The 56659-nt window shown below is 72.9% G+C and carries 50 protein-coding genes (1 of these 50 cut by a window edge); 27 read left to right on the plus strand and 23 right to left on the minus strand.

Going from position 1 to position 56659, the window contains the following annotated elements; all coding sequences use genetic code 11:
* Positions 1-366: 366 nt before the first annotated feature.
* The 5 genes from AB0L89_RS29360 (at position 367) to AB0L89_RS29380 (ending at position 5320) form a co-directional block, all read left to right on the plus strand.
* Entirely contained in the window at positions 367-1194 is an 828-nt protein-coding gene (locus AB0L89_RS29360) for an inositol monophosphatase family protein (protein WP_365147270.1), read from the plus strand.
* An 89-nt stretch (positions 1195-1283) separates the two neighbouring features.
* Positions 1284-2696, plus strand: a complete 1413-nt coding sequence (locus AB0L89_RS29365) for an NAD(P)/FAD-dependent oxidoreductase (protein WP_365147273.1) — start codon at positions 1284-1286, stop codon at positions 2694-2696.
* On the plus strand, positions 2693-3214 hold the full coding sequence (locus AB0L89_RS29370; RefSeq protein WP_365147276.1) for an O-acetyl-ADP-ribose deacetylase: 522 nt from the start codon (positions 2693-2695) through the stop codon (positions 3212-3214). Before AB0L89_RS29365 ends, AB0L89_RS29370 begins: the two co-directional genes overlap by 4 nt.
* Positions 3215-3290: 76 nt before the next feature.
* Positions 3291-4793 carry an AlkA N-terminal domain-containing protein gene (locus tag AB0L89_RS29375; RefSeq protein ID WP_365147279.1) on the plus strand — a complete coding sequence of 501 codons (1503 nt, stop codon included), beginning with the start codon at positions 3291-3293 and terminating at the stop codon, positions 4791-4793.
* Positions 4794-4819: 26 nt separating this feature from the next.
* Entirely contained in the window at positions 4820-5320 is a 501-nt protein-coding gene (locus AB0L89_RS29380; protein WP_365147282.1) for a methylated-DNA--[protein]-cysteine S-methyltransferase, read from the plus strand.
* A gap of 31 nt (positions 5321-5351) precedes the next feature.
* Here AB0L89_RS29380 and AB0L89_RS29385 read toward each other — a convergent pair whose 3' ends face one another.
* The 3 genes from AB0L89_RS29385 to AB0L89_RS29395 form a co-directional block, all read right to left on the minus strand.
* A complete protein-coding gene (locus AB0L89_RS29385) occupies positions 5352-5852 on the minus strand; it encodes an NUDIX hydrolase (RefSeq protein WP_365147285.1) in 501 nt (166 codons plus the stop codon).
* A gap of 19 nt (positions 5853-5871) precedes the next feature.
* Positions 5872-6960, minus strand: a complete 1089-nt coding sequence (locus AB0L89_RS29390) for an ADP-ribosylglycohydrolase family protein (RefSeq protein ID WP_365147287.1) — start codon at positions 6958-6960, stop codon at positions 5872-5874.
* Positions 6961-7147: 187 nt separating this feature from the next.
* On the minus strand, positions 7148-8869 hold the full coding sequence (locus AB0L89_RS29395) for a BCCT family transporter (protein ID WP_365147290.1): 1722 nt from the start codon (positions 8867-8869) through the stop codon (positions 7148-7150).
* Positions 8870-9026: 157 nt separating this feature from the next.
* On the opposite strand from AB0L89_RS29395, the gene AB0L89_RS29400 reads away from it, so the two are divergent.
* The 4 genes from AB0L89_RS29400 to AB0L89_RS29415 all read left to right on the plus strand — a co-directional run bounded on the left by AB0L89_RS29400 (position 9027) and on the right by AB0L89_RS29415 (position 12384).
* Positions 9027-10214 carry a glycerate kinase gene (locus AB0L89_RS29400; protein WP_365147293.1) on the plus strand — a complete coding sequence of 396 codons (1188 nt, stop codon included), beginning with the start codon at positions 9027-9029 and terminating at the stop codon, positions 10212-10214.
* Between the two features lie 133 nt (positions 10215-10347).
* Complete coding sequence (locus tag AB0L89_RS29405) at positions 10348-10854, plus strand: carboxymuconolactone decarboxylase family protein (protein ID WP_365147296.1); 507 nt, start codon at positions 10348-10350, stop codon at positions 10852-10854.
* Between the two features lie 178 nt (positions 10855-11032).
* Entirely contained in the window at positions 11033-11629 is a 597-nt protein-coding gene (locus AB0L89_RS29410; protein WP_365147299.1) for a hypothetical protein, read from the plus strand.
* A complete protein-coding gene (locus AB0L89_RS29415; RefSeq protein WP_365147301.1) occupies positions 11626-12384 on the plus strand; it encodes a hypothetical protein in 759 nt (252 codons plus the stop codon). The genes AB0L89_RS29410 and AB0L89_RS29415 overlap by 4 nt, the downstream gene beginning before the upstream one ends.
* Before the next feature lie 118 nt (positions 12385-12502).
* Here AB0L89_RS29415 and AB0L89_RS29420 read toward each other — a convergent pair whose 3' ends face one another.
* Entirely contained in the window at positions 12503-13771 is a 1269-nt protein-coding gene (locus AB0L89_RS29420; protein ID WP_365147304.1) for a helix-turn-helix domain-containing protein, read from the minus strand.
* Positions 13772-14013: 242 nt separating this feature from the next.
* Between AB0L89_RS29420 and AB0L89_RS29425 the strand changes: the two genes are divergently transcribed.
* From AB0L89_RS29425 to AB0L89_RS29445, 5 genes are all read left to right on the plus strand, one after another.
* On the plus strand, positions 14014-14826 hold the full coding sequence (locus AB0L89_RS29425) for an ABC transporter ATP-binding protein (protein WP_365147867.1): 813 nt from the start codon (positions 14014-14016) through the stop codon (positions 14824-14826).
* Positions 14823-15638 (plus strand): ABC transporter ATP-binding protein, encoded by an 816-nt coding sequence (locus AB0L89_RS29430; protein ID WP_365147307.1) that lies wholly within the window; start codon positions 14823-14825, stop codon positions 15636-15638. The genes AB0L89_RS29425 and AB0L89_RS29430 overlap by 4 nt, the downstream gene beginning before the upstream one ends.
* Entirely contained in the window at positions 15635-16525 is an 891-nt protein-coding gene (locus AB0L89_RS29435; protein ID WP_365147309.1) for a branched-chain amino acid ABC transporter permease, read from the plus strand. The genes AB0L89_RS29430 and AB0L89_RS29435 overlap by 4 nt, the downstream gene beginning before the upstream one ends.
* Positions 16526-16616: 91 nt before the next feature.
* Positions 16617-17687: a branched-chain amino acid ABC transporter permease gene (locus tag AB0L89_RS29440; RefSeq protein WP_365147870.1), complete on the plus strand. Its 1071-nt coding sequence runs from the start codon at positions 16617-16619 to the stop codon at positions 17685-17687.
* A complete protein-coding gene (locus AB0L89_RS29445) occupies positions 17684-18943 on the plus strand; it encodes an ABC transporter substrate-binding protein (protein ID WP_365147312.1) in 1260 nt (419 codons plus the stop codon). Before AB0L89_RS29440 ends, AB0L89_RS29445 begins: the two co-directional genes overlap by 4 nt.
* Before the next feature lies 1 nt (position 18944).
* On the opposite strand, the gene AB0L89_RS29450 is transcribed toward AB0L89_RS29445, so the two are convergent.
* On the minus strand, positions 18945-19766 hold the full coding sequence (locus AB0L89_RS29450) for a PaaX family transcriptional regulator C-terminal domain-containing protein (protein ID WP_365147315.1): 822 nt from the start codon (positions 19764-19766) through the stop codon (positions 18945-18947).
* A 107-nt stretch (positions 19767-19873) separates the two neighbouring features.
* On the opposite strand from AB0L89_RS29450, the gene AB0L89_RS29455 reads away from it, so the two are divergent.
* Complete coding sequence (locus tag AB0L89_RS29455) at positions 19874-21043, plus strand: LLM class flavin-dependent oxidoreductase (protein WP_365147317.1); 1170 nt, start codon at positions 19874-19876, stop codon at positions 21041-21043.
* On the plus strand, positions 21040-22056 hold the full coding sequence (locus tag AB0L89_RS29460) for a zinc-binding dehydrogenase (protein WP_365147320.1): 1017 nt from the start codon (positions 21040-21042) through the stop codon (positions 22054-22056). Before AB0L89_RS29455 ends, AB0L89_RS29460 begins: the two co-directional genes overlap by 4 nt.
* Before the next feature lie 60 nt (positions 22057-22116).
* Here the strand turns inward: AB0L89_RS29460 and pssA are convergent, their stop codons facing one another.
* The 9 genes from pssA to AB0L89_RS29505 form a co-directional block, all read right to left on the minus strand.
* Complete coding sequence (gene pssA, locus AB0L89_RS29465; protein ID WP_365147323.1) at positions 22117-22971, minus strand: CDP-diacylglycerol--serine O-phosphatidyltransferase; 855 nt, start codon at positions 22969-22971, stop codon at positions 22117-22119.
* Complete coding sequence (locus tag AB0L89_RS29470) at positions 22958-23614, minus strand: phosphatidylserine decarboxylase (RefSeq protein WP_365147325.1); 657 nt, start codon at positions 23612-23614, stop codon at positions 22958-22960. Before AB0L89_RS29470 ends, pssA begins: the two co-directional genes overlap by 14 nt.
* A 169-nt stretch (positions 23615-23783) precedes the next feature.
* Positions 23784-24989: an acyl-CoA dehydrogenase family protein gene (locus AB0L89_RS29475; RefSeq protein WP_365147328.1), complete on the minus strand. Its 1206-nt coding sequence runs from the start codon at positions 24987-24989 to the stop codon at positions 23784-23786.
* Positions 24990-24991: 2 nt separating this feature from the next.
* Positions 24992-25519: a MaoC family dehydratase gene (locus tag AB0L89_RS29480; RefSeq protein WP_365147331.1), complete on the minus strand. Its 528-nt coding sequence runs from the start codon at positions 25517-25519 to the stop codon at positions 24992-24994.
* A gap of 4 nt (positions 25520-25523) precedes the next feature.
* Complete coding sequence (locus AB0L89_RS29485; protein WP_365147334.1) at positions 25524-26489, minus strand: CoA ester lyase; 966 nt, start codon at positions 26487-26489, stop codon at positions 25524-25526.
* Positions 26486-28534, minus strand: a complete 2049-nt coding sequence (locus AB0L89_RS29490; RefSeq protein WP_365147337.1) for a protein meaA — start codon at positions 28532-28534, stop codon at positions 26486-26488. Before AB0L89_RS29490 ends, AB0L89_RS29485 begins: the two co-directional genes overlap by 4 nt.
* 22 nt (positions 28535-28556) lie before the next feature.
* Entirely contained in the window at positions 28557-29882 is a 1326-nt protein-coding gene (gene ccrA / locus AB0L89_RS29495; RefSeq protein ID WP_365147873.1) for a crotonyl-CoA carboxylase/reductase, read from the minus strand.
* Between the two features lie 476 nt (positions 29883-30358).
* On the minus strand, positions 30359-31183 hold the full coding sequence (locus AB0L89_RS29500) for a TetR family transcriptional regulator (RefSeq protein WP_365147876.1): 825 nt from the start codon (positions 31181-31183) through the stop codon (positions 30359-30361).
* Between the two features lie 94 nt (positions 31184-31277).
* Entirely contained in the window at positions 31278-33059 is a 1782-nt protein-coding gene (locus tag AB0L89_RS29505) for a 3-hydroxybutyryl-CoA dehydrogenase (protein ID WP_365147339.1), read from the minus strand.
* Between the two features lie 351 nt (positions 33060-33410).
* Here AB0L89_RS29505 and AB0L89_RS29510 point away from each other — a divergent pair, with 351 nt between their 5' ends.
* Positions 33411-33980 (plus strand): adenylosuccinate lyase, encoded by a 570-nt coding sequence (locus AB0L89_RS29510; protein WP_365147342.1) that lies wholly within the window; start codon positions 33411-33413, stop codon positions 33978-33980.
* Between the two features lie 19 nt (positions 33981-33999).
* Here AB0L89_RS29510 and AB0L89_RS29515 read toward each other — a convergent pair whose 3' ends face one another.
* From AB0L89_RS29515 to AB0L89_RS29525, 3 genes are read right to left on the minus strand one after another with little or no spacing between them, the layout of a single operon-like run.
* Positions 34000-34539: a GNAT family N-acetyltransferase gene (locus AB0L89_RS29515; protein ID WP_365147345.1), complete on the minus strand. Its 540-nt coding sequence runs from the start codon at positions 34537-34539 to the stop codon at positions 34000-34002.
* Complete coding sequence (locus AB0L89_RS29520) at positions 34540-34938, minus strand: RidA family protein (protein WP_365147348.1); 399 nt, start codon at positions 34936-34938, stop codon at positions 34540-34542.
* A 36-nt stretch (positions 34939-34974) separates the two neighbouring features.
* Positions 34975-36009 (minus strand): Rv2578c family radical SAM protein, encoded by a 1035-nt coding sequence (locus AB0L89_RS29525; protein ID WP_365147351.1) that lies wholly within the window; start codon positions 36007-36009, stop codon positions 34975-34977.
* Between the two features lie 103 nt (positions 36010-36112).
* Between AB0L89_RS29525 and AB0L89_RS29530 the strand changes: the two genes are divergently transcribed.
* The 7 genes from AB0L89_RS29530 to AB0L89_RS29560 all read left to right on the plus strand — a co-directional run bounded on the left by AB0L89_RS29530 (position 36113) and on the right by AB0L89_RS29560 (position 46855).
* Positions 36113-37360, plus strand: coding sequence for an SLC13 family permease (locus AB0L89_RS29530; RefSeq protein ID WP_365147354.1), 1248 nt, complete (start codon positions 36113-36115; stop codon positions 37358-37360).
* 108 nt (positions 37361-37468) lie between these two features.
* Positions 37469-37912: an SRPBCC family protein gene (locus tag AB0L89_RS29535; RefSeq protein ID WP_365147357.1), complete on the plus strand. Its 444-nt coding sequence runs from the start codon at positions 37469-37471 to the stop codon at positions 37910-37912.
* Between the two features lie 237 nt (positions 37913-38149).
* Positions 38150-40585: an MFS transporter gene (locus tag AB0L89_RS29540; protein ID WP_365147360.1), complete on the plus strand. Its 2436-nt coding sequence runs from the start codon at positions 38150-38152 to the stop codon at positions 40583-40585.
* 138 nt (positions 40586-40723) lie between these two features.
* Entirely contained in the window at positions 40724-43180 is a 2457-nt protein-coding gene (locus AB0L89_RS29545) for a SpoIIE family protein phosphatase (RefSeq protein WP_365147363.1), read from the plus strand.
* 152 nt (positions 43181-43332) lie between these two features.
* Positions 43333-44058 (plus strand): class I SAM-dependent methyltransferase, encoded by a 726-nt coding sequence (locus tag AB0L89_RS29550; RefSeq protein ID WP_365147366.1) that lies wholly within the window; start codon positions 43333-43335, stop codon positions 44056-44058.
* Positions 44059-44182: 124 nt separating this feature from the next.
* Positions 44183-45238 carry a methyltransferase gene (locus tag AB0L89_RS29555; RefSeq protein WP_365147369.1) on the plus strand — a complete coding sequence of 352 codons (1056 nt, stop codon included), beginning with the start codon at positions 44183-44185 and terminating at the stop codon, positions 45236-45238.
* Between the two features lie 198 nt (positions 45239-45436).
* Positions 45437-46855 (plus strand): tetratricopeptide repeat protein, encoded by a 1419-nt coding sequence (locus AB0L89_RS29560; RefSeq protein WP_365147371.1) that lies wholly within the window; start codon positions 45437-45439, stop codon positions 46853-46855.
* A 55-nt stretch (positions 46856-46910) separates the two neighbouring features.
* Here AB0L89_RS29560 and AB0L89_RS29565 read toward each other — a convergent pair whose 3' ends face one another.
* The 6 genes from AB0L89_RS29565 to AB0L89_RS29590 all read right to left on the minus strand — a co-directional run bounded on the left by AB0L89_RS29565 (position 46911) and on the right by AB0L89_RS29590 (position 53157).
* Positions 46911-47930 carry an ABC transporter substrate-binding protein gene (locus AB0L89_RS29565; protein ID WP_365147374.1) on the minus strand — a complete coding sequence of 340 codons (1020 nt, stop codon included), beginning with the start codon at positions 47928-47930 and terminating at the stop codon, positions 46911-46913.
* Positions 47931-48021: 91 nt separating this feature from the next.
* Complete coding sequence (locus tag AB0L89_RS29570) at positions 48022-48795, minus strand: ABC transporter ATP-binding protein (protein ID WP_365147377.1); 774 nt, start codon at positions 48793-48795, stop codon at positions 48022-48024.
* Between the two features lies 1 nt (position 48796).
* Complete coding sequence (locus tag AB0L89_RS29575) at positions 48797-49915, minus strand: iron ABC transporter permease (protein WP_365147380.1); 1119 nt, start codon at positions 49913-49915, stop codon at positions 48797-48799.
* Complete coding sequence (locus AB0L89_RS29580) at positions 49912-51213, minus strand: MFS transporter (RefSeq protein ID WP_365147383.1); 1302 nt, start codon at positions 51211-51213, stop codon at positions 49912-49914. The genes AB0L89_RS29575 and AB0L89_RS29580 overlap by 4 nt, the downstream gene beginning before the upstream one ends.
* Positions 51210-52130, minus strand: coding sequence for a DUF364 domain-containing protein (locus tag AB0L89_RS29585; protein WP_365147386.1), 921 nt, complete (start codon positions 52128-52130; stop codon positions 51210-51212). Before AB0L89_RS29585 ends, AB0L89_RS29580 begins: the two co-directional genes overlap by 4 nt.
* Before the next feature lie 34 nt (positions 52131-52164).
* On the minus strand, positions 52165-53157 hold the full coding sequence (locus AB0L89_RS29590; protein WP_365147387.1) for a pyridoxal-phosphate dependent enzyme: 993 nt from the start codon (positions 53155-53157) through the stop codon (positions 52165-52167).
* 177 nt (positions 53158-53334) lie between these two features.
* On the opposite strand from AB0L89_RS29590, the gene AB0L89_RS29595 reads away from it, so the two are divergent.
* The 3 genes from AB0L89_RS29595 to AB0L89_RS29605 all read left to right on the plus strand — a co-directional run.
* On the plus strand, positions 53335-54342 hold the full coding sequence (locus AB0L89_RS29595; protein WP_365147388.1) for a kinase: 1008 nt from the start codon (positions 53335-53337) through the stop codon (positions 54340-54342).
* The gene (locus AB0L89_RS29600; protein WP_365147391.1) at positions 54339-54788 is read left to right on the plus strand and encodes a transcriptional repressor; all 450 of its coding nucleotides are present in this window, start codon (positions 54339-54341) and stop codon (positions 54786-54788) included. The genes AB0L89_RS29595 and AB0L89_RS29600 overlap by 4 nt, the downstream gene beginning before the upstream one ends.
* 155 nt (positions 54789-54943) lie before the next feature.
* On the plus strand, positions 54944-56659 hold the 5' portion of the coding sequence (locus AB0L89_RS29605) for a protein kinase (protein ID WP_365147393.1). The gene runs 978 nt beyond the window's last position; the window shows 1716 of its 2694 coding nt (coding positions 1-1716); its start codon is at positions 54944-54946; the stop codon falls past the right edge of the window.

The following is a 56659-nucleotide window of genomic DNA, read 5'->3' on the forward strand; positions in this document are numbered from 1 at the left end:
TGTGCGTACTCGCCATCCCTGCGCCCCGCCCCAAGTCCAAAGACGCCATCGCCCGCTCAGTGCTCCGTTCGCACATACCCCCACGTCCCCTCGGGAGCGCGTGCGCCTGCCGGGCGTCGGTGGTTGCTGCTGTGGGCAGGCGTTCCGCAAGGCGGAACGGGTGGGCACAGCCCACGGCGCCGGGCAGCGGGAAGTGTGGCTCCAGCCCCGGCGCAGCCGGGCAGGGCCCCGGTGCCGGGCGGCGATCAAGGAGGCACCCGCCCCGGCGCAGCCGGACCGGCAGGGCGCCCCGCAGGTTACGCAGGGATTCAGGTCCCGTTCACCCGGCCCGTACGCGATGTCAGCGCACCGTGCTCTCATGGACACATGATCGAAGAGTTTCTGACGCACGGGGTGCGTGAAGTGGAAGAGGCCCTCCGCAAGGCCGCCGCAGCGGAGGTCACCCCCCGCTTCCGCCAGCTCGCCGAAGGCGACGTCGTCGAGAAGACCGGCCCCCACGACATGGTGACCGTCGCCGACCGCCGAGCGGAGGAGCAACTGACGACCGACCTCGCCGCCCTCCTCCCCGGCTCGGTCGTCGTGGGCGAGGAAGCGGTCCACGCGGACCCGGCGCGGTACGAGGAGATATCGGGCGACGCCCCGGTCTGGATCGTCGACCCCGTGGACGGCACCCGCCAGTTCGTGCACGGCGACCCCGGCTTCTGCATGCTCGTCGCCCTCGCGGTGGACGGCGAGGTCCAGGCCTCCTGGACGTACGCACCGGTCCTCGACCAGTTCGCCGTGGCGGTCCGCGGAAAGGGAGCGTGGCTCAACGGCGAGCGCCTGGTGTCCGGCGCCCCCGAGGACGGCGCGGAGATCGAAGTGGCCACCTCGCACCCGGACTTCACCACCGAGGAGCAGAAGAGGGCCCTGCTGGGGCTGCGGGCGCCGGGCGTGCGGCCGAGGCCGTGCGGTTCGGCGGGCCTGGAGTACCTCGCCATCGCCAGGGGCGAGTTGGACGCCGTCGCCTTCAGCTGGGAGCTGGCCTGGGACCACGCCGCCGGGATGCTGCTCGTCGAGGAGGCGGGCGGCACCGACCTGACGCTCACGGGCGAGCGGTTCCGGATCGCCGGGGGCAATTCCCTGCCGTTCGCCGCCGCGCGCGACGCCGCCACGGCCCGGCGGGTCGTCGGCCTCCTCGGCGGCCACGCCTGAGGGAGGGGCTCCGAGGTGGCTGTCGGTGCCCCGTCCTATCCTGGGCGCCAGTGGCCATCGGCTGACAAAGGAGTCCGAAGGTGCCGTCGATGCTTGATGCCGTCGTCGTGGGGGCGGGACCGAACGGGCTGACCGCTGCCGTGGAGCTGGCCCGCCGCGGCTTCTCGGTGGCCGTGTTCGAGGCCAAGAGCACCGTGGGAGGCGGGGCGCGCACGCAGGAGCTGACGCTGCCCGGCTTCCGGCACGACCCCTGTTCCGCGGCCCACCCCCTCGGCATCAACTCCCCGGCGTTCCGCGCCATGCCCCTGGAGAGGTATGGCCTGGAGTGGCTGCACGCGCCGCTGCCCATGGCGCACCCGTTCCTCGACGGCAGCGCCGCCGTGCTGTCCCGCTCGGTGTCCGAGACCGCCGCTTCCTTCGGCCCGCGCGACGCGGGGACGTACCGGCGCCTGATGGAGCCCTTCCTCGCCAAGTGGGACGTCCTGCTGCGGGACTTCATGGCGCTGCCGATGAGTTCGCTGCCGCGCGACCCCGTCACCCTCGCCCGGTTCGGCATCGCGGGGCTGCCGCCGTCGACGTGGCTGATGCGGCGCTTCCGCGACGACCGCGCCCGCGCGCTGTTCGCCGGACTCGTCGCGCATGTCATCGCGCCCCTGGACGGCATCATCACCGGCGGCGTCGGCATGGTCTTCGCGCTGGCCGCGCACGCCCGCGGCTGGCCCGTCGCCCGCGGCGGCTCGCAGTCGATCTCCGACGCGCTCACCGCGTACCTCAAGGACCTCGGCGGCACCGTCCACACCGACTACGAGGTCAAGCGGCTCGACGACCTGCCGCCCGCCCGTGCCTATGTCTTCGACACCTCGCCGACCGCGCTCGCCCGCATCGCGGGCCTCGGCCGCGCCTATGACGGGTATCGGTACGGCGCGAGCGTCTTCAAGGTCGACTACGCACTCGACGGCCCCGTCCCCTGGACCGCCGAGGCACCCCGCACCGCGGGGACCGTGCAGGTCGGGGCGAGCAGCAAGGAGATCGGCGCCGCCCTGCGCACCGCCTCGCGGGAGGGCCGCGCGCCGGACGCCCCGTTCCTGATCACCGTGCAGCCCAGCGTCGTCGACCCCTCCCGCGCCCCGGAGGGCAAGCACGTCTTCTGGGCGTACGGCCATGTCCCGAACGGCTGGGAGGGGGACCTGACCGAGGCCGTCGAGCGACAGCTGGAGCGCTTCGCGCCCGGCTTCCGCGACCGGGTGCTCGCGCGCGCCACCGCGGGCCCGCCCCAGCTCGCCGCGCACAACGCCAACTACGTGGGCGGCGACATCGCCTGCGGCGCGGCCAGCGGACTCCAGCTCCTGCTGCGGCCCAGGCTCTCCCTCTTCCCGTACGCCACCCAGCACCCCGCCGTCTTCATCTGCTCCTCCGCGACCCCGCCGGGACCGGGCGTGCACGGCATGTCCGGGCACAACGCCGCGAAGGCCGTGTGGAAGCGGCTGAGGAGCCAGTCATGACCGTCACCATCACGCTCGTCCAGGGCGACATCACCGCGCAGCGCGCCGACGCCATCGTGAACGCCGCCAACTCCTCGCTGCTCGGCGGCGGGGGCGTCGACGGCGCCGTCCACCGGCGCGGCGGACCCGACATCCTCGCCGACTGCCGGCGCCTGCGCGCCTCCCACTACGGCAAGGGACTGCCCACCGGACGCGCCGTCGCCACCACCGCCGGGCGGCTCGACGCGGGGCATGTGATCCACACCGTCGGTCCGGTCTGGTCGGCCACCGAGGACCGCTCCGCGCTGCTCGCCTCCTGCCACCGCGAGGCGCTGCGCGTCGCCGCCGGGCTGGGGGCGCGCACGGTCGTCTTCCCCGCGATCTCCACCGGCGTCTACCGCTGGCCGCTCGACGACGCGGCCCGCATCGCGGTGGACACCGTGCGCGAGGCCGCCGATCCGGCCGACTTCGACGAGGTGCGGTTCGTGCTCTTCGACCGCGCTGCCTACGAGGCGTTCGCCGTGGCCGTCGAGGCATAGGAGACGCGCGGGCCGTCCGACGTCGATGTCGGATTCCCGCCAGCCGTGCCGGGCGCGATCCACGATCCTTGAGGGCATGCACACCGACACAGAGCGCTGCGTACGCGCCGTGCAGTCGAAGGACGCACGCTTCGACGGCTGGTTCTTCACGGCCGTCGTCACCACGCGCATCTACTGCCGCCCCAGCTGCCCGGTCGTGCCGCCCAAGGCCGAGAACATGACGTTCTATCCGAGCGCGGCCGCCTGCCAGCAGGCCGGATTCCGGGCCTGCAAGCGCTGCCGCCCCGACACCAGCCCCGGCTCTCCCGAGTGGAACCAGCGCGCCGACCTCGTGGCCCGCGCCATGCGCCTCATCGCCGACGGTGTCGTCGACCGCGAGGGCGTCCCCGGTCTCGCGACCCGCCTCGGCTACAGCACCCGGCAGGTCGAGCGGCAGCTGCTCGCCGAGCTGGGCGCCGGGCCGCTCGCCCTCGCCCGTGCCCAGCGCGCCCAGACCGCGCGGCTGCTCATCGAGACGACCGCGCTGCCGATGGCGGAGATCGCCTTCGCCGCCGGGTTCTCCTCGATCCGCACGTTCAACGACACCGTGCGCGAGGTCTTCGCGCTCGCCCCCGGTGAGCTGCGCGCCCGCGCGCCGAAGCGGGCCGGGAGCGCCGCCCCGTCCGGTGCGGCGGCCCCGTCCGGCGCCGCGGGCGGCGTCCTCTCGCTGCGGCTGCCGTTCCGCGCCCCGCTCAACCCCGACAACCTCTTCGGCCATCTGATCGCCACGGCCGTGCCTGGCGTCGAGGAGTGGCGCGACGGCGCCTACCGCCGGACCCTGAGCCTCCCCTTCGGCCACGGCATCGTCGCCCTCACCCCGCACCCCGACCACATCGGCTGCCGCCTCACCCTCACCGACCTGCGCGATCTCACCATCGCCATCAGCCGCTGCCGCCGCCTGCTCGACCTGAACGCCGACCCCGCCGCCGTCGACGGACAGCTGCGCACCGACCCGCTGCTCGCGCCGCTCGTCGACAAGGCCCCGGGCCGGCGCGTGCCCCGCACCGTCGACGAGGCCGAGTTCGCCGTGCGCGCCGTCCTCGGCCAGCAGGTCTCCACGGCCGCCGCCCGCACCCACGCCGCCCGCCTCGTCACCGCGCACGGCCGGCCGGTCGAGGACCCCGAGGGCGGCCTCACCCACCTCTTCCCCACGCCGGACGAGCTCGCCGCGCTCGACCCGGACACCCTCGCCCTGCCCCGCAGCCGCCGCACCACCCTGACCACGCTGGTGCGGCACCTCGCCGAAGGACGGCTCGGGCTCGGCGTGGAGAGCGACTGGGACGAGGCCCGCGCCCGGCTCACCGAGCTGCCCGGCTTCGGCCCCTGGACGGTCGAGGTCATCGCGATGCGGGCGCTCGGCGACCCCGACGCGTTCCTCCCCTCCGACCTCGGCATCCGGCGCGCCGCACAGGAGCTCGGCCTGCCGCACACCCCCGCCGCGCTCACCGCGCGCGCCGCCGCCTGGCGGCCCTGGCGGGCGTACGCGGTGCAGTACCTGTGGGCCACCGACGACCACCCCATCAACGTCATCCCCGCCTGAGGGGCCCCGCGCAAGGGACATCAGCCATGGAACGCCTGCACACCCTCATCGACAGCCCCTACGGGCCGCTCACGCTCGTCGCCACCGACGGCGTCCTCAGCGGTCTCTACATGACCGACCAGCGCCACCGCCCGCCCCAGGAGACCTTCGGCGACCCCGACCCGGCGCCGTTCGGCGAGACGATCAGCCAGCTGGCGGCCTACTTCGCCGGGGAGCTGACGGAGTTCGACCTGCCCCTGCGGCTCGACGGCACGCCGTTCCAGCGCACCGTCTGGCACGAGCTCCAGAGGATCCCCTACGGCGAGACCCGTACGTACGGCGAACTGGCCGAGGCCCTCGGCAAACCGGGCGCCTCCCGCGCGGTCGGCCTCGCCAACGGCAAGAACCCCATCGGCGTCATTGTGCCCTGCCACCGCGTCATCGGCGCGGGCGGCAGCCTGACGGGGTACGGCGGCGGGCTCGACCGCAAGCGGCGGCTGCTCGCCTTCGAGGGCGGGGCTGCGAAGGCCCCGGACGCCCTCTTCTGAGGCGGCCGGCGGCGTCGCGGCGGGCGCGGGATCAGCCGACCCGGTGCCCGTCCTCCAGCTCCGCGGGGCCGCCGCCCCGCGCCAGGACGTCGAGACCGGTGGCGACCCGTCGGCCCAGTTCGCCGGGCAGATACTCCGTGAGGTGCTCGGGGGCCACCAGGCGCCAGGAGATCAGCTCCTCCTCCTGGAGCCTGATCGACTTCAGCCGGTCGGCGTCGAGCACCCCGCCGTCGTACAGATACGCCACCAGCGGCGGCCGGGCCCGCACGGGACCCGGCGGCACCCAGTCCACCGCGAGCAGCGGTCCGAGCACGACGTCGAGCCCGATCTCCTCGGCCGTCTCCCTGCGCGCCCCCTGCCGCGGCGTCTCCCCGTCGTCCGACTCGACGGTCCCACCGGGCAGGGCCCAGCCCTCGCGGTAGTTGGGCTCGACGAGCAGGACCCGGCCCTCCGCGTCGCGGAAGAGCGCGGCGGCCCCGACGAGGACGCGGGGCAGGCCCGCGATGTACGTGGCGTAGTCGTCAGTGGTCATCGGGGCAGCGTATCCCCGCTCAAGGGGTCTCGATCAACGCCACGGTACGCGAAGCCAGTTCGCTGATCCGCACCCCGTCGAAGCCGAACACCGCGCTGCTGACGCGGTCCTCCAGGGGGTCCCGCCACTGCGCGGGGATCGCCGCCGCGCCGCACAGGACACCGGCCACCGAGCCCGCCGTCGCGCCGTTGGAGTCGGTGTCCAGGCCGCCGCGGACGGTCAGGGCGATGGTGCGGGTGAAGTCCCCTTCGCCGTACAGGAGTCCGGCGGTCAGGACGGCGGCGTTCGGCACGACGTGGATCCAGCCGAGGCCCGCCGTCTCCTCGGCCAGCGTGTCCAGCGTGTCCTCCCAGCCGAGGCCGGCCTCGTGGAGCGAGGTCACGCGCCGCACCGTGCGGGCGAGGCGGCAGCTCGCGGGGATGACGGTGAGCGCCGTGTCCACCGCCTCGCGCGGCGTCGGCGCGGTGAACGCCGCCGCGATCAGGGCCGCCGCCCACATCGCGCCGTAGACGCCGTTGCCGGTGTGGGAGAGCACCGCGTCGCGGCGGGCCAGCGCGGCGGCGCGGCGCGGGTCGCCGGGCGAGGTCCAGCCGTACACGTCCGCGCGGATCAGCGCGCCGATCCACTCCTGGTGGGGATTCTCGTACGTCGCCGTGAGCGGCGGCCGCAGCCCGTTCGCGAGGTTGCGGTACGCGGCCCGCTCCGCCGTGAACGTCTGGAGGTAGGGCAGGCGCAGCAGCCACAGGTCGCCGACCTGTTCGGTGCTGAAGGCGAAGCCGTGGGTCTCCAGGAGGTGCAGGCCGAGGACGGCGTAGTCGACGTCGTCGTCCCGGCAGCTGCCGTGGATCCGGCCGCGCACGCACCGCGGCCACTCCTTGCGCAGCTCGAACTCGCCCGGGTCGTCCGGGGGCTGGGGCAGATAGTCCGTCAGGGGCAGCGCGCCGGTGCGCTCCAGATAGCGGTGGATCCGGTCGCGCGTCCAGTGGTCGCCCCGCTCCACCGGCTTGCCGAGCATGTTGCCGGCGATGCGGCCGAGCCAGCCGCCGTGCACCCGGTCGGCGAGGTCGACGTCGCTGGATTCCGTGGCCGCGGGGGTCGTGGAGGTCATGGGTCCGGTCTACCCGATCGGGGGCCGTTCCGTGCGACCCCTGTCGGTGCGGAGTCCGCAGGGAGTCCGCATGGACGCCGGGCCCCGCTCGGACGGGTGGGGCCCGGCGCCCCGGTGCGCGCGTGGATCGGCTCCGCACCGGTGGCGGCTCAGGGAGGCGGCCCACCGGCTCGGGGAGCCGGTCCGCTCAATCCCCGTCCTGGCTCCGCGACCTGACGATCCGTCGCAGCCGGTGGTGCCGGTCCGGTGTCTGCTCGGTGATCGCGTCACCGACCATCATGCGCACCGCGTCCCGCAGCCCGTGCAGCGCGTGGCCGCGCGCGGGGCCCGCGCCCGGGTCCTCGCGCAGCTCCTTGAGCAGCGCCCAGCACAGCGTCAGCATCACGATCACGAACGGCAGCGCCACCAGGATCGTCGCGCTCTGGAGCGAGTTCAGCCCGCCCGCGACCAGGAGCACCGCGGCCACCGCCGCCATCAGGACGCCCCACGTGACGACCAGCCAGGTCGGCGGGTGCAGCGAGCCGCGGCTGGTGAGCGAGCCCATCACCAGCGACGCGGAGTCCGCGCTCGTGACGAAGTACGTCATGACGAGGATCATCGCGACCCACGAGGTGACCGTGCCCAGCGGCAGCGCGTCCAGCATCGCGAAGAGCGAGGCCTCCGCGCCCTCCTTCACCTTCTCCGCCATGTCGACCTTGCCGGTCGCGTCGAGCCGGATGCCGGTGCCGCCCATCACGCAGAACCACACGACCGTGGCGCCGCTCGGCACGAGCAGCACGCCGATGAGGAACTCGCGGATCGTCCGGCCGTGCGAGATGCGGGCGATGAACGTACCGACGAAGGGCGCCCACGACAGCCACCACGCCCAGTAGAAGATCGTCCAGGCGCCGAGCCAGGAGCTGTCCGTGAACGCGCCCGTGCGCGAGGCCATGGGCAGCAGCTGGTGGAGATAGCCGCCGACGCTCGCCGGGATCGCGTCGAGGACGTAGACGGTCGGGCCCAGGACGAAGACGAAGAGCATCAGCAGGGCGGCCAGCATGATGTTGAGGGTGCTGAGCCACTTCACGCCCTTGTGCACCCCGGAGAACGCCGAGACCACGAAGGCCGCGCCGAGCGACACGATGATGATCAGCTGGAGGGTGGTGGAACTCTCCACGCCCGTCGTGAGGTTGAGGCCGGTGGCGACCTGGAGCGCGCCGACGCCGAGGCTGGTGGCCGTGCCGAAGACGGTCGCGAAGACCGCGAGCAGATCGATGAGGCGGCCGGGCCAGGAGGCCGCGCGCCGCGCGCCGATGAGCGGGACGAAGACGGAGCTGAGGCGGTTGCCGCGGCCCTTGCGGAAGCCCGCGTAGGCGAGGGCGAGACCGGCGATGCCGTAGATCGCCCAGGGGGTCAGCGTCCAGTGGAAGAAGGAGTACTCGAGCGCGGTGCGGGCGGCGGCGCCCGTGCGCGGCTCGGCCGGCGAGGACGGGGGAGGGTTCAGGTAGTGGGTCAGCGGCTCGCCCACGCCGTAGAACATCAGGCCGATGCCCATGCCCGCGCTGAACATCATCGCGATCCACGCGAGGTTGGTGAACTCCGGCTCGGAGTCGTCCTTGCCGAGCCTGATCCGGCCGAAGCGGCTGAGCGCGAGGAACACGCACAGGACGAGGAAGACGTCCGCGGCGATCACGAAGAGCCAGGCGAAGTTGTCCAGGACCCAGCCGAGCGCGCTGTCGGAGGCCCGGTCGAAGGATTTCTTGCCGATCGCGGCCCAGGCGACCACCGCGAGGACGACGCTCACGCCGACGCCGACGACCACGTAGTCGGGAGTGCCGTCCGGGGCCGCGCCCGCCGGGTCCCTGTCGGTCGACGGGGGGTCCGGTGGGCCCTCGCCGGGACGGGGCTGATCGATCATTTCCGTGCTCATGGCGCACCACTATGGTGCGCTATCAGGGGATTTTTCGCCTGGACGCGCCGTCTCGCGCTCCGGGTGGCCATGGGCAGGGGGCCCCGTCTGCGGTTATGGTCGCAGCGGCGCGACTGCCTTGACGCGAGCAAGGCCCGGAAAGCAAGGGGAATGCAAGGTGGCGGACGCTGCAGGGACGGCGGGACACGAGCAGCAGGCTCAGCGCGAGCAGGCTCGGCGCGTGCTCATCGCCGCGGACAAGTTCAAGGGTTCGCTCACGGCCGTGCAGGTCGCGGAGCGGGTGACGGCCGGTCTGCGCCGCGTCGCCCCCGACGTGGCGGTCGAGGCGCTGCCCGTCGCCGACGGCGGTGACGGCACGGTCGCCGCGGCCGTCGCGGGCGGCTTCGAGCGCCGCGAGGTCCGCGTCACGGGACCGCTCGGCGACCAGGTGACGGCGGCGTACGCGCTCAAGGACGGCACCGCCGTGGTGGAGATGGCCGAGGCCTCGGGCCTCCAGCTGCTCCCCGAGGGCGTCTTCGCCCCGCTCACGTCCACGACGTACGGCTCCGGCGAGCTGCTGCGCGCAGCGCTCGACGCGGGCGCCCGCACCATCGTCTTCGGTGTCGGCGGCAGCGCCACGACCGACGGCGGCGCGGGCATGCTGGCGGCGCTCGGCGCGCGCTTCCTGGACGCGGACGGCACGTCCGTCGCCCCCGGCGGCGGCCCGCTCAAGGATCTGGCCACCGCCGACCTGTCGGGCCTGGACGCGCGCCTGAAGGACGTCGAGATCGTCCTCGCCAGCGACGTCGACAACCCGCTGACCGGCCCGAAGGGCGCGCCCGCGGTGTACGGGCCGCAGAAGGGCGCCACTCCGGAGGACGTCGCCGCCCTGGACGCGGCGCTCGCGCACTTCGCCGCGGTCCTGGAGAAGTCCATCGGCCCCAAGGCGGCGGAGTACGCGGCCTCGCCGGGCGCCGGCGCCGCGGGCGGCATCGGGTACGGCGCGCTGGTCGGACTCGGCGCGAGCTTCCGGCCCGGCATCGAGGTCATGCTCGACGTCCTCGGCTTCGCGCCCGCGCTGGCCCGCGCCACCCTCGTCGTCACCGGCGAGGGCTCGCTCGACGAGCAGACCCTGCACGGCAAGGCCCCCGCCGGGGTCGCCGCGGCGGCCCGTGCCGCCGGGATCGAGGTCGTCGCGGTCTGCGGCCGCCTCGCCCTGCCCCCGGAGGCGCTCGGCAGGGCGGGCATCCGCCGCGCGTACGCCCTCACCGACGTCGAGCCGGACGTGGCCCGCTGCATCGCCGAGGCGGGGCCGATCCTGGAGACGGTGGCGGAGGGCATCGCGCGGGACTTCCTCACCTGCTGAACGATCCCGTCCCGGCCCGTCCCGTCGCGTCCCGGAAGGATCGTCCAGAAGAATTCCGGTCACCCGGTCACACATCTCCGTCGGGCTCCGTCAGGGCAGTGAAGGCACACACGAAAGCCCCGAGGAGATGACGATGGAAACGCGTGCGATCACGGCCGAGATCCCGATGGCCCCGCGGCTGGACGAGGACCCGACGGAGCTGCTGCCCGAGCTGGCCGAGGTGTCGGCGGCGCTGTTCAGGACCGTCGGCAACGGCTCGGTGCCGCGCGCCACGATCAGCCTGGTCCACCTGCGGGCCGGGCAGATCGTCGGCAGCACCTATCTGACGGTCCTGCACACCGGATTCCTGCGCAAGGCGGGGGAGTCCGAGGAGCGCATCACCTCGGTGGCCTCCTGGCAGGACTCGCCGTACTTCACTCGCGCCGAGCGCGCCGCGCTGGCGCTGGTGGAGGCGGTGCTCCGGCCCTCCGCGCACGGCGAGCGGGTCTCCGACGAGCTGTACGCGCGGGTGGCGGAGCTCTACGAGCCCCGGGCGCTCGCCACCCTGATGTGCGCGATCGGCCAGGTGAACTTCTTCGTCCCCGTGGCGCTCATCGCCAAGCCGGTGCCCGGCCGGTCGTTCACCGGCCCGTGGAAGTAGGCCCACCCGTTCGCCAACTGCGCCGCAGCGGCCCGGGGTTCGGATCCAGGACGGGATCCGGACGCCGGGCCGCGGGCGCTCCGGCCGCTTCCGCCGCCCCGGCGCGACGACTTCTGCCGCTCACCCGTATCGAACCGGGGACGTGATCGTTTCTTCAGTACGTGAAGAGGAGTCGATCTTGACCGGGTGGGCGCACGCCGGCGGACTCGGTGTCATCGCCGTCCTGTGCCCGTGGACCGGGCTGTCCGTCGACGCGCAGGTCGAGGCCGCCGGAGCGGCCCTGTCGGGGCACGTCGACATCTGCCGCCCGGACGGGCCGGTGGCACCCGCGGCCGAAGCCGGGCCCGAGCAGGTGCCGGGCGCCGCGCCCCGTGCGGCCGCCCCGTCCCGCCCCGGACCCCCGCCCGCCGCCCCGCCGCCCGCGCCACCCGGGGCCGCGCCGCGCCCCGCGCCCGCCGACCCGCCCCGCGCCACACCCCGCGCCGCCCCCCGGGTCAGGGAGCTCCTCGTCCCCGTACGCCTGGAAGCCACGCGTACGCACCCCCGGCAGCAGGCGCCGCCCCCGCAGCCCGCCCCGCCCGCCCCACCCTCTTATCCCGCGCCGGCCTACCGCCCGCCGAAGGACGCGGAGCGCGTGGGCGGGCGGTCCGTGGTGACGACCACGATGGTCGTCACCACGCCCGCGGTCCTCGCCGCAGCCCTGCTGCGACCGCGCTCGCGCTCCGCCGCGGGCGCCCGATCCCGCCCCAACTCCCCCTCCGGAGGCTCTTCGTGACGGAATGGTTCGTCCTCGGCGGCGCCATGGCGCTGGCCTGCGCGGTCGTGCTGACGATGACCGTGGTCAGGCACCGCCGCGTGCCCGTGGACGACGACGACACCAGCGAGACGCCCGACGTCATCGAGTACATGGTGATGATGGTCGGCGTCGTCTACGCGATCGTCCTCGGGCTCGCCATCGCGGGCGTCTGGGAGGCCCGCGGCGCCGCCGACGACGGCGCGCGCCAGGAGGCCCAGGCGCTGCACGAGATCAGCAGGCGCGCACAGGTCTATCCGGCGGACGCCGAGGAGCGCATCCAGCGGGACGTGCGGCGCTACACCGAGCACGTCACGAAGGTCGAGTGGCCGCTCATGATCGAGGAGCACCGGCTCACCGACCGCGGCACCGAACTCCTCGACACCCTGCGCCACGACATCGCCGCGCGCCCGCCCGCGAGCGAGCTGGAGGCGCAGACGTACCAGCCGCTGCTCGACCAGGTGGCCGCCGCCGACGAGGCGCGCAGGGCACGGGCCGACAACGCCGAGGAGACCCTCCCCGGGGTCGTCTGGTTCGGCCTGGTCGCCGGGGCGCTCGTCACGGTCGGGCTGATCTTCACGCTCCAGATCAGACGCTCGGGCCGGGAGCTGCTGCTCGCCGGTACGTTCAGCGCCCTGATCGCCTTCCTGCTCTTCCTCGTCTGGAACTTCGACGCGCCCTTCGGCAGGTCGGCGACGGAGTCGGCGAGCGCGTTCCAGGACCTGCTCAGCGTCTGAGCGTCCCGTGCCCGGCCCGTGCGCGGCGTCTGAACACCGGGTCCCGGGGCGGCCGTTCGGTCGTACGGAGAAGTCGTACGGAGAATGCGTGCCCGGACCCGGTCGTGCCGGGATCCGGTCACGCCGAAAGGGCCCCCTGGGACAGCCGGTGCGCCTCCACCGCCAGCGCCACCTCCACCAGGTCCCGCGGGCGCGCCAGCGAACGCGCCGTCAGTTGTTCCAGCCGGCGCAGGCGGTTGAACACCGTGTTGCGGTGGCAGTAGAGCCGTCCCGCCGCCCGCCCCGCGGAGCCCTCGCAGTCCAGCCACGCGTCCAGCGTCTCCAACAGCACGGCACGGTCCGCCGGTTCGAGGGCGAGCACCTCGCCGAGCACCGCGGCCACCAGCAGCTCCGCCAGCTCCGGTCGGCTCACCACCAGGGCCGTCGGCATCCGCTGGTCGAGCCGGACGATGCCGGTCGCGCCCGGCGGGCAGGTGCGCAGCGCCAGCTCCGCGAGCCGCCTGGCGTGCCCGAGCTGCGCCAGGCCCCCGACCACGGGGCTGATGCCGCCGGGCCCCGGACACCGCCCGTCGAGCATCCGGGCCAGGGCGTCGAGCCCCGCCGCCCCGCCGCCGTCCGCCCCGCCGCCGTCGCCTTTGCCGCCCTCCGCCGCGCCCAGGGCGACCACGCCGACCTCGCAGTCGGTCCGCATCCGCCAGACGAAGCGGAACCCCGCCCGCTGGATCTGCCGGTGGAACGCCTCGCGGCCGTCGCGCCGCTCCACCCGCAGGACCACCACCGCGTACGGGCCGTGCTCGGGCAGGTCGAGCCCGGCCGCCGCGCGCGCCGCGAGGCCCGGCGCCGACCGGCCCTCCAGGAGCGCGTCGAGCAGCGCCTGCAACTGCTCGTCGGTGCGGCGCCGCAGTTCGAGCTCCGTGGCGCGGTACGCGTCGGAGGCCACGGCGGCCTGCGCGTCCACCGCCGACCACACCATCGTCGCCGAACGCATCAGGACCTCCAGCTTCTCGGGGGCCTGACCCGCCGTGCCCTCCAGCAGCGAATCCCACACCAGATAGCCGGCGTTGCGGTACGAGTGCACCAACAGGTCCAACGGCAGGCCCTGTTGCGCGCGGCGCCGACCCGCCTCCTCCGCGTACTCCAGGTCGCGGCGCGGCGAGGCCCGCGGCGCCGAGATGGTCTCGATGCCGATCCGCATCGCCTCCTCGGCCTCCCGCCACTGCACGTCGTACGGCAGCACGTGCCCGTACAGCGGCGAGTGCTCGGTGAGCTGGCGCAGATGCTCGTCGACCAGTTCGGGCAGGCGCGGCAGGAGCGCCGTGCACGCCTCCTTGAGGAGCTTCCAGTCGTGCCCGGTCCGCGGTCTGCGCCCGAACGCGTGCCCGGTCATGGATCCCTCCGTCGCCGTGCTCCGGGAGTTCGTCGGGACGTCATTGGTGCGGAGGATGCCATGGGGCGGTCCCCTCCGGCAGGCCCCTGACACGCGGTGTTGTGCGCGTGCACAACGACGGGGTGCCCGCGCTGGTCCCCGGCAGCGATTCGTCCGCTGTCCGTGGACGCGCCGGTCCCGCGGTGCTGGGGTGAGCGCCACGCGACGGCGGACGGCCGTGCGGGACAGGGGGTTTGCCCGTGGTGGAGGGTTCCGGACTCGTCGTACGGGACGTGTCGGTCGGCTACGGACCCGTGCGCGCCCTGCGCGGGGTCTCGCTCGATCTGCCGGAGGGCGCGGTCGTCGCCGTCCTCGGCGGCAACGGCGCGGGCAAGTCGACGCTCCTGCGCGCCGTCTCCCGCACGCTCTCCTTCCAGGGCGGGCGGCTCACCTCGGGCACCGTGCGCTTCGGCGGCCGGCGCGTCGACACCCTCGCGCCGGACCGCGTGGTGGCCGCGGGGATCTCCCATGTCCCGGAAGGCAGACAGGTGTTCGCGCGGATGACCGTCACCGACAACCTGCGGGCCGGGGCGCTCGGCGCCACCGGCTCGCGCATCGCCAGGGCGGCGGCCCTGCGCCGCGTCCACGACCTCTTCCCGGTCCTCGCCGAGCGCGGCGCCCAGCGCGCCGGGCTGCTCTCCGGCGGCGAACAGCAGATGCTCGCCGTCGGCAGGGCCCTGATGGCCTCCCCGCGGCTCCTGCTGCTCGACGAACCCTCCCTGGGACTCGCGCCGTTGATGGCCGCCCGGATCGCCGACACCGTCAGGGAGATCAACGAGCAGGGCACCTCGGTGCTCCTCGTCGAGCAGAACGCGGCCCTCGCGCTGCGCCTCGCCACCGCCGCGTACGTCCTCGACGTCGGCGAAGTCGCCCTGTCGGGGCCCGCGGACGAGCTCGCCGCCTCCGACGAGGTGCGCCGCCGCTACCTCGGCGTGGTCGACGAGGACGCGGCGGCCGACGTCTCGCCGGGCCTGGACGCGCCGCCGGCGCTGTCGCGCTGGGAGGCGGCCCGATGAGCCCGCGGAGTGCCGCGCGTTCCGCACCGCCCGAGGACGCATCCGTACCGCCCCTGGACGTACGGGACGTGACCGTCCGCTTCGCCGGGCTCACCGCGCTCGACGCCGTCGGCTTCACCGTCCGCCCCGGCACCGTGCACGCCGTCATCGGACCCAACGGCGCGGGCAAGTCGACCTGCTTCAACGTCCTCTCCGGCGTCTGCCGCGCCACCGGCGGCAGCGTCCGTTTCGGCGCGCACGAGCTCACCGGCATGCGTCCGCACCGCATCGCGGAGCTCGGCGTCGCCCGGATCTTCCAGAACCTCGCCCTGCCGCCGCGCGCCACCGTCGCCGACAGCCTGCTCCTGGGCCGGCACCGCCTCACCCGCACCGGCTTCGTCGCCGCCGGGCTGCGGCTGCCCTCCGCGGCCCGCGAGGAGCACCGCCACCGCGAACGCGTGCGCGAGATAGCCGAGTTCGTCGGCATCGGCGGCCAACTCCACCGGCCCGCGGGCGCCCTGCCGTACGGCCAGCAGAAACTGGCCGAACTCGCCCGCGCCCTGTGCATGGAGCCGCGCCTGCTGCTCCTCGACGAGCCCGTCGCGGGCATGACCGCCGACGAACGGCGCCGCACCGCCGCCGTCATCGCGGGCGTCCGCGACAGCCTCGGCATCTCGATCGTCCTGGTGGAACACGACATGGGGGTGGTGATGCGGCTCGCGGACGCGGTGACCGTACTCGACTTCGGGCGGCGCATCGCCGACGGCACGCCCGCCGACGTCCAGCGGGACCCGGCGGTCGTGCGGGCCTACCTGGGGGAGGCCCGCACATGACCACGTTCGTCGAACTCGTCCTCAACGGCGTCTCGTTGGGCGCCGTCTACGCCCTGATCGCCCTCGGCTTCGTCGTCATCTTCCGCGCCACCGAGGTGGTGAACTTCGCGCACGCCTCGCTGCTCCTGGCCGGCGGCTACCTCACCGCGTCCCTCCACGACGACCTCGGCTTCTGGCCGGCGCTGCTCGTCGGCGTCGCGGGCGCGGCCGTGGTCGGCGCCGCCGTCGAGTTCCTGGTCATGCGCCGCTACCGGGGCACCGACCACAGCGTCCTCGCCATCGTCACCATCGGCGTCGACATCCTGCTCACCACCGAACTCACCCGCCGCCTCGGCACCGACGTGCTGCCGCTCGGCGACCCGTGGGGCGACGAGGTGCTCACGATCGGTCCCGTCTCCCTCGCGCACACCCGTATCGCCGCGTTCGTGACGGCGGCCCTGCTCATCAGCGTCTTCCTCCTCGCCTTCCGGTACACCTCATGGGGCGTGGCCATGCGGGCCGCCGCCGAGAGCCCCGAGACCGCGGCCCTGATGGGCGTGCGCCTCGGCCGGGTCTCCCTCGGCGCCTGGGCGGTGGCGGGCGCGCTGGCCGCCGTCGCCGCGCTGTTCCTCACCGTCTTCCCGACACCGGGCCTGGAGCGCGCCACGTCCCTGGCCGCCCTGAAGGCGTTCCCCGCCGCGATCCTCGGCGGCCTCGACTCCCTCGCGGGCGCGCTCGTCGGCGGCCTCGTCGTGGGCGTCACGGAGTCCCTGGCCACCGGATACCAGAGCGAACTCACCTTCCTGGGAAGGGGACTCGGGGATCTGGCGCCCTATCTCGTCATGACCGCCATCCTCCTCGTGCGGCCCGCCGGCCTCTTCGGCACCAAGGAGCTCGCCCGTGTCTGAGCAGCCACGCGTGACCGCGCAGCCACCCGTGTCCGAGGAGCCGCCCGTGTCCGAGGCCGTCGCCCGCACCGCCCGTTCCGCAGGCCCTACGCTGCTCCGGCGCCGCCGCACCTACGCCTGGGCCGCCGCCGCGGCCGTCCTGCTCGCCCTGCCCTTCTACCTCGACCGCTTCTGGCTCCAGGCCGGCCTGTTCGCGATGGCCGCCGCCATCGGGGCGATCGGCATCAACCTCCTCACCGGCGCGACCGGCCAACTCTCCATGGGGCACGCCTTCTTCCTCGCCGTCGGGGCGTACGGATACTGCGTGTTCGCCGGGGACGGCGACGACGGCCTGACCGGGCTCGGCCTGCCGACCTGGCTCGCCGCGGCGCTCGCCGTGGCCGTCGCCGGGCTCGCGGGCGGCCTCTTCAGCCCCATCGCGGGCCGTCTGCGCGGCGCCTACCTCGGCATCGCCACCCTCGCGCTGATCTTCATCGGGCAGCACGTCCTGTTCAACGCGCACGATCTGACGGGCGGTTCCAACGGCCGTGACGTGCCGCCCCTCGACCTCCTCGGCCTCACCTTCGACGACCGCGAAGTCCTCGTCGCCGCCGTCCCGTTCGGCTCCGCCGAGAAGCTCTGGTACGCCGGACTCGTCCTGCTCCTCGGCTGCGGGCTCTTCGCCCGGGGCGTGCTGCGCGGCCGGCCGGGGCGCGCCATGAACGCCATCCGCGACCACCGCGTCGCCGCGGGCGTCATCGGGGTGCCGGTGGCCCGCTACCGCGCCGGTGTCTTCGTCCTGTCGTCGATGTACGCGGGCCTCGCCGGAGTGCTGCTCGCCCTGGTCTTCCAGCGCACGGTGCCCGACTACTTCGGCATGACGCTCTCCCTCGAATACCTCGCCATGATCGTGATCGGCGGCCTCGGCTCGGTCGCCGGAGCCGTCGCGGGCGCGGCCCTCGTCTCCCTGCTGCCCCAGCTGCTCACCCGGTACAGCGAGGCGCTGCCCCTGGTCTCGGCGCCCGGCACCGGCGGGATCTCACCGGGCGAGGCGTCCCGGTACCTGTACGGCGCCGCCGTCGTGGCGGTGGTGCTCTTCCTGCCCGGCGGCCTGGTCAGGATCGCCGCCCGGCGCAGCAGGCCGACTCCAGGCACTCCAGGCACTCCAGGGGAGGAAGCATGAACAGAACGACCAGGGCCACGGCGGCCGTCACCGCCCTCGCCGCGCTCCTCGCGCTGTCCGCGTGCAGCTCCAAGGCGAAGGACGACGACGGGCAGGACAAGGGCGCGGGAGGAGTGCGGACCGGCGACGGCGTGACGAGCGGGAGCATCGAACTCGGCGTGCTCACCGACATGACCGGCGTCTACGCCACGCTCGGCAAGAGCGTCACCCAGGCCCAGCAGCTCTATGCCGACCAGGTCAACGCCGACGGCGGCATCTGCGGACGCAAGCTGAGGCTGACCGTACGCGACCACGGCTACGACCCGCAGAAGGCCGTCGCCGCGTACACCGAACTGGAGCCGAAGGTCCTCGGCTTCGCCCAGTTCATCGGCTCCCCGTTCGTCGCCGCCGTCAAGGGGCGCGTCGACGCCGACAAGGGGCTCGTCCTGCCGCAGGCCTGGTCGGCGAACCTGCTGGGCAGCCCGTACGTGCGGGTCGTGGGATCGACGTACGACCTGGAGACCATCAACGCGATCGACTTCCTGATGAAGGAGAAGGGCCTCAAGAAGGGCGACAGGCTCGGGCACGTCTACTTCGAGGGCGACTACGGCGAGAGCGCCCTCAAGGGGTCGCGGCACATGGCCGACACGGCGGGCCTGACCGTCGTCGAGCAGAAGATCAAGCCGACCGACAACGACATGACCGCGCAGGTCTCCGCCCTGAAGAAGGCCGGGGTCAAGGCCGTCGTGATCAGCGCGGGCCCCCGCCAGGCCGCTTCCCTCGTCGGCGTCGCCGCCGCCGGCCGCTTCGACGTCCCGGTCATCGGCAACAACTCGGCGTTCGCCCCGCAGCTCCTGGCCACCCAGGCGGGCCCGGCCCTCACCAAGAACTACTACGTCGCCTCGCCGACGCTGCCGATCGGCGCGGACACGGCGGCGGCGAAGAAGCTCGTCGCCGACTATCAGAAGGCCCACCCCGAGGACTCCCTCGACAACGGCGTCGTGGCGGGCTGGACGGCGGCCTCGGTCTTCGGCGAGGCCCTGAAGAAGGCGTGCGCGGCCAAGGACCTCACCCGCGAGGGCGTGGACAAGGCCCTCCTGACGATCGACGACTTCGACTCCGGCTTCGGCGTCACCCAGGACTTCACCGACCCCAAGGCGCCCTCCTCCACGAAGAGCGTGATCCTCAAGCCGGACAAGAAGGCCACGGGCGGCATGAGGGTCGTCCGCGCGCCGGGCGCGGCCGAGGCGGCGCGGGGGTACACGGCGGGGGAGTGAGTCAGCCGCGCGGGTCCCGCGCCAGCCGTCGCCAGTGGCGGTCCGCGGGGTCCCGCAGCCCGCGCCAGGTGTCGACGAACAGCCTCGTCGACACCAGCCCCGGCCAGTCCGGCGGCAGCAGGTGCCGGGGCAGGCGCGGATCCCGTGCGAACGTGCCGCGCCACGCGTGCACCAGCCGCGTCCGCAGGACGAACGCCTCCTCGTCCGAGTCCGCGCGCACCTCGCCGAAGCGCCCGACGAACTCCTCGTGCGCGGCCCGCACCGCCGACAGGTCCCAGGCGCGGGCGACGATCCCGCCGTCGTCCTCGGCGCGCGAGACCAGCCAGGTCGCGTGCGGCGCGAGCCCCTGCTCCCGCAGCAGCGCCTTCAGCGCGGTCACCCCGCCCGCGTCCGCCGCGATCCACGCGCCGGGGCCGAGCCGCCCGAACCCCTCGAACGCCAGCTGCTCCTCGACCAGCGCCCGACCCTCCGCGGGCCCGTACAGCAGCAGCTGCTGCCACGCGCCGCGCCACGGAGTCTCCTCGACCGCGCGCTCCAGGCGGTGCGTCCACGCGGTGAGCAGCGCGACCAGGCGCGGCTCCAGGACGAGCGCGGTCCGGCGGCCCGCCCGCTCCGTGGCCAGCCAGCCCTCCGCGACGAGCCGGGCGACGGCCCGCCGCGTCGCCGCCTCGCCGACCCCGCAGGCGCCGAGCGCGCCGACCACGGCACCGGACCAGACGCGCGCGGCGCCCGCGTAGCGCACGTACTCGCCGAGCACGGTGAGCAGCAGCGTCCGCGCGCTGGGCGAGCCGTCCGCGCGACGGCGCGTGCGTGGTGTCTGCACCGTCCGTCCCCTTCTGCCTGTTGACCTCTCCGGCACCCCGGTATAGGACGTAAGAATTCGAGCGCTCGATGTTACGTCCAGTGTCATCGCCCACGGAAGGCGTACGCATGGATCACCAGGGCCCCACCCGCTTCGGCACGTTCATCGCCCCGTACCACGGCCTCGACGGCAACCCCGCGCTCCAGATCCGCCGCGACCTCGACCTGGTCCGCCACCTCGACGACCTCGGCTTCGACGAGGCGTGGATCGGGGAGCACCACTCCGCCGGGTACGAGACGGTCGCCTCCCCGGAGGTCTTCGTCGCGGCCGCCGCCGAGCACACCCGCCGGATCAGACTCGGCACGGGCGTGAACTCGCTGCCGTACCACCACCCGCTGATCCTCGCGGACCGCATCCTCCAGCTCGACCACCAGACGAGGGGCCGCGTGATGCTGGGAGCGGGCCCCGGCCAGCTCGCCTCCGACGCGTTCATGATGGGCATCGACCCGATGCGGCAGCGCGCCATGATGGCCGAGGCCCTGGACGCGATCGTCCGGCTCCTGCGCGGCGAGACCGTCACCCTGCGCACCGACTGGTTCGAACTGGCCGAGGCGAGGCTCCAGCTGCGCCCCTGCCGGCCCGAGGGCATCGAGATGGCGGTCGCCTCGACCGTCTCGCCCTCCGGCTCGGTGCAGGCGGGGCGGCACGGCATCGGCCTGCTCTCCCTCGCGGCCGCCGACCCCGCCGGGCTCGCGGCGCTGCGCGGCAACTGGTCCGCGTACGAGAAGTCCTGCGCCGAGCACGGCCACACCGCCGACCGCGCGGCCTGGCGGCTCGTCGTGCCGATGCACCTGGCGGACACGGCGGCGCAGGCCCGCGCCCAGGCCGCGTACGGCGTGCTCCACCTGGTCCGCTACATCGAGGGCCTGTCCGGCACGACGATGCCGTGGGGCCGCACCGCGGCCCAGGCCGTCGACCACTGGACGGGCGAGGGCTTCCCGGTCTTCGGCGTCGCCACCATCGGCACCCCGGCGGACGCGATCGCCCGCGTCGAGGCCCTCGCCGAGGCCTCCGGCGGCTTCGGCACCCTGCTCCTGCTCGACCTGCCGACCGGCACCCCGGAGGCGAAGCGCCGCAGCTACGAGCTCTTCGCCGAGTACGTGATGCCGCACTTCACGGGCGCCAACCGCGCCCGGGAGGCGTCCATGGGCTGGGCCCACGCGAACAGCGAACGCTTCATGGGGGCGATGCGGGCGGCGATCGAGGCGGCGGCCGGCCGGGCCGGGGACGCGCGGTGAGGGCCGCGGTCCTGCGGGGCGGACGCTTCGTCGAGGACGAGGTCCCGGAGCCCCCGGCGCCGGGCCCCGGCCAGGTCCTCGCCGAGACCCTGGCCACCGGCATCTGCGGCTCGGACCTCTCGGCGGCCCGGCACACGGACGACTTCCTGGCGGCCTTCCGCGACTCGGGGACGGAGTCCTTCCTGTTCGACCCGGACCAGGACCTGGTCATGGGGCACGAGCTGTGCGCGCGGGTGCTGAGCCCGGGGGAGTGGCAGGGCAGGGTCGTCGTCGGCCTGCCCTGGGCGCTCGACCCCGCGGGCACGCCGCGCACGATCGGCTACTCGACGCGCTTCCCCGGCGGCTTCGGCGAGCGCATGACGCTCCAGGAGGCCGCCCTCGTCCCGGTGCCCGACCACGTCCCGCCGCGCGTCGCCGCCCTCACCGAGCCCCTGGCCGTCGGCTTCGGCAACGTCGCCCGCGCGGACCCCGCCCCCGGCAGCGGCGCCGTGGTCCTGGGAGCGGGCCCCATCGGCCTGGGAGCCACCGCCGCGCTCCTGGAGCGCGGCGTGGGCCCCGTGGTGGTCTCCGAGCCCTCCGCACGCCGCAGAGCGCTCGCTGAGCGCTTCGGAGCCCACGTGGTGCTGGATCCGGCCACGCGCGACCCCTTCGACGCGTGGCGGGAGGCGAGCGGTTCCGGCCAGTCACTGTCCGTGTACGAGTGCTCGGGCCGGCCGGGCATGCTGAACACGGTCCTGCACCGGGCCCCGCGCGCCACGCGCGTCCTCCTGATCGGCGCCTGCATGACCGAGGACACCTTCCGTCCCGTGGTCGGGATCCACAAGGACATCACGGTGACGATGTGCATGGCGTACCCGCCCGAGGAGTTCGCCCGCACGCTGGACAGGATCGCGGACGGCAGGGTGGACGCGGCGGCGCTGATCACGGGGGAGGTGGGCTTCGCGGGGGTGGACGGGGCGATGGCGACGCTGGCGCGACCGGACGACCACGTGAAGGTCCTGGTGCGGCCCTAGGGCACGCGAAGGGGGCCCGAACCAGAAGGTTCAGGCCCCCGAAGCACCGTACGAGCGCCGCTACGGCAGCTGCGCCGCCCGCGCCTCGCGACGGTTGTCGCGGAAGTTGTTGACCCGTCGGGCCGTGGCGAAGAGGGGGATCACCGCGCCGAGGACGAGCTGGAGCGCGCAGCCGGTCTGCAGGAGCAGCTGGCCGCCCGGGGCGTCGAACGCCCAGGCCGCGAGCAGCCCCATGGCCGCGACGATCCACGCGAGCATGGCCACCGCGAGCGGACCCCGCGGCTTGGGGTACTCGACGCGGCTGACCATGAGCCAGGCCGTGCCGATGATCGCGAGGAGCGTCGCCACGAAGGGCAGCTCCAGGAGCACGATCGAGACCACCGTCAGCGCTCCGAACGGGGACGGCATGCCCTGGAAGGTGCCGTCCTTCACGGTCACGCAACTGAACCGCGCAAGCCGCAGCACCACCGCCAGCAGCACCACGATCGCGCCCACCGCCGCCACGCGCTGGTGCGCGTCGTCCGCGACCATGCCGTAGACCAGGACGAAGTAGGCGGGAGCGAGCCCGAAGCTGATCAGGTCGGACAGGTTGTCCAGCTCCGCGCCCATCGGCGAGGACCGCAGCTTGCGGGCCACGAGCCCGTCGAAGAGGTCGAAGACGGCCGCGCAGAGCATCAGGATCACGGTGGTGGCGGCGGAGTGCCGCGCCATGCCGCTCTCGTTGCTGCCCTGCAGGTGCGGGATGAGGATGCCCGTGGTGGTGAAGTACACCGCCATGAACCCGCACGTGGCGTTGCCGAGCGTGAGGGTGTCCGCTATCGAGAGGCGCAGTGAGAGGGGCATCTCCTCCTCGGCCTCGTCCTCGGCGGCCTCCGGCACCCAGCCGGCCTGTGTTTCAGGATCAACCACGGTCAATTCGAGTCACCCCAGCCACGGTCTTCTGACCGACCTCGACGTCCACCTCGACACCCTCGGGGAGGTAGATGTCGACGCGAGAGCCGAAGCGGATCAGGCCGATCCGTTCGCCCTGCTCCACCTTCGTGCCCTGCGGCACGTACGGCACGATGCGCCGCGCGACCGCGCCCGCGATCTGGATCATCTCGATGTCGCCGAGCTCGGTGTCGAAGTGCCAGACAACGCGCTCGTTGTTCTCGCTCTCCTTGTTGAACGCCGGGACGAACCCGCCGGGCACGTGCTCCACGGACGTCACCGTGCCCGCCAGGGGCGCGCGGTTGACGTGGACGTTCAACGGGCTCATGAAGATGGCGACGCGGGTGCGCCCGTCCTTCCACGGCATGATGCTCTGCACCACGCCGTCGGCGGGGGAGATGACCCGCCCCTGAGCGATCTCGCGCTCGGGGTCGCGGAAGAACCACAGCATGCCCGCCGCCAGAGCGGTGGCGGGTACGGCGACGGCCGCGGCGCCCTTGGACCGGCGCGCACGGGCGAGGCTGAGTGCCGCGGTGGCGACGGTCGGCAGGAGCCACGGCGATGCTCCGCGAGCAAGGCGTCCCTGAAGAATGCCGTCGCGTGGTGCAGAGGTTTGGCTGTGGGGCATGGATGACCTTCGTAGCGGATGATGCCGCGCATGAACGGGGGACGGCGGCTTTCTCCGGATGCTATCGGTTGCGAGCCACAACTGGGCAAGCCAGGAAGCCGAGTCGGCGGCCGAAGAGTGTTGACAGGGTGTGATCTTCTTCGCGGAGAAAACACCCCAAACCGGGCATCTAGCCCTGGAATCGATACTCTTCGAGCAGTCGACGACCAATGATCATTTTCTGGATCTCGGCGGTACCTTCACCGATCAGCAGCATCGGGGCCTCCCGGTAGAGGCGCTCGATCTCATACTCCTTCGAGAAGCCGTAACCGCCGTGAATCCGGAACGCGTCCTCCACGACTTCTTTGCAGTATTCGGAGGCGAGGTACTTCGCCATCCCTGCTTCGAGGTCGTTTCGTTCCCCGGAGTCCTTTTTGCGTGCTGCATTCACCATCATCGCATGGGCGGCCTCGACCTTGGTAGCCATCTCGGCCAGCTTGAACTGGATGGCCTGGTGCTGCGCGATCGGCTTCCCGAAAGTGTGACGTTGCTGGGCATACGAGACACCGAGCTCAAATGCACGCTGAGCGACACCGCAACCACGTGCCGCGACATTGACGCGGCCGACCTCGACTCCGTCCATCATTTGGTAAAACCCTCGGCCGGTCGTGCCGCCGAGCACGCGATTGGCCGGAATTCGCAGCCCATCCATGATGAGTTCGGTCGTGTCGACGCCCTTGTAACCCATCTTGTCGATCTTTCCGGGGATGGTGAGGCCGGGGCGGACCTCGCCGAACCCGGGCTCCTTCTCCACGAGGAACGTCGTCATCGACTTGTGCGGGGCCGTGCCCTCGGGGTGTCCTTCGTCACTCCGGCACAGGACCGCGACCAGCGTGGAACTGCCGCCGTTCGTCAACCACATCTTCTGGCCGTTGAGGACGTACTCGTCGCCGTCCTTGACGCCCTTGGACGTGATCGCCGACACATCGGAGCCGAGTCCCGGCTCCGACATGGAGAACGCGCCGCGCACCTCGCCGGCCGCCATGCGCGGCAGGAAGGCGTCCTTCTGCTCCTGCGTGCCGTGCTGCTTGAGCATGTAGGCGACGATGAAGTGGGTGTTGATGATGCCGGAGACCGACATCCAGCCACGCGCTATCTCCTCGACGCACAGCGCGTACGTGAGCAGCGACTCGCCCAGGCCGCCGTACTCCTCCGGGATCATCAGGCCGAACAGGCCCAGTTCCTTGAGGCCGTCGACGATCTGCTGCGGGTACTCGTCACGGTGCTCCAGCTCCGTGGCGACCGGGATGATCTCCTTGTCGACGAAGTCCCGGACGGTGGACAGGATCTCCTGCTGGACGTCGGTGAGTCCGGCGGTCTGGGCGAGTCGCGTCATGGCTACTTCTCCTGCGTCTTCTTCGGGGTGTCCAGCAGCTCCGGGCGACCGGGCTGCTCGCCGCCGCGCTCCTTGATGTACGTCTCGGTGGGCACCATCACCTTGCGGCGGAACACGCAGACGAGCGTGCCGTCCTGCTTGTAGCCCTTGGTCTCCACGTGGACGATGCCGCGGTCGCTCTTCGACCTGGACGGCGTCTTGTCCAGGACGGTCGTCTCGCCGTAGATCGTGTCGCCGTGGAAGGTCGGCGCCACGTGCTTGAGCGACTCGATCTCCAGGTTGGCGATCGCCTTGCCGGAGACGTCCGGCACGCTCATGCCGAGCAGCAGGGAGTAGATGTAGTTGCCGACGACGACGTTCTTGCCGAAGTCCGTCGTCTTCTCCGCATAGTTCGTGTCCATGTGGAGGGGGTGGTGGTTCATGGTGAGCAGACAGAAGAGGTGGTCGTCGTACTCGGTGACCGTCTTGCCGGGCCAGTGCTTGTACACGGCGCCGACTTCGAACTCTTCGTAGGTGCGGCCGAACTGCATGGTGTTACGCCTCCGGGGCCTCGAACTTGGACGTGCGCCGCATGCCCGCCGCACGGCCCTTTCCGGAGATGACCAGCGCCATCTTCCGGCTCGCCTCGTCGATCATCTCGTCGCCGAGCATCGCCGAGCCCTTCTTGCCGCCCGCCTCGGACGTGTAGTACTCGTACGCGTCCAGGATCAGCTCGGCGTGGTCGAAGTCCTCCTGGGAGGGCGAGAAGATCTCGTTCGACGCCTCCACCTGGCCCGGGTGCAGCACCCACTTGCCGTCGAAGCCGAGCGCCGCGGCGCGCTGCGCGACCTCGCGGTAGCCCTCCACGTTGCGGATCTGGAGGTAGGGGCCGTCGATCGCCTGGAGGTCGTTGGCGCGTGCGGCCATCAGGATCTTCATCAGGATGTAGTGGTAGGCGTCCGCGCCGTAGCCGGGCGGCTGCTCGCCGACGACCAGGGACTTCATGTTGATCGACGCCATGAAGTCGGCCGGGCCGAAGATGATCGTCTCGACGCGCTGGGAGGCCTCGGCGATCGCGTTGACGTTGTTCAGGCCGCGGGCGTTCTCGATCTGCGCCTCGATGCCGATCTTGCCGACCTCGAAGCCCATCGTCTTCTCGATCTGGGTCAGCAGCAGGTCGAGCGCGACGACCTGGTCGGCCGTCTGCACCTTCGGCAGCATGATGCAGTCGAGGTTCTGGCCGGCGCCCTCGACGACGGTCACGACGTCGCGGTACGTCCACTCGGTCGTCCAGTCGTTGACGCGCACGACCCGCGTCTTGCCCGTCCAGTCGCCCTCGTTGAGGAACTTGACGATGGTGTGCCGTGCCTCCGGCTTGGCGAGCGGCGCGCAGGCGTCCTCCAGGTCGAGGAAGACCTGGTCGGCGGGGAGGCCCTGGGCCTTCTCCAGGAAGCGCGGGTTCGAGCCCGGTACCGCCAGACACGAGCGGCGGGGACGCAGACGGTTGATGGGCGCGGTCATGCGGGGACCTCCAGCGGGTCGAGGTTGTTCGCTTTCCGGATCTCGTCGACGATACGGCCGATGATCTCCGTGATGCCGAAGTCCTTGGGCGTGAAGACGGCGGCGACACCCGCACGCTTCAGGTCCTCGGCGTCGGCGTTGGGGATGATGCCACCGACGATCACGGGGATGTCGGTGGCGCCCGCCTCGCGCAGCCGCTCCAGGACGTCGGGCACCAGCTCGGCGTGCGACCCGGAGAGGATCGACAGGCCGACGCAGTGCACGTCCTCGGCGAGCGTGGCGGACACGATCTGCTCCGGGGTGAGCCGGATGCCCTGGTAGACCACCTCGAACCCGGCGTCGCGGGCCCGTACGGCGATCTGCTCGGCGCCGTTGGAGTGCCCGTCAAGGCCCGGCTTGCCGACCAGGAGGCGCAGCCGGCCGCCGAGCTCGTCGGCCGTGCGGTCGACCTTGCGGCGGACCTCGGCCAGCGGCGTGCCCTCCTCGGCGGTCACCGCGACCGGCGCCGACGAGACGCCGGTGGGCGCCCGGAACTCGCCGAACACCTCGCGCAGCGCGCCCGCCCACTCGCCGGTCGTGACCCCGGCGCGGGCGCATTCGAGGGTGGCCTCCATGAGGTTCTCCGTGCCCTCCGCGGCCTCCTTGAGGCGGTCGAGCGCCTGCCGGGTGGTCGGGTAGTGGAACGGGTCGCCCATGCCCTGCCGGTCCGAGGACTCCTGGCGCGTGGTGCGCCAGTCGCCGATCGCCCGGACGACCTTCGCCTCGACGGCGTGGTCCACCGTCATGATCGCGGCGTCCAGGTCGGCGGTGAGCGGGTTCGGCTCGGTGGACGCGTACACGTTCACACCGACGATCTTCTCCTCGCCGCCCTCGATCCGGGCGCGACGCTCGGCGTGCGAGGAGACCAGCTGGGACTTGAGGTAGCCCGACTCGACGGCGGCCATCGCGCCGCCCATCTCCTGGATCCGGTCGATCTCGGCGAACGACTCGGCGATCAGCTCGTCGACCTTCTTCTCGACGACGTGCGAGCCCGCGAAGATGTCCTCGTACTCCAGCAGGTCGCTCTCGTGCGCGAGGACCTGCTGGATGCGCAGGGACCACTGCTGGTCCCAGGGGCGGGGCAGCCCCAGCGCCTCGTTCCAGGCGGGCAGCTGGACGGCGCGTGCGCGGGCGTCCTTGGAGAGGGTGACGGCCAGCATCTCCAGGACGATCCGCTGGACGTTGTTCTCCGGCTGGGCCTCGGTCAGGCCCAGGGAGTTGACCTGCACGCCGTAGCGGAAGCGGCGCTGTTTCGGGTTCTCGATGCCGTACCGCTCGCGCGTGATCCGGTCCCAGATCCGCCCGAACGCCCGCATCTTGCACATCTCCTCGATGAAGCGGACACCCGCGTTCACGAAGAAGGAGATGCGGGCCACGACGTCCCCGAACTTCTCCTCGGGGACCTGCCCTGAATCGCGTACGGCATCGAGAACCGCGATGGCGGTGGACATCGCGTACGCGATCTCCTGGACCGGTGTGGCCCCCGCCTCCTGGAGGTGGTAGCTGCAGATGTTGATCGGGTTCCACTTGGGGATGCGGGCCACCGTATACGTGATCATGTCGGTGGTCAGACGCAGCGAGGGCCCCGGCGGGAAGACGTGCGTCCCGCGCGAGAGGTACTCCTTGACGATGTCGTTCTGCGTCGTCCCCTGGAGCTGGGCGATGTCCGCGCCCTGCTCCTCCGCGACCACCTGATAGAGCGCCAGGAGCCACATGGCGGTGGCGTTGATCGTCATCGAGGTGTTCATCTGGTCCAGGGGGATGTCCTGGAACAGGCGCCGCATGTCACCGAGGTGCGAGACCGGCACGCCGACCCGGCCGACCTCGCCGCGGGCGAGGATGTGGTCGGGGTCGTACCCGGTCTGCGTGGGCAGGTCGAACGCGACCGAGAGGCCCGTCTGCCCCTTGGCGAGGTTGCGACGGTACAGCTCGTTGGACGCCTCCGCCGTGGAGTGACCGGCGTACGTCCGCATGAGCCACGGCCGGTCCTTCTGACGCTCTGTCATGCTCCGCTGCTCCTCGATCGGTTCAGACGTTGCGGAAACGGTTGATGGCGTCGATGTGCTTGGCCCGCAGCTCCGGGTCGCGCACGCCCAGGCCCTCCTCGGGTGCGAGCGCGAGGACGCCGACCTTGCCCTGGTGGGCGTTGCGGTGGACGTCGTGGGCCGCCTGGCCGGTCTCCTCCAGGGAGTAGACCTTGGAGAGCGTGGGGTGGATCTTGCCCTTGGCGATCAGGCGGTTGGCCTCCCACGCCTCGCGGTAGTTGGCGAAGTGCGAGCCGATGATGCGCTTCAGGGACATCCACAGGTAGCGGTTGTCGTACTCGTGCATGTAGCCCGAGGTGGAGGCGCAGGTGGTGATGGTGCCGCCCTTGCGGGTGACGTAGACGCTGGCGCCGAAGGTCTCGCGGCCGGGGTGCTCGAAGACGATGTCGATGTCCTCGCCGCCGGTGAACTCGCGGATGCGCTTGCCGAAGCGCTTCCACTCCTTGGGGTCCTGGGTGCGCTCGTCCTTCCAGAACCTGTAGCCCTCGGCGCTGCGGTCGATGATCGCCTCGGCGCCCATCGAGCGGCAGATGTCCGCCTTCTGCTCGCTGGAGACGACACAGATCGGGTTGGCGCCGCCCGCGAGCGCGAACTGCGTGGCGTAGCTGCCGAGTCCGCCGCTCGCGCCCCAGATCAGGACGTTGTCGCCCTGCTTCATGCCGGCGCCGTTGCGGGAGACCAGCTGGCGGTAGGCGGTGGAGTTCACGAGCCCGGGGGCCGCGGCCTCCTCCCAGCTCAGGTGGCCCGGCTTCGGCATCAGCTGGTTGGACTTGACGAGGGCGATCTCGGCGAGGCCGCCGAAGTTGGTCTCGAAGCCCCAGATGCGCTGCTCGGGGTCGAGCATCGTGTCGTTGTGGCCGTCCGAGGACTCCAGCTCGACGGAGAGGCAGTGCGCGACGACCTCGTCGCCCGGCTTCCAGGAGTTCACGCCGGGGCCGGTGCGCAGGACGACGCCCGCCAGGTCGGAGCCGATGACGTGGTACGGCAGGTCGTGGCGCTTGGTCAGCTCGCTGAGCCGGCCGTAGCGCTCCAGGAAGCCGAAGGTCGACAGCGGCTCGAAGATCGAGGTCCACACCGAGTTGTAGTTGACCGAGGAGGCCATGACGGCCACCAGGGCCTCGCCCGGGCCGAGTTCGGGGACCGGCACCTCGTCGAGGTGGAGGGACTTGCGGGGATCCTTGTCGCGGGTGTCCAGGCCCGCGAACATCTCCGTCTCGTCCTTGTGCACGGTGATCGCGCGGTACGAGTCGGGCAGGGGGAGAGCGGCGAAGTCGGCGGACGTGACCGCGGCGGAGCCGCTCGATGTCACGGTCTGCGACTGAATCGCGTCCAGGATTTCCTTCACGGTTTTGCCTCCGGCGAAGAAGCGCCTGCGGGAGCGCTGTCTTGAGGGTTGCGTCGGGGTGCTGATGGTGCTGTGGAGGTGTGCCGTCGGTTCGGCGAAGGGTGGTGCTCGGCGACGCCTTGGTGGGGCGTGGGAGGTGCCTGTGACGCAGGCGTCCGGGCGCACAAGCCGTGGCTTGAGGGGACAGCCGACGTACGGAGGATCTCTGTACGTCGGCCGCCCGGACAACATCAACGTATGACACCGCGTGCCAACGGGCAAGACACTGAGTGCCATGAGTTTTTGACCGATGATCGATCAGTGCAGGTCAGAGTGGGTGGCGGCACGACTGAGGGGGCGCTACCGGCTGGTAGCGCCCCCTCAAAAGCCGAGGACGAATCGGGTGAAAACCTACCTAGACGAGCTCTCCGAGCATCGCCACGAGCACTCTTCCCGCGCCGTTACGAGCGCTCCCTGAGCGCCTTCTCGATGGTCCGCATGACCTCGTCCAGCGGGGCGTCCGTGCGGGCCACCGTGACGAGGACCTCGCCCTGCGCGGAGGCCGTCGCCGGGACCGAGGCGGGGGAGGCGTCGCGGCCCGCGCCGATGCCGGTGCCGAAGGTGCGGCGGACGATGGCGAAGGCGTGGTCCAGATGGGTCTCCACGTCGCCCTGGCCGCCGGCCCGCAGCCAGCGCCGCAGGACGTGGTTGTGGGCCGTGACGACCGCGGAGGCGGCGACCTCGGCGAGCAACGGGTCGTCGTTGCCGTCGTGGTGCGCCTGCTCGTCGAAGTGGCCCAGGAGGTAGCGGGTGAAGAGCCGCTCGTAGCGGGCCACGGAGGCGATCTCGCGCTCGCGGAGCGTGGGGACCTCGCGGGTCAGGCGGTAGCGCTCCACGGAGACGGAGGGCTGCGCCGCGTACATCTTCATGACTTCCTTGATGCCGCGGCACACGGTGTCGAGCGGGTGCTCGTGCGGCGGCGCCGCGTTCAGCACCGCCTCCGCGCGGATCAGGGTGTCGTCGTGGTCCGGGAAGATCGCCTCTTCCTTGGAGCGGAAGTGCCGGAAGAAGGTCCGGCGGGCGACCCCCGCGGCGGCGGCGATCTCGTCGACCGTCGTCGCCTCGTATCCCTTGGACGCGAAGAGCTCCATGGCCGCCGCCGCCAGCTCGCGGCGCATCTTGAGCCGTTGGGCGGCGGCACGGCTGCCCGCGGCGCTCTCGGGAGCGTCGGCGGATGCGTTGCGTGAGGACTTGGCGGCCTTGGACATGCCATGAACGTACTGCATATGCGCGCCGCGCTGCTCCCGCGGGACGGGGCCGCCCGAGGGTTCGAGCAGCCCGCCCCAGTCCGTACGCCGGCCCAGGAGCCCGTCGGTCGGCTCAGCGCCGGGCATATTCGCGGAAGCCCCGGCCCGTCTTGCGGCCGAGGCAGCCCGCGGCCACCAGGTGTTCGAGGAGCGGCGCCGGGGCCAGGCCCGGGTCGCGGAACTCGCGGTGCAGGACCGTCTCGATGGCCAGCGAGACGTCCAGGCCGACGACGTCCAGGAGCTCGAAGGGGCCCATCGGGTAGCCGCCGCCGAGCTTCATCGCGGCGTCGATGTCGTCGAGCGAGGCGTAGTGCTCCTCGACCATCTTGATCGCGTTGTTGAGGTACGGGAAGAGCAGCGCGTTCACGATGAATCCGGCGCGGTCGCCGCAGTCCACCGGGTGCTTGCGGATCCTCGTGCAGACCTCGCGGACGGTGGCGTGCACGTCGTCCGCGGTCAGCACGGTGCGGACCACCTCGACGAGCTTCATCGCGGGCGCCGGGTTGAAGAAGTGCATGCCGATCACGTCGCGCGGGCGCGCGGTGGCGCGGGCGCAGGCGACGACCGGCAGCGAGGAGGTCGTGGTGGCGAGGATCGCGCCCGGCTTGCAGATCTTGTCCAGCGTCGCGAACAGCTGCTGCTTGACCGCCAGGTCCTCGGCGATGGCCTCCAGTGCCAGATCGACGTCGGCGAACGCCTCGTACGAGCCGGTCGGCGTGATCCGCTCCAGCGTCTGCGCCGCGGCCTCGGCGGTCATCCGGCCCTTGTCGACGGAGCGCGAAAGCGACTTTCCGATACGGGACTTGGCGGTCTGCGCCTTCTCGTCGGTGCGCGCGGCGAGCACCACGTCGTAGCCGGCCTTGGCGAAGACCTCCGCGATGCCCGAGGCCATCGTCCCCGAGCCCGCGACGCCGACCGAGCGGACGGTGCGTCCCCGGGTCCCCTCCGCGTCCTTTCGCGGGGTGAGCGAGTCGGCCACCACGTCCGCGCTGCCCGGCTCGGCGTACGTGTAGAAGCCGCGGCCCGCCTTGCGCCCGGTCAGGCCGGCCTCGCTGAGCTGCTTGAGGATGGGCGCGGGCGCGTGCAGCCGGTCGCGCGACTCGGCGTACATGGCGTCCAGGACCGTGCGGGCGGTGTCCACGCCGATCAGGTCGAGCAGCGCCAGCGGGCCCATCGGCAGGCCGCAGCCCAGCCGCATCGCGGCGTCGATGTCCTCGCGGGAGGCGTACTTCGCCTCGTACATCGCGGCGGCCTGGTTGAGGTAGCCGAAGAGCAGCCCGTCGGCGACGAAGCCGGGCCGGTCGCCGACCGCCACGGGCTCCTTGCCCAGCGCGTACGCCAGCTCGGTGACCGCGGCGACGGCGGCGGGCGCGGTCAGCACGGACGAGACGACCTCGACGAGCTTCATCGCGGGCGCCGGATTGAAGAAGTGCAGGCCGAGGACGCGCTCGGGGCGGGCCGACTCGGCGGCGAGGCGGGTCACGGACAGCGCATTGGTGCCGGTCGCGATGATCGTGTCCGGGCGCACGACCGTGTCGAGCTCGCGGACGATCTGCTGCTTGATCTCGTACGACTCCGGGGCGACCTCGATCACCAGGTCGGCGTCGGCGGCGGCCTGGAGGTCGGTGAAGGTGCGGAAGCGGGCGAGGGCGTCGCGCCTCTCCTCGTCGGTGAGCCGTTCGCGGCGCACCGCGCGGGCTGTGGAGGCCTCCAGGGACGCGACCGCCCGGGTGGCCGCCGCTTGGCTGATGTCGATGCCGATGACCTCGCGGCCCGCACGGGCCAGGACCTCGGCTATGCCGGTGCCCATCGTGCCCAGACCGATGACGGCGACGGTGTTCAAAGGAGCGTCCATGCGAGGACTCCAGGAAAGAGAGTGACGACTGAGGGGCGCACACGGGGACGGCAACGGCCGTACGGCGTGCGGAAGGTGAGGGTGTGTCGTGCCCGGGCGGCGCGCTCGCCGCGCCCGGTGAGGAATCGACCGGCCCTGTCCCGGGGCCACGTCGTACTGAGGTGCCTGGTGCACCGAACCGACCTGCACCCACGACGGCTGCGTCACCAGGCCGTCGTGAGGGAGTGCTAGAGGGGAGTGTGCCCCGCTCACCTGAGATTAACCCGCGAGTAATGAGCGCGCCAGCCCCCGATGTTGCCCGATACCTGTGATCTACGTCGCGACCGCTGGGTAAGGCTTAGGCTCGCGGCCATGGAGCAGGAGTTGCGGACGGTGACGGAACGTTTACGCGGAGAGTCCGGAGGGAGCAAGGAGTACGAGAAGCTGATCGCCACCGACGACCTCGATGAGCTCGCCGAGGTGCTCGTCTCGCCGGGACAGCCCTTGTGGGCCAGGGAGTTGGTGGCCTTCCGGCTCGGGGTGGCCGGCGATCGCCGGGCCTTCGAGTCGCTCGTGCTCCTCCTCAACCACCGCGACCCGCCGCGCTGCGCCGCGGCGGCCTACGCCCTGGCGCGCCTCGGCGACCCCCGCACGGCGCGCGCGGCGGCCGCGCTCGCCACGAACGAACTCCGCGTCGCCTACGCCCTGCACCCGGTGCGGCTGCTGACGGAACTGCGTGCCCCGGAGTCGGTGCCCGCGCTGATCACCACGCTCCAGCGCAGGCTGGCGCCGCACGACCCGTTCGGCAAGATCGCGCTCGCGTGCGTGGAGGGGCTCGGGGCGCTGGGGGACGGGCGGGCGAGGCCGGTCCTGATGACGGCGCGGGCCCACCCCCGACTGGCCGCGGCGGCCTCGGCGGCGCTGGCGCGGCTGCCGGAGTGAGCCGCGGGGCGCGTGCGGCTCAGGCGGGGTGGGGCGGTCGGCGCAGGGGGAGTTCACAGCGGATCTCGGGTACGGGCACGCCGTCCACCTCGTCCGGTGCGCGGGCGCCGTCCGGACCGAAGCCCGCGCGGTCGTAGAAGCGACGGGCGCGCGTGTTGCCCTCGACGACCCACAGCCGCAGCCGGCCGTGCCCGGCGGCCGCGCAGCGCGCCACGCACTCCTGGACCAGGGCCCGGCCCACGCCCGTGGAGTAATGCTCCGGGTGGGCGTACAGCGCGTACAACTCGGCCTCGCCCGGCGGGACGTCGGCGTCGCGCGACGGGCCGAAGCTCACCCAGCCGACGACCCGCCCGGCGCGCTCCGCGACCAGGTCCACCGTCCGTCCCGGGCCCCGCGCGAACCGCTCGCGCTGCCACGCCGCGCCCTCCTCGACGTCGAGCGCGTCCAGGAACGGCTGCGGCATCAGCCCGGCGTACGCCGACTGCCAGCCGAGGACGCGGAGTTCGGCGACGGACGTGCAGTCGCCCTCGGTCATCGTCCGTACGTGCAGGCCGGGCATCTACTCGGCCACCACCGCGAACGCCTCGATCTCCATCAGGAACTGCGGGCCGACCAGTGAGGCCACCTGCACCGCGGAGGACGCGGGGAGCCGCTCGGGGTCGAGGAAGGCGTCCCGCGCGGCGCGCACGGCGGACATGTGCGCCATGTCCGTCACGAAGTACGTGAGCTTCACGACGTCGTCGAAGGTCGCGCCGGCCGCCGCGAGGCAGCGGCGCAGGTTCTCGAAGACCTGACGGGCCTGCGCCGCCGCGTCGCCCTCGCCGACCAGCCTGCCGTCCTCGTCCAGGGACAACTGCCCCGAGACGGCGACGAACCGGCCGGTGCCCATCACGACGTGCGTGTACGCGGTGGCGGGGGCGACGCCCTCGGGGGCGCTGATGTGCGTGAGTCGGCTCATGTCCCCATGATGGATCATGCCGCTGACAGCGCCCGCCTACAGCAGCGTGAGCTGGGTGGGGCCGGTCGCGGGGACCGGATCCTCGGGCGGGCGGATCCGTCGCGCGGTGCCCGCACGCGTGGGCCCGATGCCGAACTCCTCGGCCAGCTCGTGCACATGGCGGGTGACGCGGCGCTGGTACCACTTCGGGGCGTAGGCCCCCTCCGCGTACAACCGCTCGTAGCGCCCTACGAGGTGGGGGTGGTGCTGCCCGAGCCAGGCCATGAACCACTCGCGGGCCCCCGGCCGCAGATGCAGCACGAGCGGTGTCACGGAGGTGGCGCCCGAGGCGGCGATGGCCCGCACCGTGGCGCGCAGCTGGTCGGGGTGGTCGCCGAGGAAGGGGATGACGGGCGCCATCAGGACGCCGCAGCCGATGCCGTGCTCGGTCAGGGTGCGCACGACGTCCAGGCGGCGCTCCGGGGCGGGCGTGCCCGGCTCGACCGTGCGCCACAGCTCGTGGTCGGTGAAGCCGACCGACACGGAGATCCCCACGTCGGTCACCGCGGCCGCCTGCCGCAGCAGGTCGAGGTCGCGCAGGATCAGCGTGCCCTTGGTCAGGATCGAGAAGGGGTTGCCGCGGTCGCGCAGCGCCCCGATGATCCCCGGCATCAGGCGGTAGCGGCCCTCCGCGCGCTGATAGCAGTCCACGTTCGTGCCCATGGCGACGTGGTCGCCGTGCCAGCGGGGCGAGGCGAGCTGGCGCCGCAGCACCTCGGCCGCGTTGACCTTGACGACGATCTGGCTGTCGAAGTCCAGGCCGGTGTCCAGGTCGAGGTAGCTGTGCGTCTTGCGCGCGAAACAGTAGACGCACGCGTGCGTGCAGCCCCGGTAGGGGTTGACCGTCCATTCGAACGGCATCCGGGAAGCGCCCGGCACGCGGTTCAGGACCGACCTGGCCCGGATCTCGTGGAAGGTGATCCCCCGGAACTCGGGGGTGTCGAACGTTCTCGTACGCACCGCGTCCGCGCCGAACAGGGCGGCATCGGCGGTGCCCGGGCGCGGCCCGTCGGAGAGGTTCTCCCAGCGCATGACGCCTCCTCGGTAGCTCTGGCCACAGAATAGAACACATGTTCCCTTGATCGTGCGAGGGCCACCGCCGTGCCGCCCCGGCGGGCGATGCATGATCTGAGGCATGCTCGTCGAGTCCCTCTCCGTCGGCGCCCTGATCGTGGTCCTGGTCTGCGCCGTCGTCCGTCCCTTCCGCTGGCCCGAGGCCGCCTTCGCCGTGCCGGCCGCCGGTGTCGTGATCGCGGCCGGGGCGATCCCGCTCGACGACGTGCGCGAGGAGGCCGCGCGGCTCGGTCCCGTGATCGGGTTCCTCGCCGCCGTCCTGGTCCTCGCCAAGCTCTGCGCCGACGAAGGGCTCTTCCGGGCCTGCGGCACCTGGATGGCGCGGTGGGCGGCGGGGCGGCCCCGGCGGCTGCTCACCGCCGTCTTCGGACTCGCCTCGGTGATCACCGCGGCGCTCAGCCTGGACGCCACCGTGGTCCTGCTGACCCCGGTCGTCTTCGCCACGGCCGCGCGCATGGGCGCCCGGCCCAAGCCGCACGTCTACGCCGCCGCCCACCTGTCCAACACCGCGTCCCTGCTGCTGCCGGTCTCCAACCTCACGAACCTCCTCGCGTTCACCGCGACCGGCCTGAGCTTCACGCGCTTCGCGCTGCTCATGACGCTGCCCTGGCTGGTCGCCGTCGCGGTCGAGTACGCCGTCTTCCGGCGGTTCTTCGCCGCCGACCTGGACGCGCCCGCCGAGGGCGTCGAGACCGCCGAGCCGCCCCGGATGCCGCTGTTCGCGCTGGTCACCGTCGCCGCCACGCTCGCCGGGTTCGCGGTGGCCTCCGCCGCCGGCGTCGACCCGGCCTGGGCCGCCGCGGCGGGGGCGGCCGTGCTCGCCGTGCGCGCCCTCGTGCGCCGCCGCACGACGCCGGTGGCGATCCTGCGCTCGGCCTCGCTGCCGTTCCTCGCCTTCGTCCTCGCCCTCGGCGTCGTCGTCAGGGCCGTCGTCGACAACGGCCTCGGCGACGCCCTGGGGCGGGTCCTGCCCGACGGCACCGCCCTGCCCGCGCTGCTGGGCACCGCCGCCGTCGCCGCGCTGCTCGCCAACCTGATCAACAACCTGCCCGCCGTGCTCGCCCTGGTCCCGCTGGCCGCGCCCTCCGGCCCCGGCGCCGTCCTCGCGGTGCTGCTCGGCGTGAACATCGGACCCAACCTCACCTACGCGGGATCCCTCGCCACCCTCCTGTGGCGCCGCATCGCCCACCAGCACGAACACGACGTCGACCTGCGGGAGTTCACCCGCCTCGGACTGCTCACCACCCCCGCCGCACTCCTCCTGTCGACCCTCGCGCTCTGGGTCTCGCTGCGCCTGCTGCCCGCGTGAACCCGCCGGTGGGCGCGCCTTTCACCCGGGACCCGATTTGGGCGGCCGGTATGCCGGGTGGTTGGCTTTCCGTGAACCCCTGAGACACCAAGTGCTGGAGGAAGTGCAATGGCGCAGGTCGAGGCGACCACGGAGCGGATCATCGCGGCGAAGCCGGACGACGTCTTCGACGCGCTGGCCGACTACAACGGCACGCGCGAGAAGCTCCTTTCGGAGCACTTCAGCGAGTACGAGGTGCGGGAGGGCGGCGACGGCGAGGGCACCCTCGTCCACTGGAAGCTCCAGGCCACCAGCAAGCGGATCCGCGACTGCCTGCTGGAGGTCAGCGAGCCCACCGACGGCGAACTCGTCGAGAAGGACCGCAACTCCTCGATGGTCACGACCTGGCGCGTGACCCCGGCCGGTGAGGGCAAGGCCCGCGTGGTCGTCTCCACCGTGTGGAACGGCGCGGGCGGCATCGGCGGCTTCTTCGAGAAGACGTTCGCGCCCAAGGGGCTCGGGCGGATCTACGACGCCGTCCTCGGCAGGCTCGCCGCCGAGCTGGAGAAGTAGCCCCACCGGGAGCGGCAGGCCGGTCCGTCGGTCTGCCAACTCCCGCGTAGCCCATCAGGGTTGTTGTCACGCTCACCGTTTCGAGTGGTTTTCTGCTCGGCTCCGATGTGCGCCCCAGCGCTCCGACCGGCACTTACGCCGTACAAGGCCGCTGTGGACACCGCTCGTCGCGCTTGCTCCCAGTTGTCGCGTAATGCGAGAAATGGGCGGCCGCAGGCGCGACGAGGGGAGCAGTACGTGGGCGGGACGACGCTGGTGAAGGTCGCCGAGCAGGACGGCGCGGTGGCCGAGGCGCCGCCGGAGCCGGCGGACCGTGGGGCGGGCCAGGCGCCGCCACCGGCCCCGGAGCCGACGATGGAAGGGCTCAGTCCCAGCCGCGTCCGGATGGTCTTCGTCGGGCTGATGCTCGCCCTGCTGCTCGCCGCCCTGGAGCAGATGATCGTCGCCACCGCGCTCCCGAAGATCGTCGGTGAGCTGCACGGCCTGGACAAGATGTCCTGGGCGATCACCGCCTATCTGCTCACCGCGACCATCGGTCTGCCGATCTACGGCAAGCTCGGCGACCTCTTCGGACGCAAGGGCGTCTTCCAGTTCGCGATCGTCGTCTTCATCATCGGCTCGGCGCTCGCCGGCTGGTCGCGGACGATGGACCAGCTCATCGCCTTCCGCGCGATCCAGGGCGTCGGCGCGGGCGGCCTCATGATCGGCGTGCAGGCGATCATCGCGGACATCGTGCCGCCCCGGGAGCGCGGCCGCTACATGGGCCTGATCGGCGCCGCGTTCGGCCTCGCCTCGGTCGCGGGCCCGCTGCTCGGCGGCTTCTTCACCGACCACGCGTCCTGGCGCTGGTGCTTCTACTTCAACGTGCCGTTCGGGCTCGTGACCCTGCTCGTCGTCACGCTCGTCCTGAAGCTGCCCAAGCCCACCGCCAAGGCCCGGCTCGACGTGCTCGGCGCGGTCCTGCTCGCCGCCGCCTCCACCTGCCTGGTGCTGCTGACCAGCTGGGGCGGCACCGAGTACGCGTGGGGCGACCGCGTCATCCTCGGGCTCGGCGCCGGGGCCGTCGTCGCGAGCGTGCTCTTCCTGATCGTCGAGAGGTTCGCGGCAGAACCGATCATTCCGCTGCACCTCTTCAAGGACGCGGTCTTCAACCTCACCTCACTGGTGGGCATGGTCGTCGGTGTCGCCCTCTTCGGCGCGGCCAGCTATCTGCCGACCTTCCTGCAGATGGTCGACGGCGCGAGCGCGACCGAGTCCGGCCTCCTCATGCTGCCGATGATGGGCGGCGTCGTCGGCGCCTCGATCATCTCCGGCCAGCTCATCAGCCGCACCGGCCGCTATCGGATCTACCCCATCCTCGGCGGGGCCCTGTCCGTCGTCGGCATGTGGCTGCTCTCGCACCTCGAGGTCGACACGCCCCGCTGGCAGTACAGCGTCTGGATGGGCGTCCTCGGCGCCGGCATCGGCCTGGTCATGCCCGTCCTGATCCTCGCCGTGCAGAACGCGGTGCCCCCCTCCGACCTGGGCACCGCCACCAGCGCCCACAACTACTTCCGGCAGATCGGCGGCAGCGTGGGCGCCGCGATCTTCGGCACGCTGCTCGCCGACCGGCTCGCCGACGCGCTCCGGGACCGGCTCCCCGCCGGGGCGGGCACCGACGGGTCGCTGCCCGACCCCGAGTCCATCACCCCGCAGCTCGTCCACACGCTGCCCGCCCCGCTGCGCGACGGCTACATCCAGGCCTATGCCGACGCGATGCCGCGGATCTTCTTCTACCTGGTGCCGGTGCTCGTCCTCGGCATGCTGCTCGCCTTCTTCCTCAAGGAGACCCCCCTGTTGTCCAGCGCCGCCTCCCACAACGCACCCACCGCAGAGCCCGCCCCGGTGCCCCAGGCCCGTACGGCGTCGTACGCCGCCGGGGTCCCGGTCTGCGGCACCGTCCAGCACCCCGACGGCACCGTGGTGCCCCGCGCCGCCCTCACCCTCATCGACGTGGCAGGACAGCAGATCGGGCGCGGCGCGAGCGGCGACGACGGGCGGTACGCACTGGCCACGCCGGGTGCGGGGTCGTTCGTGCTGATCGCGGCCGCCGGCGGGCACCAGCCGCAGGCCGTCACCGTCACCGTCGGCGAGCGGCCCGTCGAGCTCGACGTGGTGCTCGGCGGCGCGGGACGCCTCGCGGGCGCCGTCCTGACCGCCGACGGAACACCCGTCAGGGACGCCGCCGTCACCCTCACCGACGTGCGCGGGGAAGTCGTCGCGACGACCCGCAGCGGGCGCGAGGGCAGCTATGTCATCACCGAGCTGGTGGCCGGCGAGTACACCCTCGCGGCGAGCGCCCCCGCCTACCGGCCCGCCGCGCTGCCCGTCAGCGTGCAGGCCTCGCGCGAGACCCGCCAGGACGTGGAGCTCGCGGGCGGCGCCGTGCTGCGGGGCACCGTGCGGGCCAGCGGCGGGCGGCCCGTCGAGGACGCGCGCGTGACGCTGCTCGACGCGGCGGGCAACGTCGTGGACACCCTGACCACGGGCACGGACGGCACCTTCCGCTTCGTCGACCTCTCGTCCGGCGAGTACACGGTCATCGCCGCGGGCTACCCGCCGGTCGCCACCGTCCTCCAGGTCGCGGGCGGCGGCCGCACGGAGCGGGATCTCCAGCTCGGTCACGAGGACTGAGACTCCCGGCGAAGGGGGCGTGCGCCGGTGCCCCGCCCCATGGCCAATTTCCCGCATTGCCCCGCACGGCAACCGGCCACGGTCGTAACGTGGTTGGTGGCGGCCCAGATCTTGCGCTGCCGCGGAAGGAGCGGGGCCATGGATCGAGGCACTCCGGGCGGGCCGGTGACGCAGAGTGCCGCGGCCGGGCGCATTCCCCTGGCCGTGGTCGTCGTCGACGGCGCCGGTCTCGTCTCGCACTGGAGCGCCGGGGCGCGCCGCCTCTTCGGGGAGGACAAGGAACAGGCCGTCGGCCGTCCCGTCGGCGATCTGCTCCCGGTGCACGGCGCCCTCCCCGAGGACCGCGAGCCCTATGGGGCGTACGACGGACTCGGCCCCGACCTGGAGACCTCCCTCGACGGCCGCATCTGCTACCCGGCCGCGGGCCGCGCCCGCCTCACGGGGCCGGGACAGAGCCGCGAGAGCGGCCGGGTCGACGTGCTCTGGTGGGCGTATCCGCTGGTCGGGCCGGGACCGGAGCGGCTGCTCGTGCTCGCCGCCGACACCGCGGGACTGACCGTGGCCGCGGAGCCGGGGGGCGAGCGGGACGACGGGGGCGAGCAGGTCGAGCGGATCGTGCCCGGCTTCGCCCTGCACACGGACTTCCCCGGCGCCGAGGACCTCGCGGCCCGGCTCCCCGAGATCCTGCCGAGCATGAGCGTCGGCGAGAGCTCCCGCATCGTCGCCCAGATCCTCGAACTGGGCTATCCCGTGCTGGAGTTCAGCAGGCACGACCGCGTGCCCGTCACGCCCGACTGGGGCGTGGCCCGCCGTGTCGAGCGCAAGGAGCGCAGGCGGCGCGCCGCGCTGGCCGCCGCCCAGGGGCTGCCGGCGCCGGCCGAGGAGGCCGCCGCCGACGACGAGGGCGAGGACCTGGAGTACGCCGCGGTGCGCGAGCGCCTGGAGTTCCTCAACGAGGTCAGCGGGCGCATCGGTTCCTCGCTCGACCTGTCGCGGACGATCCTGGAGGTCAGCAGGGCGGTCGTGCCGCGCTTCACGGACGTGGCGGGCACGTATCTGCGCGAACAGGTCGTCGCCGGCGAGGGGTTCCCCGAGGGCGTGCCGGACGAGACCACGCTGTGGCACCGGGTCGCCGTCGAGCACACCGACGAGCCGGGCCGCTGGGACGACGTGGTGCCGGTCGGCGAGTCCATGCCGTTCCCCGCGCACACGCCGTTCTTCCAGTGCATGACCTCGGGCGATCCGGTGCTCGTGCCGCGCATCACCGAGGAGATGGGCAACGCCATCGCCTCGCAGTTCGAGAAGCGGGACATCCGGCCGCTGATCAACCACCGCTCGATGCTCGTCGTCCCGCTCAAGGCGCGCAACGTGGTGCTCGGCTTCATGATCCTGCTCCGCCACCGGGAGCGGCCGGTCTTCAACGACATGGACCGCGTCACCGGCGCCGAACTGGCCGCCCGCGCGGGCCTCGTGCTCGACAACGCCCGCATGTACACGTATCAGGAGAGCGTCGCCGACACCCTCCAGGACAGCATGCTGCCGCACATCCGACCCCGCATGTCCGGCTGCGACATCGCCACCCGCTATCTGCCCGGCACGCTCCTCGGCCGGGTGGGCGGCGACTGGTTCGACTCGGTCAAACTCCCCGGTTCGCGGACCGCGCTCGTCGTCGGCGACGTCATGGGGCACGGCCTCAACTCGGCCGCGATGATGGGCCAGTTGCGCACCGCCGTGCAGACCATGGCCGCTCTCGACCTGCCGCCCGAACAGCTCCTGCGCAACCTCGACGACCTCGCGCAGCGCCTCGGCGAGCACTACCTGGCGACCTGTCTGTACGCGGTCTACGACCCGATCGCGAGCGAGCTGCACCTGGCCAACGCGGGCCACATCCCGCCCGTCCTGGTGCGCGCCGAGGACGGCCGCAGCGAACTCCTCGACCTGCCCACCGGGGCGCCCATCGGGGTCGGCGGTGTGCCCTTCGAGTCGGTCCTGCTGCGGGTCGCGCCCGGCGACCGGCTGCTGATGTGCACCGACGGGCTCGTCGAGGTCCGCGGCGAGGACATCGGCGTCGGCCTCGCCACGCTTACCGAGTCCGCCGCGCACCCCGCCGCCTCGATGGACGACGCCTGCGACACGATCATCCGGGCGCTCAACACCCAGGGCGGACGCAAGGACGACGTGGCGCTCCTCATGGCCAGGCTCAACGGCATCGCGGACAAGGACGTCGCGCACCGGCGGCTCGTCCCCGACCCGAGCGAGGTGGGCCGGGCCCGCGCACTGGTGCGCCAACAGCTGGGCGCCTGGTCGCTCCAGGCCCTGAGCGACACCGCCGAGCTACTGGTCAGCGAGCTGGTCACCAACGTCGTGCGGCACTCCCGCAGCGGCCGGGTCGATGTGCGGCTGGTCCGCTCGGGGACGCTCCTGTGCGAGGTCGAGGACGACGACCCGACGCTGCCGACGCTGCTCGGCGCGGGCGGCGGCGACGAGTTCGGGCGCGGCATGCGCGTCGTGAGCTCCCTGGCGAAGGAGTGGGGGACGAGCCGGACGAGGGCGGGCAAGACCGTGTGGTTCGAACTGGCGTTGCCGCGTAGCTGAGGAGCCGCCGAAGAGGGGGCGCTGTCCCACCGAAGAGGGACGCGTGCCGCGCCGCCGGATGCTCCCGATGGCTTGTCCACGTGCCCGGCGCGCGATACACCGATCTCGTCGTCGGCTTCGACGGCTCTCGTCACACCCCGGGGAGCACTGGCATGAGCGTCACGAGTCGGTACAAGGAGGCGTGGGAGGGTTTCTGGCAGGACGCCCCCGACGAACCGGGGTCCGTCTTCTGGGACGCCGAGCCCGCCCTCACCGTCGGCCTCCATCTCGCGCTGTTCGAGCCGCACATGGCCGCGATCGGGCTGCCCGTCGTCGACCTCGGCTGCGGCAACGGCACACAGACGCGGTTCCTCGCCGACCGCTTCCCGCGCGTCCTCGGCGTCGACCTGTCCGCGGCCGCCGTCGACCACGCCCGGCGCGCGGACCCGGCAGGGCAGGCGGACTTCCGGCAGCTCGACGCGGCCGAGCGGGGCGAGGTGGAGCAGCTGCACGCGGAGGTCGGCGACGCCAACGTCTACCTGCGGGGCGTCCTGCACCAGTGCGAGCCCGACGACCGGCAGCCGCTCCTGGACGGCATCGCCACGCTGATCGGCGACCGGGGCCGCGCCTTCCTCGTCGAACTCTCCCAGGCGGCCCGCCCCCTCCTGCTGGGCCTCGCGCGGAGCCCCGACGGGCCGCCCCCGAAGCTGGCGCCGGTCTTCGCCCACGGCATCGCCCCCGCCGAGCTCGTCGACGCGGCGGTGGACGCGCACGTCGAGGCGGCCGGCCTCGCGGTCCTCGCGTCGGGTGAACTGCCGCTGACCACCACGGAGTTCACCCCGGACGGCACGCGCATCGAACTGCCGTCGAGATGGCTGGTGCTGGGGCACGGGAGCTGAACGTTCCGTTGGCCGAAACGATCCCGTCGCTCTCTGGCGGGCGGCCCGTCGAAGTTAGGCTTACCTAACTTGCTCGGCCCGCCGGGTGCGGCCGGGCACCGTCCGAAGCGGAAGGGGAACGGCTGTGACGAACGGCGACGCGCGAGAGACGGGGACCGTGGAGACCGAGGAGCGGGTGCGACTGATCCGCCTCCTCTTCGGGAGCATGGCGGTGCAGACCGTGCGGGCGGCCCACCGGCTGCGCGTGATCGAACTGCTCGGCGACCGGGAGCGTCAGGTCGCCGAGGTGGCCGCCGAGGCGGGGATCCAAGTGCAGGGCATGACACGGCTGTTGCGGGCCCTGACCGGCCTCGGTCTTGCGCACGAGACCGTGCCCGGCACGTACGCGGCCACCCCCACCGGCGCCCTGCTCGACCCGCGCCACCCCGACTCCATGACGGACCTGGTCGCCCTGTTCACCGAGCCGGTCATGCTGCGCGCCTGGGAGGACCTGGACGTCGCCCTGCGGACCGGCGAGACGGCCTTCGACTCCGCCTTCGGCACGGACTTCTTCTCCTACCTCAAGGAACACCCGGAGCAGTCCGCGCGGTTCAACAGGGCGATGAGCCAGAGCTCCCGGAGCACCGCCGAACTGCTGCCCAAGCTCTACGGCTTCGGCGGGTTCCGCACGGTCGCCGACATCGGCGGCGGTGACGGCACGGTGCTGTCCGCGGTGCTCCGGGAGCACCAGGGCCTGACGGGTGTCCTGTACGACACCGAGGAGGGGCTGGCCCAGGCTCCGGCGACGCTGGAGCGGCACGGGCTCGCCGGGCGGTGCTCGCTGGTGACCGGGGACTTCTTCCGGTCGGTGCCCGAGGGCGCCGACCTCTACCTGATGAAGAGCATCGTCCACGACTGGCCGGACGACCGGTGCGTCACCCTCCTCGGCCACTGTCGCGCGGCGCTGCCGCCCGGCGGGCGCGTCCTGATCGTGGAGTCGGTGCTGCCCGAGACGGCCGACCAGGAGCGGGCGGGCGTCCCGTATCTCAGCGACCTCAACATGCTCGTGAACGTGGGCGGCAGGGAGCGCACCCGGGCCGAGTTCGAGGAACTGTGCGGTCGGGCGGGCCTGACGGTCCTGTCCGTGACACCGCTGGGGGCGCCCAACTCGTTCTCCGTCGTGGAGGCCGGGGTCGCCTGAGGCGTCACGTACCGACCTTCGTGCCGGACGCGGGCCGGGGTCTTCCGGACGTCGCCTTCGCCGGCCGACCGTCACTTTCCGTGCCCGTCACGGTGCGTCAAGTGTGCTCGCGACGGGCAGGATGGGGTCCTGTCCCGCAGAGAGCCGCCGCACCCGGCGACCGAGTCTCTCGGCGCGTCCCCGCGGAAGGAGCCGATCATGGCAGGCGACCGGCACGGCCACCCGATGTCGCACACCGGGGCCGAGGCCGTCGGCCACTACGAGCAGGCGCTGGACCATCTGCTGTACTTCCGCGCCGAGGTGGCCGACGCGTCCCGGCAACTGCTCGCCGCCGCGCCCCGCTCGGTCATGGGCCACGTCCTCGCCGCTCACCTGGGCCTGCTCGGCACGGAGCAGAAGGACGCCGCCGCAGCCCGCGACGCCTTCGAGCACTTCAAGGAACAGGTGCGCCGCGGGGAGATGACCCCGCGCGAGCGCATGCACGTCGCCGCCGCCACCGCCTGGCTGTGCGGCGACATCCACCAGGCGGGCCGGGTGCTCGGCGAGATCTCCGTGGAGTACCCGCACGACGTGCTCGCCCTGGCGGTCGGCCACCAGATCGACTTCTTCACCGGTGACGCCCCGCGGCTGCGCGACCGCGTCGGCGGCGCGCTGTCCGCCTGGGACGGCGCCGACCCGCACCACGGCCCGCTCCTGGGCATGTACGCCTTCGGCCTGGAAGAGGCCGGGCACTACGAGCAGGCCCGCGAGACGGGCCTGGCGGCCGTCGAGCGCGGGCCGCGCGACGTGTGGGCCATCCACGCGGTGGTCCACACCTACGAGATGCAGGGGCGGTTCGCCGACGGCATCCGCTTTCTCGACGCGCGCTCCGGCGACTGGGCGACGGGCAACTACCTGAACGTGCACAACTGGTGGCACTACTGCCTCTACGCCCTGGAGGCCGGTGACGTCCCCCGCGTCCTGGAGATCTACGACGCGGCCCTGCACCACGCGGGGTCGACGGGCGCGGCCATGGAACTCCTCGACGCCGCCGCCCTGTTGTGGCGGCTGCACCTGGCGGGGCAGGACGCGGGCGGACGGTGGCAGCGGCTCGCCGACGCCTGGGCCGCCCGCCACGACGGCGCGTACTACGCCTTCAACGACGTACATGCGGTGATGGCGTACGTCGGCGCGGGCCGCGTCCCCGACGCCGAACGCCTGGTGCGCGAGCGCGAGGCGTACGTCGCGCGCGGCGGGCGCGGCCTCGCCAACCGCGCGATGACCGCGGACGTCGGCCTGCCCGTCTGCCGCGCGCTGATCGCGTACGGACAGGAGCGCCACGACCAGGCCGTGGACCTGCTGCTGCCCGTGCGGCACCGGCTCGGCGCGTACGGCGGGAGCCACGCCCAGCGCGACGCCGTGCACAAGACCCTGCTGGAGGCCGCCCTGCGCGCGGGCCGCCACGAGCTGGCCCGCACCCTGCTCAGCGAGCGGATCAACCTGCGCCCCGTCTGCCCGTACAACTGGCTGGCCCGGGCGCGGCTCGCCGACGAGCTGGGGCAGGGCGCGCAGGCCGCCGCGGCCCGTGCCACGGCGGCCGACCAGGCGGCCGAGGGGGTGGCGGTCCTCAAGCGCTGAGCAGCGCTGAGCGGCGCCGAACGGCACTGAGCGGCGCTGAACGGCCCCTGGGGCGCTAGCGGTTCAGCTTTCGCAGGTACGCGCCGAACTTCTCCAGGCCGTCGATGTCGCGCGGCCCGCTGATGCCCTCGTTGTAGTCGAGGACGAAGAAGTTGTTCTTCTTCACGGCGGGCAGCTCCCTCGTGTGCGGGGACTTCTTCAGGAACTCGATCTTCTTCTTCGCCGGCCGGTCGCCGTAGTCGAAGATGATGACGACCTCCGGCTCCGCCTTGGTCACGGCCTCCCAGGTGACCTGCGTCCAGCGTTCGTCGAGGCGGTCGAAGATGTTCCGGCCGCCCGCGCTCTTGATGATGTCGTTCGGCGGGACCTGGCTGCCCGCGGTGAACGGCTGGTCGGTGCCGGAGTCGTAGAGGAAGACGGGCACGCGCTCACCGCTCTTGGGTGCCTTCGCCTCCACCGCCGCCACCCGCTTCTTCAGGCCGCCGACGACCTCCTCGGCCTTCTTCTCGACGCGGAAGATCTTCCCGAGGCGCTCCAGGTCGCTGTAGAGAGCCTTGAACGGCGTGACCTTTTGCGGGTGACCGGGGTAGTTGAAGCAGCTCTCGGTGTGCATGAAGCTCTGGATGCCGAGCTTGTCCAGGATCTTCGGGGTGATGCCGCGCTGGTCGCTGAAGCCGGAGTTCCAGCCCGCGACGACGAAGTCGGACTTCGCCTCGACGACCAGTTCCTTGTTGAGCAGGTCGTCGCCGAGCATCTTCACCTTGGCGTACTCCGACGCCCAGGGAGACTCGCTCACCGGCGGGTTGGCGGGCGGCATCACGTATCCGTGCACGTGCTCGGTCAGGCCGAGGCTGAACAGCTTGTCGGCGCTGCCGCCCTCGTAGGCGACCGCGCGCCGCGGCACCTTGTACGGGACGTCCTCGCCGCACCGCTTGACGGTGACCGTTTCGGAGGCGGCCTTGGAGTCGTCCTGGCCGACCTCCGCGCCGCAGCCGGCGAGGAGGAACACGGCCGCGAGCGCGGAGCCCAGGGCGAGGGAGCGGGTGGGGGTCGTGGTCGATCGGGTCGGGGACATGGCAGAACGGCGCCTTTCGTGGGATGTCGGGGAGTCAGGGATGTCGGGGATGCCAGAGGGAGTTCGGGGATCGGCAGGGGGAGTCGAGGGGTCAGAGGGAGGCATCGAGTGCGTACAGCAGCTGCGGGTCACCGGTCAGCGGATGCGTGACGACGCTCGCCCGCACCCCGAACACGTCGGCGACCAGCTCCTCGGTGAGCACCTCCGCCGGTGTGCCCGCGGCCACCAGACGGCCCTGGCTCAGGACGCCGATGCGGTCGCAGGCGGCCGCCGCGAGGTTGAGGTCGTGCAGGACGACCAGGACGGTGAGCCCGGCGGTCCGCAGCCGTGAGAGCAGCGCGACCTGGTGGCGTACGTCGAGGTGGTTGGTCGGCTCGTCCAGGACCAGGATCCGCGGCTCCTGGACGAGGGCGCGGGCGAGCAGGACGCGCTGGCGTTCGCCGCCCGAGAGGGTGAGGACGCCGCGCCGGGCGAGGTGCCGGATGCCGAGGCGCTCCATCACCTGTGCGCACAGCCGCCGTTCGCGGGCGTCGAGCGCCTGGTTGCCCCGCAGGTGGGGTGCCCGGCCGAGCGCCACGACCTCCTCGACGGTGAAGTCGAGGTCGACGGAGCCGTCCTGAGTCATCGCGGCGACGAGCCGGGCGGCGTGCCGGGGCGGGAGCCGGGACAGGTCGTCCTCGCCGACGCGGACGGTGCCGCGGGTCGGGCGCAGCGCGCCGTACACGCACTTGAGGGCGGTCGACTTGCCGCTGCCGTTCGGCCCCACGAGGCCCACGACCCGGCCGCTGCCGACGTCGAGCGACAGATCACGCACCAGGCTCCGCCCGTCGGTGACGTACGAGAGTCCGCTCATGCGGAGTTCCATCTCAACGCCCCCCGAACACATGGCCCTTGCGCCGCATGAGCGCGATGAACACCGGCACCCCGACGAGCGCGGTGATGACGCCCAGCGGCAGCTCGCGCGGCGCGGCGACCGTCCGGGACAGCAGGTCGACCCAGACCATGAAGACCGCGCCGACCAGCGGGGCGAGCGCGAGCACCCGGGCGTGCGTGGCGCCGACGACCATCCGCACCAGGTGCGGCATGACCAGACCGACGAAGCTGATGGCGCCGCTGACCGCCACCATCACGCCGGTGATCAGCGAGACCACGACCAGCAGCCGCCTGCGCTGCCGGTCGGGGCCGACGCCCAGGGACGCGGCGGTCTCGTCGCCGAGCGCGAGGACGTCCAGGGCGCGGCCGTGGCGGTGCAGGACGACGAGGCCGGCCAGGACCACCGCGGAGACGACGGGCAGCGTGTCCCAGGAGGCCGCGCCGAAGCTGCCCATGGTCCAGTACAGGACCATGGACGTCGCCTCGCTGTCCGGCGCGAAGTAGATGATCACGCTCATCACGGCCTGGAAGCCGAGGGACAGGGCCACGCCCGTCAGCACGAGCCGCAGCGGCGAGAGCACGCCGCGCGTCGACGCGGCGACGTACACGAGGAAGGAGGCGACGAGCGCGCCCAGGAACGCGCCCGCGGACACCGCGTAGACGCCGAGCGCGGCGAGCCCGCCGGAGACGGTCACCCCGACCGCGCCCACCGACGCCCCGGAGGAGACGCCGAGGACGAAGGGGTCGGCGAGTGCGTTGCGCACCATCGCCTGGATGGCCACGCCGACCGCGCTGAGGCCCGCGCCCACGAGGGCGGCGAGCAGCACGCGCGGGGTGCGGATCTGCCAGATGATCTGGTACGTCGTGGTCTCGTCGGCGTCGATGCGGCCGCCGGTGAGCGCCGCCCACAGATAGCGGGCGGTCTCGCCGGGCGGGACCACCGCCGCGCCGAGCCCGATCGCCACGACGACGGAGAGCAGCAGCAGGAGGAAGAGGGCGACACAGGTCAGGACGAGGGCCCTGGGGGAGGCGAGGCGTTCGCGTACGCCGACGGGGCCGCTCCCTTCGACGGGCTCGGCGGGCTCGACGGGCGCTTCGGCGGTCGCGCTCATGCGGGATCCGCCTCGTCCCGTACCGCTTCGTCCCGTACCTCGTCCCGCGCCGGTCGCGCCCTCAGTACGAACACCGCGGCCGCCACCGCGCCGACGACGAGCGCGCCGAACACGGCCGCCACGCCCGGGTATCCGGCGAGCCCCAGGCCCGCGCCGCCGAGCGCCGCGCCGACGAACACGCCGAGGCTCATGCCGGCGGCGTTGACGCTCAGCGCCGAGCCGCGCAGCTCAGGCCCGCAGCGCCGCACGATGAGGCTGACCACGCAGGCCGCGACGACGGCGTGGCTCGCCGCGTGCAGCGAGGTCAGCGCGAGGGCGAGCGGCAGCCAGTGCGTGAAGTAGAAGCCGACGACCGAGACGAGCGCGGCGAACAGGCCGATGGTGAGCAGCCGTTCGGTGCCGACGCGCGGCTCGGCCGCGTTGGTGAGCCGCCCCGTGAGGAGGTTGGCGACGAAGAACGACGCCCCGCTCAGCGTCCACACGAACGCGAACAGACCGGCGTCCAGGCCGAACCGCTCTTGGTAGAAGGCCGCGAGGTAGGAGAGATAGCCCATGAACACGGCGGTGCGCAGGAGCGCGATCAGGAGCAGCGGTACGGCACCGGGCACCGCGCCCAGCGCCTTGAACGAGGCGAGGTAGCCCAGGCGTTGACGGGCGTCCGCCCGCCGCGCGCCGGGTGTGCGCTCGCGGCGCGCGACGAACAGCGCGGCGAGCAGCAGCGACACGGCGGTCACGGCGAGGAGGTCGCCCTGCCAGCCCCAGAACAGCGCGGGCAGCGCGATGACGGGCGCGGCGAGCATCGCGGTCATGGACTGGGTGGCCGTGACCAGCGTCGCCGCGCGCCCGGCCGCCTTGCCCGTGCCGAAGCGGTCGGCGGCCGCCGCGGTCAGCGCCGGGTTCAGGACGGCCGTGGCGGCACCGACAAGCAGGCAGAACACGGCGAGCAGGACGAAGTTCCCGCCGGCGCCGAGCGCGGCCGACGCGCCGAGCGCCACGAGCGCGCCCGCGACCGCCCACTCCCTGGGCACCCGGTCGATGAGCGGCGCCAGGGCGGTGCCCACCAGCAGGGCGGCCAGGCCGCCGAGCCCGCGCAGTCCGCCCATCGCGGCGACACCGCTGCCGGCCTCGTCGGCGATCGGCACGAGGTAGGTGCTGAAGACGGTGAAGGGCAGCAGGCCGACCGCCGAGGCGAGCAGCACGGGCCACAGCGCGCGGGCCATCCGCAGATCGCCCGGCAGGGGTTCCTCGGCCGGGTCGGCCGCGCTGCCCCCGGTGTCCTTGGTGGCGTCGACGCTCACGCGGCGGCTCCGTCCACGAGCGTGCCGGAACCGTCCACAAGCGTGCCGGAACCGTCCACGGGAGTGGCCGAGCCGTCCACGAGCGCGGCCGACCCGTCCACGGGAGCGGCGCGGTAGCGGTACATCGGTGTGACGTCGGCGCTGAACTGCGAGAACGTGAACGGCTCCGCGTTCAGACCGGTGACACCGCCGCCGAGGAAGGCGCGGGCGACGGCGCTGCCGCTCTGGGCGTACACGGTCAGGGGCACGCCGTGCTCCACGCAGTGGCGCAGGATCAGGTCGAAGGTGCCGTTGCTGAGCGTCATGCCGGTGGCGACGACGGCGTCCGCCTGCGCGAGGACCTCGGTCATGTCGTCGGTGACGGGGTCGCCCCACGCGGTCGTCCGCAGGTTCAGGTCGCAGGGCAGGCAGACGCCGCCCCGCTCCCGTATCGCCGCGACGAGCGGATTGACCACGCCGATCAGGGCGACCCGGGCGCCGGGCGTGAGGTCGAGCAGCCCGGCGATGGCGGCGTCGCGCGCCTCGGCGCGGACCTCGGGCGTCCCTGCGGGCAGCAGCACGCGCTCGGCGTCGTCGGCGTCGCGGTGCGGGCGCACCCGGGCCAGATAGGCGTCGAGCGCGGCGGTCCGCACGGGCGCCGACGCATCGCGCAGGAGCGTGTCGAGGGGCTGTCCCGAGGCGTTCTCGCAGAAGTCCGGGGCCAGTTCACCCGCCTCGAACGAGCAGGCGCCGAAGGAGTCGCCGACGCGGAGCAGCAGATAGTGGTTGTGGTACGTCACGTCGCCGCCGGCCAGCCGGGTGGTGTTGTACAGCCAGAACGCGCTGGTGACGGTGAGGCCGGCCGGGTCGGGGCCGTGCGCGCCGGCCAGGACGGCGTCGGTGAGCTCGGCGACGGTGCGGGGTACGGGGTGCGACATGTGGATGCTCTCGTGAAGGGGGCGGGACGGTCGGTCAGGGAGTGGTGGCGGGCCAGCGCGCGGTGGACCAGGGGTGCCGCAGCTCGTCGAGCGAGCTGATCTCGTGGGGCTTCAACGTGTCGATGTCCGGGGCCTGTTCGTGCCGGGCGTAGGCGCTGTCGACATAGCGGTGCCCGGTGTCGGCGGCGATGAAGACGTGGGTGCGCGTCGGGTCCCCGCGCCGCTCCCACAGGGCGGCGAGGTGGGCGGCGCCCGCCGAGAGCCCGGCGAAGATGCCGCTGGTGCGCAGCAGGGAGACCGCGCCGGACAGGGCGCTGTCGAAGTTGACCCAGTGGATCCGGTCGTACAGCTCGTGCCGGACGTTGCGGAAGGGGATGGCGCTGCCGATCCCGGCGATGATCATGTCGGGGTCGGCGACGTGCTCGGAGCCGAAGGTGACGCTGCCGAAGGGCTGCACGCCCACCAGCGACACGTCCCGGCCGGCCTCGCGCAGATACGTGGCGAGCGCCCCGGTCGACGCGCCCGAGCCGACGCCGCCGACCAGGGTGAGGGGACCGGCCGGAAGGTCCGCGTCCATCGCCTCGGCCACCTCGCGGTAGCCGTGGTAGTGGATGGCGTCGTGGTACTGCCGCATCCAGTGGTACGAGGGGTTGTCCGCCAGGATCTCGGCGATGCGGCGCACCCTCGACTCCTGGTCCAGGCGCAGGTCCTTGGAGGGCGCGACCTGCTCCAGCGTGGCGCCGAGTATCTCCAGCTGCACCCGGGTCGAGCGGTCCACGGTGGTGGAGCCGACGATGTGGCACTTCATGCCGTAGCGGTGGCAGGCGAGGGCGAGCGCCTGGGCGTAGATGCCGCTGGAGCTGTCGACGAGGGTGTCGCCGGGCCGGACCGCGCCGGTCTCCAGCAGGTGCCGGACGGCTCCGAGGGCGGAGTAGATCTTCATGGTCTCGAACCGGAGGCAGGCCAGATCCGGTGCGAGGGATATGAGATCGGGTCGTTTCACCGCTTCAGCGATGTGTGCGTGCATGACGGAGCTCCCCCGTAGGGACGTGTGGACAGGGAGATGCCGGGGGAGTGCGGGCGGCCCCCGGGAACGCCGAGAGCATCACACCAGATGAAAATGATTGTCAAGACCGGGTAAGGTCGGCACACTGGTGCCCGCGGGGTGCCGCGCCGTGTGCCCCGCGCCGTCGAGAGGAGTCGCGTGAAGCTGTCCCAGCAGGCCGGAGCCGGGCCTCGCCCGCCACGACAGGGGCGACCGGCGAAGACGGGGGTGGGCACCGCCTTCGGAACCTTCGGCGAGCTGCTCCAGGGCGTACTGCCGGAGGACGACGGGGACTTCCTCGTGACGCTGCCCGTCGCGCGGTGGACCATGGCCACCTTCCGGCCGGGTTCCGCGTCCGGGGAGCTGGAGGTCTGGCCGCCGCGCAAGACGAAGGCGCTCCGGCTGGCGCGGATGATCGCCGACCCGGCGCCGCACGAGCGGGCGGCGTCCCGGTACGCCGGGGCCGCGGCCTCCGTGCGGTCCGGGCGTCTGTCGCGCGGCGGCGTGCTCACCGTCAGCAGCGTGATCCCCGAGGGCAAGGGGCTCGCCAGCTCCTCCGCCGACCTCGTCGCCACCGCGCGGGCGGTCGGGCAGGCCCTCGACGTCCCCATGCCGCCCACCCGCATCGAGCGGCTGCTGTCCCGCATCGAACCCACCGACGGGGTGCTCTACCCGGCGATCGTCGCCTTCCACCACCGCAGCGTGCGGCTGCGCGCCGTCCTCGGTTCGCTGCCCGCCATGGCCGTGGTCGGCATCGACGAGGGCGGCTCGGTCGACACCGTGGACTTCAACCGCATCCCCAAACCGTTCACGGCGGCCGACCGGCGCGCCTACGCCGACCTCCTCGGGCGCCTCACCACCGCCGTGCGCCGCCAGGACCTCCCCGAGGTGGGCAGGATCGCGACCCGCAGCGCCCTGATGAACCAACGCCTGCGCCACAAGGCCGCGTTGGAGCCGATGCGGGAGATCTGCCGGGACGTCGGCGGGCTCGGCGTGGTCGTCGGACACAGCGGTACGACCCTGGGGGTGCTGATCGACGCCACGGACCCCGCGTACACGCGGCGCGTGACGGCGGCGGCGCAGTCCTGCACCGAGCTGGCGGGCGGCGTGACGGTCTACCGCACGCTGAGCTTCGGCAACGCCGCGTGCCGGGCGGGCGCGCCGTGACGGCCGGTCCCGGCCCGGTGCGCGGCGGGCCCGGCGAGGTCGGGGTGCGCAGGACGCGGCAGCGCGGCGCGGTGCTCGAAGCCCTCGGCCGCTGCGGCGAGTTCGTCTCCGCGCAGGAGCTGCACGCGCTCCTCGCCGGGACCGGCGGCGCGGTCGGCCTCACCACCGTCTACCGCACGCTGCGCGACCTCGACCGCGCGGGCCTCGTCGACGTCGTGCGCGACGAGACCGGCGAACGGCTCTACCTGCGGCGCCCCACCGAAGAGCACCGCCACTACCTCATCTGCCGCCGCTGCGGACGCAGTCAGGCGGTCGACGCGCGGGACGTCGAGGCGTGGGCCGAGCGTCTGGGTGAGACCACCGGCTACGCGGACCTCGCGCACACCCTCGAACTCAGCGGCGTGTGCGGACCGTGCCGCCCCTCCGGTGATCCCGACAGGGGCTGACTTCGTACGGTTGCCGAACCCCATCACTGAGTAAAGTGCAGAGGGGGCGCCATGGTGTCGCCTGTGGTGCAAGGGGGGCGAACTGCCCCTGTTCGTCTGCTTGTTGCGTCGGGCTCCGTCGTCACGGACGGTCGCCGGCAGAGGGGGAGCGGAAGATGACGGACGGGCGTGCGCGTACGGACGAGTCGTGCGGCGACCGGCCGGCGCTCGGAGCGCTGTGCGACAACTCGCCCCGGCGCATAGGCCCTTACCAGGTCCTCGCCCGGATCGGGGCGGGGAGCACGGGTGAGGTGTACCTCGGGGCGGATCCGCGGCTCGTCGCGGTGGGGGCGGAGGTCTTGGCGGGCGACCGGGTGCGGTCGGCCGCTCCGGCGCGGGCGGGCGCTCACGCGCGGGCCGGGGATCAGGCGCGGACGGGGACTCAGGAACAGCCCGGCGGGCACGTCCGGCCGGGTGCCCGGGCGCAGGAGAGCGCTCAAGCGCGGACCGACGCTCCGGCCGAGGACGCGGCGGACGCGGTGCCGCGGCTCGTCGCGGTCAGATCCCTACGGACGGATCTCGGCCACGAACCCGCGTTCCGCGAGCGGTTCGGCCGCGAGGTCGTCGCCGCGCTCCCCGTGCGCGGCCGCTTCGTCGCGCGGCTCCTCGCCGCCGACCCCGTCGCCGTACACCCCTGGCTCGCCACCGAGTACGTGCCCGGCCCCACCCTGGAGCGCGCGGTGTGCCTCGGCGGGCCGCTGCCGCGGGACGCCGTGCTGCGCCTCGCCCTCGAACTCGCCCAGGCGCTGGGGGACATCCACCGCGCCGGGATCGCGCACGGCGACCTGAGACCCGCGAACGTCCTGCTCGGCGCGGACGGACCGAAGATCGTCGACTTCGGCATCGCCCGCGAGGCGGCCGGGAGCGACGACGCGACCGCGACCGCCGCGGGGTCCGGCTCCCCGGCCTTCCTGTCGCCGGAGCACCTCCTCGGGCCCGGCCAAGTGGTCGCCGCGTCCGACGTGTTCGCCCTGGCCGCCGTCCTCTGTCACGCCGCGACCGGCACGACCCCCTTCGGCGAGGGACTGCCCGAGGCCGAGGTGCTCCACCGCGTCGCGCGGGCCGAGGCGGAGCTCGCCGCGCTGCCGCCGCAGCTGCGTCCCCTCATCGAGGACTGCCTGGTCAAGGACGCCTCGGCGCGCCCCGACGCGGCCGAACTGGAGGCCCGCTTCCGCGCGGCGCTCGCCGAGGGCCCGCACGGAGCGGAGCCCGGCGCGGTGGCGCCCGCCCGCTGGCCCGCCGCGATCGACGCGGAGATCCGCCGGTACGAGACGGAACTCGCCCGCACCCTGGCGGCCGCCGAGCCCCTGCCCGCACCCGCCCGGCCCGGCGCCGCGCCACCGCCCGGTGCCGAGCCGCCCGGAACGGCCACCGCCCCGCGCCCGCGCCCCCGGCGCAGGACCGTCACGGCCGTCCTCGCCGCCGCCGTGTCCGTGGGCGTCCTCGGCTCCCTGGGGGCACTCGGGCTCGGCGGCGACGGGACCGACGCGCGGGCCGGCGACGCGAAGCCCGCCAGGACGTCCCCGGCCGACGCGCGGCGCACCGGCGTCACGACGGCCGGATACCTCGGCAGCCGTGCCTTCCCCGTCGCCCCGGCCGCCCGCCCCCAGGGCTGGAAGCCGTGGCGGACCCGGCTGGCGGGCCGCCCGTGGGCCTGCGCCCTGAACTCCGACGTCCTGGTCTGCCGCACCTTCCTCGGCGGCCTCGAAGCGGTCGGCGCGGCGGACGGCGCGCCCCGCTGGAAGGAGCCCGCCGCCACCCGCGACAGGCCCCGCCCCGGCGCGGACGGCGATTGGCACATCCCGGGGGACGCGTCGGGTCCTGTCCTCTAC

Source organism: Streptomyces sp. NPDC052114 (genome assembly GCF_040680155.1).
Classification (GTDB): Bacteria; Actinomycetota; Actinomycetes; order Streptomycetales; family Streptomycetaceae; genus Streptomyces.

What these genes read in the sequence shown, in the direction of transcription:
- AB0L89_RS29505 (WP_365147339.1), bottom strand. Translation starts at nt 33,059, where the DNA reads ATGGACGCTCCTTTGAACACCGTCGCCGTCATCGGTCTGGGCACGATG.
- AB0L89_RS29470 (WP_365147325.1), bottom strand. Translation starts at nt 23,614, where the DNA reads ATGCCCCACAGCCAAACCTCTGCACCACGCGACGGCATTCTTCAGGGA.
- AB0L89_RS29390 (WP_365147287.1), bottom strand. Translation starts at nt 6,960, where the DNA reads ATGACCTCCACGACCCCCGCGGCCACGGAATCCAGCGACGTCGACCTC.
- AB0L89_RS29525 (WP_365147351.1), bottom strand. Translation starts at nt 36,009, where the DNA reads ATGCGCTGGGAGAACCTCTCCGACGGGCCGCGCCCGGGCACCGCCGAT.
- AB0L89_RS29545 (WP_365147363.1), top strand. Translation starts at nt 40,724, where the DNA reads ATGGATCGAGGCACTCCGGGCGGGCCGGTGACGCAGAGTGCCGCGGCC.
- AB0L89_RS29520 (WP_365147348.1), bottom strand. Translation starts at nt 34,938, where the DNA reads ATGAGCCGACTCACGCACATCAGCGCCCCCGAGGGCGTCGCCCCCGCC.
- AB0L89_RS29380 (WP_365147282.1), top strand. Translation starts at nt 4,820, where the DNA reads ATGGAACGCCTGCACACCCTCATCGACAGCCCCTACGGGCCGCTCACG.
- AB0L89_RS29550 (WP_365147366.1), top strand. Translation starts at nt 43,333, where the DNA reads ATGAGCGTCACGAGTCGGTACAAGGAGGCGTGGGAGGGTTTCTGGCAG.
- AB0L89_RS29405 (WP_365147296.1), top strand. Translation starts at nt 10,348, where the DNA reads ATGGAAACGCGTGCGATCACGGCCGAGATCCCGATGGCCCCGCGGCTG.
- AB0L89_RS29445 (WP_365147312.1), top strand. Translation starts at nt 17,684, where the DNA reads ATGAACAGAACGACCAGGGCCACGGCGGCCGTCACCGCCCTCGCCGCG.
- AB0L89_RS29535 (WP_365147357.1), top strand. Translation starts at nt 37,469, where the DNA reads ATGGCGCAGGTCGAGGCGACCACGGAGCGGATCATCGCGGCGAAGCCG.
- AB0L89_RS29500 (WP_365147876.1), bottom strand. Translation starts at nt 31,183, where the DNA reads ATGCAGTACGTTCATGGCATGTCCAAGGCCGCCAAGTCCTCACGCAAC.
- AB0L89_RS29570 (WP_365147377.1), bottom strand. Translation starts at nt 48,795, where the DNA reads ATGGAACTCCGCATGAGCGGACTCTCGTACGTCACCGACGGGCGGAGC.
- AB0L89_RS29510 (WP_365147342.1), top strand. Translation starts at nt 33,411, where the DNA reads ATGGAGCAGGAGTTGCGGACGGTGACGGAACGTTTACGCGGAGAGTCC.
- AB0L89_RS29420 (WP_365147304.1), bottom strand. Translation starts at nt 13,771, where the DNA reads ATGACCGGGCACGCGTTCGGGCGCAGACCGCGGACCGGGCACGACTGG.
- AB0L89_RS29490 (WP_365147337.1), bottom strand. Translation starts at nt 28,534, where the DNA reads ATGACAGAGCGTCAGAAGGACCGGCCGTGGCTCATGCGGACGTACGCC.
- AB0L89_RS29565 (WP_365147374.1), bottom strand. Translation starts at nt 47,930, where the DNA reads ATGTCCCCGACCCGATCGACCACGACCCCCACCCGCTCCCTCGCCCTG.
- AB0L89_RS29385 (WP_365147285.1), bottom strand. Translation starts at nt 5,852, where the DNA reads ATGACCACTGACGACTACGCCACGTACATCGCGGGCCTGCCCCGCGTC.
- AB0L89_RS29485 (WP_365147334.1), bottom strand. Translation starts at nt 26,489, where the DNA reads ATGACCGCGCCCATCAACCGTCTGCGTCCCCGCCGCTCGTGTCTGGCG.
- AB0L89_RS29360 (WP_365147270.1), top strand. Translation starts at nt 367, where the DNA reads ATGATCGAAGAGTTTCTGACGCACGGGGTGCGTGAAGTGGAAGAGGCC.
- AB0L89_RS29375 (WP_365147279.1), top strand. Translation starts at nt 3,291, where the DNA reads ATGCACACCGACACAGAGCGCTGCGTACGCGCCGTGCAGTCGAAGGAC.
- AB0L89_RS29365 (WP_365147273.1), top strand. Translation starts at nt 1,284, where the DNA reads ATGCTTGATGCCGTCGTCGTGGGGGCGGGACCGAACGGGCTGACCGCT.
- AB0L89_RS29530 (WP_365147354.1), top strand. Translation starts at nt 36,113, where the DNA reads ATGCTCGTCGAGTCCCTCTCCGTCGGCGCCCTGATCGTGGTCCTGGTC.
- AB0L89_RS29370 (WP_365147276.1), top strand. Translation starts at nt 2,693, where the DNA reads ATGACCGTCACCATCACGCTCGTCCAGGGCGACATCACCGCGCAGCGC.
- AB0L89_RS29590 (WP_365147387.1), bottom strand. Translation starts at nt 53,157, where the DNA reads ATGCACGCACACATCGCTGAAGCGGTGAAACGACCCGATCTCATATCC.
- AB0L89_RS29475 (WP_365147328.1), bottom strand. Translation starts at nt 24,989, where the DNA reads ATGACGCGACTCGCCCAGACCGCCGGACTCACCGACGTCCAGCAGGAG.
- AB0L89_RS29480 (WP_365147331.1), bottom strand. Translation starts at nt 25,519, where the DNA reads ATGCAGTTCGGCCGCACCTACGAAGAGTTCGAAGTCGGCGCCGTGTAC.
- AB0L89_RS29575 (WP_365147380.1), bottom strand. Translation starts at nt 49,915, where the DNA reads ATGAGCGCGACCGCCGAAGCGCCCGTCGAGCCCGCCGAGCCCGTCGAA.
- AB0L89_RS29560 (WP_365147371.1), top strand. Translation starts at nt 45,437, where the DNA reads ATGGCAGGCGACCGGCACGGCCACCCGATGTCGCACACCGGGGCCGAG.
- AB0L89_RS29455 (WP_365147317.1), top strand. Translation starts at nt 19,874, where the DNA reads ATGGATCACCAGGGCCCCACCCGCTTCGGCACGTTCATCGCCCCGTAC.
- AB0L89_RS29515 (WP_365147345.1), bottom strand. Translation starts at nt 34,539, where the DNA reads ATGCCCGGCCTGCACGTACGGACGATGACCGAGGGCGACTGCACGTCC.
- AB0L89_RS29585 (WP_365147386.1), bottom strand. Translation starts at nt 52,130, where the DNA reads ATGTCGCACCCCGTACCCCGCACCGTCGCCGAGCTCACCGACGCCGTC.
- AB0L89_RS29430 (WP_365147307.1), top strand. Translation starts at nt 14,823, where the DNA reads ATGAGCCCGCGGAGTGCCGCGCGTTCCGCACCGCCCGAGGACGCATCC.
- AB0L89_RS29435 (WP_365147309.1), top strand. Translation starts at nt 15,635, where the DNA reads ATGACCACGTTCGTCGAACTCGTCCTCAACGGCGTCTCGTTGGGCGCC.
- AB0L89_RS29395 (WP_365147290.1), bottom strand. Translation starts at nt 8,869, where the DNA reads ATGAGCACGGAAATGATCGATCAGCCCCGTCCCGGCGAGGGCCCACCG.